This window comes from Bacillus sp. ISL-77 (genome assembly GCF_018613105.1).
The window spans coordinates 1-57,671 of record NZ_JAGGQY010000047.1; the positions used below are offsets into that span (position 1 = coordinate 1).

The following is a 57,671-nucleotide window of genomic DNA, read 5'->3' on the forward strand; positions in this document are numbered from 1 at the left end:
AAAAAATTCCCCATCCTTTAACATGTTGTCTCTCCACTCAAAAAAAATTTGATGTATCGAGACAATTATCCGTTATTTTTGGGGAATTTTTAACCGTTTATATTGGGGATTTTAACACCGTTTTTCACACTGTTAGTGGAATCTTTTCAATTCTCATTTTTGTGGAGTCTTTAGTCAGCTTCCCTTTAGAATTAACGGATCCAGGTACAAAACTCTTCGCATAAAATTCTTTGATGAGTTTACCCATTGAACCTACAGCTAAGCCATCCCCTGTAAAATGTATGGATTTAATTCCATCAATAGTTACATCACTTGCTCCACTTGTAACAATCCCATACCCGCCTTCATGCGTTGATTTTATCATATTATAATCGTGAGTTTCTTTATCTCCTTTGTATGTTCCCCCTTTTAAGGAAACATTGTGAACACCGGGTCCCATATAAAGAAGTATATAACCTGTATTACTGTTCGCTTCTTTTTGCAGAACAGTACCTTTTCCTAATTGAAAATCCATATTACTAACCATATTTATTTGTCCATCTTTTGAAACCAAATAAGTTCCATCCGGAACAACAAAAGTGGAGTAGCCTTGTTGGTAAGCCCATTTGAGAGCTTGATTCAATCCTTTGGTTGTTTCCACTGCGTGTGTAGCATCGTTATATATCCCCCAACGGCTTAACTCTAAAGTATATTTAACACTTAACTTTGTTTTTTCTGCATGCACCTGGACAAAAGAGTTAAAAAAATTAACAGGGAATAAAAAAAGTAACAAAGAAATTGTTATTACGACCTTAAAAAAACATTTTTTCAATTGGTTCATCCTTTACTATTTTTTTATTTTAAGCCATTAGATAATTCTGCCCTGATTTGATTAATAAAATAAGCTTTCCCTGGAATCGAAAAGTATTTGTTTTCATGTTGGGGTTTAATAGATTTTGTCGAATAAAAGTTCTTTAAAAGGAACGTTTGTTGAATTATAATATTCAGTTAGAAGAGTTAAAATTTACGTGGTTTTAATAACGTGAATTTTTTTTGATTAATAGGTTCTTTATAATGAACAAAATTGAAGGAGGATTTTGTATATGTCTATATTAGTTACAGGCGGCGCAGGATACATTGGATCTCATACCTGTATAGAGTTATTGAATGCAGGGCATGAAATTGTTGTGGTGGACAATTTTTTGAATAGTAAGCCTGAGTCTTTAAAAAGGGTTAAAGAAATAACAGGCAAGGACTTTAAAATTTATGATGTGGATTTACTTGATTACTCTGCAATAGAGTCTGTGTTTCTTGAAAATGGTATTGTGGCAGTAATTCATTTTGCTGGATTAAAAGCAGTTGGAGAATCAGTATCTATGCCATTACGGTATTATAACAACAATATAGTAGGGACATTAAATTTATGTCGAGTTATGGAGAAATATGGGGTTTATAACTTAGTATTTAGTTCTTCAGCAACCGTATACGGACTTCAAGAACAGGTACCTCTAAGTGAGGATTTACCACTTCAAGCAACAAACCCTTATGGGCGCACAAAACTAATGATTGAGGAAATTTTACAAGATTTATATGCTTCCAACCAAAACTGGAGTATTGCCCTGTTACGTTATTTTAATCCAGTTGGTGCACACTGCAGCGGGCAAATTGGAGAAGATCCTAATGGTGTTCCTAACAATCTCGTTCCTTATATTACTCAAGTAGCTGTTGGGAAATTACCTGAACTAAAAGTATTTGGTGGTGACTATCAAACACATGATGGTACTGGAGTTAGAGATTATATTCATGTGGTAGATCTTGCAGATGGTCATTTAAAAGCTCTGGTAAAGGTTATGGAGAATTCAGGAATTACGGCATATAATCTAGGAACTGGTACAGGATACAGCGTATTGGATATGATTCATGCCTTTGAACAAGTAATTGGGCGTCCAATACCATATAGAATAGTAAACCGAAGACCTGGAGATGTTTCTATTAGTTTTGCCGATGCTTCCAAGGCAAATGAAGAACTAAATTGGAATGCCAATAAAGGTCTTGATGAGATGTGTAAAGATTCATGGCGATGGCAAGTTAATTATCCTAATGGATTTGAGAAAGAGTACGAGAAAATAAATGCTGTTAATCAATTATAAAATTATTATATTAATTTTGACTGGTATTTAAATAATGGATTGTAACCCAAAGAGGTATTTATTTGGTAGTCGCATAAACGTTTTATCAACGAATAAGTTAATAGAGCATCACATTTTTGTCGAATTTTTGTTCTTTTAACAGAACGTTTATTGGTTTATAATTTTATATAAAGATATTTCTATTTATAAAATGAAAATTGACAAGCTTTTTTGGGTTTAACGTTCATTATAGTGAACGTAATTAGATAGATTAGGAGGTGATATAAGTGATTAAAGAAACAGTTTATTCTAGACCAATCGTCTTAAGCCATCAACCAATACGTTTTGAAACAGCCCAGAGTTGGAATCCAGGTAAGGGTAAACACGACCATAATGGAACAGGCAATGATGGAATCAACTTCCCAGTAGACACAAATCCAAATCCACAACCTTGTGGAGCGGGAACCGCCGGCAATGGAAATAATAATGGCAATGGAAACGGAAATGGTAATATCGGAGTAGGTCAGTGTAATCCAAATGTTAACCCTTAATTTCACAGAGGCGGAAGACCAAAGGGAATATCTCCATTGGCTTCCCTTCCTAATCAATATCGACTTATCCTATAGGAGGCCAATATGATCTCATTAAATACAAAAATTGGCGACCATTTCATACATATAATCTGTGAGTCTGTATATCTAAAGAAAATGTTTGAAAAAAATTATCATTCCCACATTTATGCTGATAATATGCAGCCAGATCTTGTCATCAAAATTGAAGAGGGCTACGGTGTTTCCTTTCAAGATTATGACGTAGAAATCACAAAAAAAAACAACCAAATCCTTTACCGCCGAGCTGATTACCTAATAGAGGTTGATACTGACTTTAGGTCTGCAGTTATATCAGTTTATAATGATTTTGCCTTAAAACACGCCTTAACAAATTTATACAGTGCCTTCATTGTTTATCATAATTGGGGTCTCTTGATCCACTCCTCATGTGCAATAGAACACGGTAAAGCCCATATTTTCGCTGGTCAATCGGGGGCAGGTAAATCAACAGCAGCCAAACTATCGTATCCAAGACCACTTCTTTCGGATGAGGCAACACTTGTCAAAATTACTTCCAATGAAGTTATTGTATATAATTCACCATTTCGAAGTGAAATCCAAGCAGATTCTTTTGAGGGAAATGTAGAATTAGCTAGTGTTCAATTACTTTGCCAAGCCCTTCAAAATAAAAGAACCAGATCTATTAAATCGGATGCACTACTTCATTTAATGGATAAAGTCTTCTTTTGGCCCCATAGTGTTGAAGAGACCAAAACCATAATGAGGTTAATGACCAAATTGGTGAAGAATGTACCTGTTTATGAACTGCATTTTCAAAAAAATAATACATTTTGGGAGTTAATATCATGATGACTCAATATATTCAAAAAGGAAATTATGAAGCTACCGAGCTTGATGGAGAATGGATTATCTTGAATACTGACCAATATACAATCACCAAATTAAATGATGAGGGTGGACATTGCTGGTCATTGCTTAATAAGGTTCAAACAGTTGATTCCCTAACTCAATCTTTGTTGGAGAAGTTTTCAACAACTGAAAATGTGCAGCAAGTAAAAAAGGACATGGAAGAATTTCTAGCCAATCTCGTTCAGTACGGGCTGATTGAACATGTTGATTGACAACCATACCTTTGCAATTCTTAAACGTACGATCAAAAAGGACGGCTGGTTGGAGCTGCCGGCATATGGGAATAGTATGTTTCCTTTTATTCAACAAGGTAATCTATGTAGGTTTATCCCATGTCCATCTTCACAATTAAAGAAGGGCGATGTGATTCTGTTCTATTCGCAAACAGGTCAATTAATTGCCCATCGCTTTGTGAGTGTAAAAAAAATAGATAACCAACTGTTTTTCTTATTTAAAGGTGATACAAACCTTGGGTACGATCAACTTATAAGAGAAGAGTATATCCTTGGTAAACTAGCAAGTGTGCAAAAAAAACAACTGACTATAAACCCGCAACATTTTCTTGCTCGCTGTTGGGGAAAAATGATTCTTACCTTTCCTATACTATCAGGCATGCTTAGAAAATTTTTAAATAGGAAATTCAAATTACAATTCTAATAAAATTTGGAGTGTCCATATGATGAAGGAACGGATTGATTCTTTAATTAAACAATATTTTTCCATGAAAGATCTTCGCAGGACCTTTTCCTTTGTATTTCCTTTTATTATGAGACGTTGGAAGGCCTATATTGTCATTCTTCTATTATTAGGATTGGACATTTACTTAACGATTGCTTTTGCAAAGTACTATGGTCAGATTACTGATGCAGCTATTCATGGTGGCTATCAACAGATTTTATCATTTATTCCATATGGCGCATTGCTTATATTATTGAGTATCGTCTCCAGTGTTTCATATACATACTTTAATATGATTGCAACCAATGGGGTGAAAATGGACATTAAAAATCATTTTTTTCACCATGTATTAAGACTGCCAGCAGCAGATACATCCAATATTCGATCTGGTGAATTAATGTCCCATTTTTCTAATGATATCCATGGTGTCGATGGGGTAATTGGAAGTAATCTTATCAGTTTAGTTAGATTACCAATTATCTATATTGTTGTCTTTTTTTATTTGTTAAATATTAATCTGACACTATGTATGGTAAGCCTTATCATTGCACCAATCGCGGCATTATCTGGTGTTGCATTTGGCTTGTTGCTTCGGAAAAATGGTAGATTGATACACCGATTAGTAGGAAATATTAATAGCCTCCTAAATGAGACGTTTCACGGCTTCACGGTTATTCGTTCCTTTACACTTGAGAAACTTCAATATACTAAGTACGCCAAACAAAATAAGGAATTATTCCAATTGGAGCTTGAAAATGCAAAACTTCAAAGCTGGTATAATACGGGTGGTCAAATCTTAGGTTCTATCACTTTTATGATTAATCTCTCTGTTGGAGCCCTTTTTGTATCCAAAGGGGTGTTAACCGTTGGAGCTTTGTTAACGTTTCTAAACTTAGTTGGTCACTTATTTTATCCAATCACAGGAATGGCGAGTCTATGGGCCGGCTTTCAACGGTCTGTGGCAGCACTGGAGAGAGTGCTAGCGGTTCTCGAAACACCAGCCGATTTAAAAGAATTGCCTTCTTTTGAGTCAACCTTGAACCGAGTCGATTCGATTCAGTTTCATAACGTCACCTTTAATTATGTGGAAAATAAAAATGTGTTGGAACATTTTCATTTAGAGATTCCTGCTGGAAAAGTGGTGGCGTTAGTTGGCCCTAGTGGAGCTGGTAAGAGTACACTTTTTAATCTTTTACAAGGATTTTATAGGCCGCAATCAGGCGAAATAAAGATTGCTGGTAAGCCTATTACAGAGATTTCCGCTTCAGCATTAAGGAGTTCGATTGCCCATGTCCCTCAAGAAACCTTCTTATTTGCTGGAACCGTTCGAGATAACCTTTTGATTGCCCGCCCCAATGTGACTGAGAAAGAAATGGTGGAAGCGGCAATCAATGCTGAGATTCATGACTTTATTCTCTCACTTCCTAACAGATATGAAACTCAAATTGGCGAAAATGGAGTTAAGTTATCTGGCGGCCAAAAGCAAAGAGTCGCAATTGCCCGTGCAATATTAAAAGATTCGCCCATTTTATTATTAGACGAAGCTACTTCCGCTTTGGATGGTGAAACCGAATATTACGTCAAAGAAGCACTGGATGAATTGATGAAAGGTAGAACGACGATTGTTATCGCCCACCGCTTGTCGACAGTCCAAAACGCTGATGTAATCATGGTGATGAATGATGGGAAAATTGTTCAACAGGGAACACATGAGGAGTTAATCGGACAAAAAGGTTTATATCGAAAACTCAACGAAACATCCTATAGTTCAAATAAAGAAACACCTTTGTCTTTAGTTTCAAACTAATAAAATGGGAGATGAGGCTAGTGAGTATAGAGTTCGTCAGATTTTTATATGATAATCAGAAATCACTGCCTCAGGATGCAGTGTTTTATCATCAAGCGCTTCAGGATATTGAAAATGACGGTATTGCATCTCAAGTTTATTTTTTATTAAAGCAGCAGGGGAGGCTCTATCAAACGCCTGCATTTTTTCAATTTCGTCTTAAAGAAGAATATGATAAAGGATTTTATCAAAACCTTTTTATTAAAAATCAAACGGATCAATTATTGCGAGGATTTGAGGAGAAAAAGATAGATGTTATTGCTCTTAAAGGGGTTTATTTTGCTGAGAAATATTTTGGCCACATGGGGGCAAGGGCTACATCTGATATTGATTTGTTAGTCAGAATACAGGACCTAAATATCGCCATTGAATCCGTAAAATCATTAGGTTTTACTTTTGAAGAGGAGCAAATACCTGGTCATTTCCATTGCAGTTTTAGCAAGAGATTACCTACCTCGCCCACTCCGTTAGTGGTGGAATTACATTGGGATTTGGTGAAGAGAAGTACCTCGAGGTTTAATATTAATGACCTTTGGAAACAGTCGATACCCGTGAGCAAATCAGGATATATTAAAGAACTGTCCCATCTTCATACCTTTTATATGATATGCCTTCATGGCTGGCGGCATAATTTAGATTCGATGAAATATTTTATGGATATTATTCAAGTCATTTACAAGGACAGTAATGAGATTGATTTTGACCAATTCATAAAGCTTGCGGAATCTCACCAAACATTAAAACGAATGATCAGGACCTTATCCATCGTTTATCAGCAATTTCCACACTTAGACGATGTCAAGATGTTCCCATTTAAAGCGAATAATACTCTTTGGGAGTACCAATCTATAAAGGGATTTAGGAAGTACTGGGATTTCCTCGATTATCAATTTTTTAGCTATGATACAGTCAAACATACGTTGATTGAAATCGGAAACTGGATATGGCCTTCAAAATATGAAGTATCTTCACAAATAGGTGAGCGGTCACAAGGAAAGAAGATGTACCTATTGTTGTATAAGAAGAGACTTACCAGTATATTAAAAGCGGTATTGCCACATTAATAAGCCATCTGGACCAACAGATGGCTTATGTCCCATTAATTGTTTCAGGTATTACCTCAATTCAGAGTTCCTTTAAAGGAGATTAGGAATTTTTAATCCCCAATAACCCTCCGAAGATTGTAGATAAACTCCTATTATCTATAAAAGAATACCTTCAAATTGTTTTTTCCGTCAATTGTGGCTAGTAAAACGTTCTGTATCTCTGTTTGATGCGTTTGATTAAGAGTGTGAATAAGCCACCCTTTATCCTTGTTGATTTGCTTCAGTGTATGATAATCTATCTTTCCTTCTTTGATTACCGTCTGTGGGAGATCGAAAGGCTCAGTTTTTATCTGATAGATTGATGGCGTAATCGCCTCGTACTGAGGATCTAAGAAAATTGAAAGTTTCCCATCAGATTCCCATAATGCTAACGCAACCTTTTTAATATCTTCTACCTTTTCTTTCCTTAATTCAGCTAATAAATGATTAACGGATATTCTAGCTTTCTTTAAGGCCTTATAAATGATTTCTCCTTCTTTAATAAGGGGAAATGGCGCTGGGTCTAGGAACTTATCGATGAGTGCCGATTTTAAGCTGATTAATATACCCCCTGTATACAAAGCAACCAATACAACGGTAGTAATCATCGATCCTTTCATCCCAAGATGTTCATCTGATAATGGATGAGCAATAATATTTCCTATGACCATGGCGATAACGAAATCCAGTAATCTTAATTGGGAGATAGCGCGTTGACCCATGATTTTTGCAACAATGAGTAAAAAGAAAAATCCAATGATGGCTCTTAGAATCCACTCAATTGAACTAAGTGTTTCTTGGCTATGAAAAAAATTCAAGAAAGTCACATCCTTTATCTCTGATAAGCATCTCATTTAGTATTGTCTTGAATTCCTTTTTGTTTGCACAGACTTATCAAAAACAATAAAACAGGATGAGCAAAGTGGCCCATCCTGTTTCATCTAATATTAAACCTTTTTAAAATAAAAAATACTGATAAAATACCGAATGAATCAATAACTAAGTCATAAAAACGTCCATCTCTCCCGAAAAATAACTGCAGGAATTCTGTTAGAAACGCAAAAGTAATGGAGATTCCGATAGAATATATGTGACTTCTTAATAGATTGAAGAGGAGAAAATCCATTATCGCAAAACCGATAAAATGGCCTAACTTAATTTTAATAAATTCAGAATGAATCAAGGTTAAATCATTTAAATAAAAAAAAGACAAAAAGTCCGGATTTGATACCCACTTTAATCCAAATGAATGTAAATATATTAATCGCTCTATACTCTCAGTCCAGGTATTTACCAACAAAAATAGTCCCCATAAAATAATCATTAAGACTTTTATAAAAAGAAATCGTTTCTTTGTCTTTCTCTTACGTATTCTACTACCTTGTACCGGTTGATAATCCAAAATCCTTGCTCCTAACTAACTAGTATTTCTTAATTGAATTATATTATTAATTTTATCATTGTTCCCTTTAAAGAACAAATAGGAGATATTCACACTAAAATAATCCAATAATGTACAACTTTCGTATTATAAGTTAATAATATTTCTATGGGTAAAATTAACCCGTTTCCATTTACAAAATTCTACATTTTCTTTTATAATGAACATAAGTTGTTCTTATTTAGGAACCGATAATTAGAAAAGAAGGGAAATCATGATATATCCACTAATAAAAGAAAGAAACCAGATTCACATTGTGAAAGATTCCTATCATTGTGCATGCGGTCTAGAATTTAATAAGGATCGAATTATTAAAAGGAAGACCCTTAGAAATATTAAATTTATTGAATTAGGTCAGGTAACTTGTGAGAACTGTTTTTTAAAACTTCTAAATTATGACTAATGGGTTTACATATTTTTTGTCGAAATTGTGTCGAAATTTTTGGAAATATTTGCATTTAGTTTCCCGTAAGACTATAGTACTATTAGTTTATTCTATAATATTTTAATACTTTAATACTTTAATACTATAAACGACAAAGGCAAACCTTTCGAAAGATTGGGACGCAAAGCTACAGGTCTAAAGTTTTTAACTAGGATGGCTGAGTTACCTGAAATAGTAATCATTTTAGGAGGGTGAATTTTGTCTGCATTAACCAATGAAAAAGATTTTGATACAGAATGGTTAGAACTTATTAATGAAGCTAAAAAGATAGGACTTTCCATTGATGAAATTAGAGATTTCCTAAAACGTTCCCTTTAGAGCCAATTTAATTTATCCCTTGGATAAAAAGACTATTGAGGTGGAGTATATAATTAATACGAGGGTTATTGATTATACAATTTTCGCAATATTCAATTTTTGGGACAGCAGCGGGCGCAAAGTATAAGACCTCAGGTGATTATAGCAGGTTATTATTGTTCGTCTGTATATTATGGAAAAGCAATATAATAAAATACCCTTATACAGAGAACGTATTTTTATTAAGTAAAATTTTAAAGTGAATAAAATGCTCTATAAATTTGAAACAGCTTAACAAATTAATGAGCAATTTGTTAAGCTGTTTTAGGTATAGGTTAATAATTTAAAAACTTCACACAAACCGCATAAGGCACAGTAATATCAGACTCAATCAACGTCAATTTCCCCGAAAACTCATCCCTTGAGAACAATACTAAATTGCCTGACTCCTGATTCGAAGCAACCACAAACTTCCCGCTAGGATCAATTTCAAAATCCCTTGGCCAATCACCTTCAGTCGATGTATGTTCAACAAAGCTAAGCTCGCCCGTTTCGATATCCACACGGAAAACGGCTATACTGTTATGCCCGCGATTACCGGCATAGACAAAGCGTCCATCAGCTGAAATATGAATCGCACTGCCTTGGTTATTATCTGTAAAATCAGCTGGAAGTGTGGATATATATTGTTTTTCGGTAAAGTGGCCATCTTCCTTATGATAGGTTAATACAATGACCTCCGAACTAAATTCGGTCATGATATATGCATATTGGCCATTAGGATGAAAAACCAAATGCCTTGGTCCGCTCCCAGCTTTTAAAGGTAACAGGCTGGCTTTTGAAAGTGTGCCATCACTGTTAATCGGATACGAAATAAGGGCATCAATTCCTAATTCTACAACTGCGAGATAGTTCTCATCAGGTGTGACTCCTGCATAATGAGTATGTGGTTTTTCCTGTCTTGGATCTGGGCCTGAACCTTCATGTTTAATGATTGAGGCAGCCGGTTGGACCGTGCCATCCTCCTCGTTAATTAAGTAGGATTCTACGGATCCTTTATGGTAATTTGCACTGAATGCATAGCGGTTTTTGCTGTCTACACTTACATGACATGGCGATGAGCCTGGAAGCATCTGACGATTTTGCTCCGTTAATGTGCCATCACCCTCTATTGAAAAAGCAACGACACCACCTTCTTCCCCTTTTTTTGCAACGGAATATAGATAGCGATTGTCCTTACTGATCGTTAGGTATGTAGGATTTTCTAACTGTGCCGCCTCGTTAATATCCACTATTCTTCCCTCGTTAGTATCAAGTGTGAAGGAATAGATTCCTTTACTGTCCCCCTTCGTGTATGTTCCAATATAACCGATATATTTTTGGTTGTTTGTCATTTGATCTCTCCTTAAAAAATGTAGTCTGTTTATTCTATCAAAATTTCCAATGATTACTCAAACAATGCAATCCTTGGATGAATGCTGTGATTAGAAATAATTAATGGAAACAGCCGTAAATTAATAGCTTTCCATAAAAAAATGATTATGATAAATTTGAAAGGGGAAAATTCCAATAGACATATGAACTACGGAGGGAATTATATTGCAGCCATTATTTTTAAAACCCGTTTTTAAAGAACGAATTTGGGGTGGAACCGCCTTACAAAAAGAATTTGGTTACTCGATACCAAACGATAAAACAGGGGAATGCTGGGCGATTTCCGCACATCCGAACGGTCCATCGATGATTGAAAATGGACCATTTGCTGGAAAAACTCTGGACGTACTTTGGAAAGAACAACCTGAACTTTTTGGAAATCCGACGGAAGACGTTTTCCCTCTATTAACAAAAATATTGGATGCGAACATGGATTTATCCGTTCAAGTTCATCCAGGTGATACCTATGCAAAAATCCATGAAAACGGTGAACTTGGGAAAACAGAATGCTGGTATATCATTGATTGTAAAGAGGATGCGGACATGATTTTTGGCCATAACGCCAAGACAAAAGAAGAATTGATCCAGCAAACGAAGGAAGGGCGATGGGAGGATTTACTTCGCAGGGTTAAAATTAAGCCAGGGGATTTTTTCTATGTACCAAGTGGGACCATCCATGCTTTGTGTGAAGGAACCCTGGTATTAGAAACACAACAAAGCTCGGATACCACCTACCGCGTCTATGATTATGACCGCAGAGATGCAGAAGGCAATTTGCGAGATCTCCATTTGGAGAAAGCGATTGATGTTACTTCAGTTCCACATCAAGGGAACGTTACTGTTCCTAAAATTGAAAAAAAGGAAAATGCAACAATTACCTCCTATGTTGAATCTGATTTCTTCTCCGTATATAAATGGGATGTAAACGGAAAGTCAACCTTTGATTTGCAGAATCATTACGTGCTTTTGAGTGTGATAAAGGGCGAAGGCACACTTGTTCATCAAGGGGAAGCCTATCAATTGGACAAGGGCACCCACCTTATCATCCCGGTTGGGTTTGGGGAATTCGAGATAGCTGGAGATTGCCAATTAATTGTCTCACATACATAACAAAAAAGGTCTGACTCCAAAATCCCTCACTATTTTTTATAGTGAGGGATTATTTTGAGTCTGATTCATTCTTAATTGCTTGATTGGATGATTGACCTATACTCACTTGGATAGTAACCCGTGTTCGTTTTAAATACGCGGCTAAAATAATACTGGTCTGGATAGCCAACTACCTTTCCGACCATTTTAATTTCCATATTCAAATCAGAAGAAAGAATGTGTTTGGCTTCGCTAATTCTTAATCGGGTTAAATATTTAATAGGGCTTTCATTTGTATACTTTTTAAAAATCTTCCCTAAATAATCCACCGTGAAGTTTAGTTCATTAGCTATTTCTTTAAGGGATAAATCTTTTTTATAGTTTTCTTTAATAAATAATTTGACAGATTCAACTAATTCTTCTGGTGATATTTTATCTGACATTGATAAAGCAATGTTTGCAAGAGAGTCTAAATCCCCTTTTAACTTTAGTTCGATTTTAGCTAATAATGAACGTAAATCTTCATTTACAACTGGCTTTAACAAGTAATCTTCTACCTTGTAATTGATTGCCTGACGAGCGTATTCAAACTCATGATGTCCGCTTAAAATAGCAGTTTTTGTATTTGGATAGGCAAAATAGATGCTTTTGGCTAATTCTAAACCATTCATAATGGGCATCTGGATATCTGTAATGACTAGTTGGGGTATATCTTTCTCAATCATATTAAGGGCTTCCTGACCGTTCATGGCTTCACCAATTACAATAAAATTGGGATTTAACTCGGATATTTTTTTGGAAATATTCCGTCTAATAAGGGATTCATCCTCAACAATAATTGTTTTAATTTGAAAGGTGTGATTCACGCATTATTACTTCCCCTCTATAATTAAACTAATCCTCCAATGGTAACAGAAACCCCTTTTTCACCATGGTTTTGTAATTCAAAGAAAGTGGCATTCTGATACAATAGCTTGAGTCTGATATAAATATTTTTAAGTCCCATCCCATTGATTTGTAAGTCGGGGATGTGAAGTAAATCAATCTCTGTCTCTATGAAATGATTAAATTCTTCTAGGACAATCGGATCAAACCCAGGGCCATTATCAGTTATTGTAATCCGCCATTTATTACTTTCGATTTTACCAGAAACAGAAATATTCCATGGTGGAGAATTATTTAAACCATATTTAATCGAGTTTTCAATAATAGGTTGAATAATTAGCATTGGGACAACAATATCGTTCATTTCTTTTGGAATATCAAAGCGAAATGTCAAATTTTCTTCATAGCGAATTTTCATACAATCTAAATATCTTTTTGTGTAAATGATTTCTGACGCTAGTGGAACACCTTTTTTATTTTGAGTGGAGATATACCTTAACATAAAGGATACGTTCTCACATAAAGTAACGATTTGCTTATTCATCCCCTCCTCAGCCATTACACTGATGTTGGTCAAATTATTATAAAGAAAATGAGGGTCCATCTGGGATTGAAGCGCAAGAAACTTTGCATCCAATTCCTGTGACCTAGCAATGAGCAGTTCATTAAAGGAATGCGACAATTTTTGATTCATTTTATTAAAGGCTATATTGAGTGCATCAATTTCACCAATTGAAGTACTATCCTTATCTACAACTGGAAAATCGTTTTTTGAAAGATCATCTAGATCCATTCTTCCAATTGCTCGCCGCAGCTTTTGTAATGGAAAGGTTACTCTTTTGGAAACGAAATATGAAATCATTAGGATTAGTAACAGGGTAATAAAAGTAATTAAAATAAATACTCTTGTCAGCTGATCCAAGTACGAAAATAATTCTTTTTGGTTCTGGGTTACAATGATGGTCCAGCCAGTAGATTCTAAAATGGAGTATGTCATGAGTTGTTTTGAGTTATTAATCGGACTCTTGATTTGATGTGTTTTTTCTGGTGTCAAATGTTTTAGCATTATTAAATTTTTGTAGTAGGATCCAGCCTTCTTATCTTTATCATTATTATATGGATAAAAAAAGTTGCCCTTAGAATCAATGACATAGATTTTTAGATTGTGATTCCCTCTAGTTTGTTCATTTAAATATTTAAACATTGTGTCGCAGTCTTGCTGGATTTCGACAATCCCTTGACCAATATAGTTGTTGTTCTTATAGACCCTTGTAAGTGAGATATACTTTTTATCCTTATTTGAATTCCTTAGTTCTGCTGGTAAATCATTATTGTCGAGCATACTGATGTATTTCCAGCCATCTTTCTTTACTGTTTGTGAATACCAGGGCTCGTTTTTTAAATCAACAGAGAGTTCTCCATTAAAATCTCCAGCTCCAACCATATTCCCATTAAAGTCATAAATATTAGCCTGTCTTGCAGTATCTGAACTACTGATGATTGTCAGAATTACATTAATTAGTGTAGTAACATTTGTATACATTTCAGGGGTGCTAGAATTGTGATTCCCTTTTTGATAGGTAATTGGTTCAAGGTCATGATTAAAATGTTCCCTCACTAAGTTCGAATAAACAATATTCATAGAGAAATTGTTTATTTTTGTTATCTCTTGATCTAAAAAACTACCAATAGAAATACTTAATTGTTTTTGTTGCTCTGAGACATTACTCTTCGTAAAATTTGCAAAGTACGCAAAAAGAAGCAGACCAATGCTGATTATAAAAACAATAAAAAACACTGAATAATAGGTAAAAAGGCTTTGTTGAAGTGTTTTAAACTTAAAGCGAAACAAATCAGTCTCCTTCTTTCTAGTCTAAAAATTACAAATAAGTGGCCGAATTTGTCTATTGAGGATACCTGGATGTAAGCGTATTCTTTAACTTATAAACGGTACCGCGTTATTCAATATTTTTATAATAAACTATTAATCTAGGAGGGTAAACATTTGAAGAAAATTAAATTAACAGCGCTTTCACTTTTGCTAATTATTTCTATTGTCCTTGCTGCTGGATGCAGTTCGGATAAATCATCTTCTGATGCAGGCAAAGACTCAAAGGTAACCTTGACTTTTGGAACACATCAATCTGGTATACCAAGAACAGGCATTATGCAAGAAATGGCAAAGGACTTTGAGAAAGAATCTGGTATAAAAGTTGATTTCCAAGTAGTCCCTGATGCACAATGGCGCGACCTGGTAAAAGCAAAAATTGCATCCGGTGAAGCTCCAGATATTATTAACGTCGATGTTGACCCATTAAGTTTAAATAGCAATATAAGACCGGAGGAAAATGCAATCGATCTTACAAAAGAGGAATTTGCAGGTAGAATGTCTAAAGAAATTCTTCCTTCTGTCAGCTATAAGGACAAGGTTTATGGTGTTTCATTTGCGCCAACAAAAATCTGGTATGTCTACTATAATAAGAAAATATTTAATGACCTAGGAATAAATCCACCTACAAATTATGAGGAATTTAAAGCTATAAGTAAAAAAATTAAGAAAGCCGGAATTACACCATTCTACATGGCACCAGCAAGTGGATGGTATCAAGTTCTTCCATTATTTGAAACAGGACCTAATTATGAAAAGTTAGTACCAGGAGTATATGAAAAGTTAAATAATAATGAAATGAAAATCCAAGATTTAAAACCACTGGAAAATGTTATAAAACAGGTAAAAGAGTTTGCAGACCTTGGTTACTACGGAAAGGACTTCCTCTCTAACACAGTTGAGGCAGGACTTGATTCGTTTGGAACAGGCAAGGCAGCTATGATTTTAAGGGTTCCGGGTACTGAAAATGACATTTCAAAGGCTCATCCGGAAATGAAAGACAAAATGGGATTCTTTGCGATGCCATTTGGTGATAACCAGGTCATTGGAGTGAACCCAGGTGGGTCTGCGGCAATGATTGGGAACAAGCATTCTAAGCACCAAAAAGAAATACTAGAATTCTTCCGTTGGATGACGAAGCATGAAAATCTTCAAAGAGTACTTGATGGCGGAGAGGGAAACTTAACTATTTGCTGGCCAGAAATCGATTCTAAATTAACACAAGATTATATTGATTATGAGAAGAATCATGAAAAAGGAACTGTCATGCAGGCAGCTGTTAAATATATCGATCCACAATGGATGGATATCGGTAAAGATTTAACAGGTATGTTTGCTGGATCGCTTACTCCTAAACAAATACTTGAGAACATTGACAAGAGAAGAGAAGAACAAGCGAAAGTTCAGAAGGATCCTAGCTGGGAAAAATAAATTTTCAGCATAAAAAAGAACCGAAGCCGCAATCTTAACGACTTCGGTTCTTTTTTCTTAATTGATCCTCAAGTGGTTCGACCTCTTTCACCGGAGAAGTTAGAGTCCAAATGAAAGATGCTCACTACTAACGATTGAGAGGTAATAAGATATGAAAACCAATAAAATCTATCCCTGGTATTTTTCATCAGGTGCTATTGTTTTGTATACAATCTTCATCGTTGTTCCATCTTTAATTGGTATTTATTACTCATTTACCGATTGGAATAGTTACGATGTAAATAAAAATTTCATCGGACTTGAGAATTATAAAAATATCATATTTGGAGACCATGTTTATTTAGAATTCATTAAGAACACGTTAATTTTCACTATCTTTACGACTCTTGCTAAGACTGTACTTGGTCTATTTCTTGCCATCTTGCTAGTTAGTGGTGTTAAAGCTGCAAATCTTCATCGAATGATTATCTTTTCTCCACAAGTATTATCTTTTCTAATTGTTGGTTTAGTGTTCAAAAGCTTACTTGATCCAAACAATGGATTTGTAAACACCACCCTTAGGTCGTTAGGATTAGACTTTATGGCACACAGTTGGCTCGGTTCTTTAACATGGGCAATGCCCTCAGTTATGGGTGTGGATACATGGAAAGGCATGGGCTATATCATGGTCCTCTTTATCGCAGGTTTATTAGCGATTCCCAAAGAACTTTATGAAGCTTCTGAAATGGATGGGGCAGGATTCTTTCAACGGTTATTTAGGATTACTTTACCCATGCTTTTTCCAACCGTAATGATTGCTACCGTACTTAATCTTACATACGGTTTAAGGGTTTTTGATATCATCTATGTTCTTACTAATGGCGGACCTGGTTCTGCTACTGATGTTATTAATACAGCTGTTTATTCTGCTTTTGCTAAAGGATATTGGGGACTGGGAAGTGCACTTTCCACTATTCTGTTCGTTATCATGGCAATTGCTTCTGTCTTTATTATTCGCATTATGAATAGAAAGGGGGAATATTAATGAGCATGATGAGGCTAATTAAACCGTTAATTTTGAATATGATTGCTTGGATTTTAAGTTTGATTGTGATTATTCCATTTTTAGTCGTCATTCTTAATTCCTTTAAATCCGATTCAGAATCTACGGTCTTAAATCTGTCTTTACCAAAAAAATTCTTATTCGAAAATTATCGGGTCGTTATCGAACAAGGACATTTAGTTACCTCCTTTCTAAATAGCTTGTTATACGCAGTCGTAAGCTCTGTACTTCTTGTGATTGTAGTAGCCTTTGCGGCATTTGTTTTATCTAGAAACCAATCTAAGCTAAATAAATTTATATATTTATTTTTAATCTTGGGAATCACCCTACCGATGAATTATATACCTTTAATGAGTGTTATGAAATCGTTGCATTTGATTAACACCCAGACAGGGATGGTTTTACTTTATACAGCAATGGGAATTCCTATTTCACTTTTTATCACGTATGCATTTGTTTCCAATGTTCCAAGAGAATTAGATGAGGCAGCTATTATGGATGGTTGTAATGGTTTTTCACTGTTCTTTAGGGTGATTGTCCCATTATTAAAGCCTGTTTTAGTCACCATCTTTGTACTTAATTTCCTAGGTGTCTGGAATGAATTTACCGCGCCGCTTTACCTGCTAAATTCAATTGATAAATGGCCAATGACATTAGCAGTCTATAACTTCTTCGGTCAATTTAGTGCAAGATGGAATTTAGTTAGTGCGGATATTGTACTCACATCTGTCCCAGTTCTAATCGTGTTTTTACTAGGTCAAAAACATATCGTTGGCGGCGTCACTTCTGGTTCTGTTAAAGGATAACACATTTTGATATATCTCCAGATGGATAGATTGTAGTTGTATAAAAATTTCGTAAATAAATTTTAATCTTTACTAAAGGTGGAGAAAACATGAAATTCAGTAATGGGTGTTGGTTGAATAAAGAAGGATATCAATATATTCATCCCATGGAAGTCAATGATACAAAGGTAACGAAAAATAAAGCTATTCTTTATGCTCCTGGCCGCAAAGTTTCACATCGAGGAGATACGTTAGACGGTGGAATGTTAACCATTGAATTATCTTCCCCGATAATAGATGTAATTAAAGTTAAAGTGTTTCATCATAAAGGGTCATTGAACAAAGGTCCTAATTTTGAAATATTTGAAGAGAATATGAATCCTTCTATTGAGGACCAAGAAAATTCCCTTACATTTATGAGTGGCGATTTAAAAGCAGAGGTTAATAAGGAAAATTGGAATTTAACCTTCTCTCATAAAAATGAAAAAATTGCGGAATCTGATAATCGATCCACAGCGTATATAGTAGCTGATACCAAAGAAGCATATATGCGGGAACAATTAACTTTAGATGTAGGAGAATTAATATACGGACTAGGTGAACGTTTTACCCCCTTTATTAAAAACGGGCAAGCAGTGGATGTATGGAATGAAGATGGTGGAACAGGCAGTGAACAGGCGTATAAAAATATTCCGTTTTATGTAAGTAATAAAGGCTACGGTGTATTTGTTAATCACCCTGAAAAGGTTTCTTTTGAAATTGGTTCAGAAAAAGTATCGAAGGTTCAATTCAGTGTGGAAGGCGAATCCATTGAATACTTCGTGATCAATGGTCCAACCATAAAAGAAGTATTAGAAAGATATACTAGTCTGACTGGAAAACCGAGTTTGCCACCTGCATGGTCATTCGGATTATGGCTTAGTACATCTTTCACTACCAATTATGATGAAGATACAGTAACGAGTTTTGTAAAAGGAATGGAACAGAGGGATATTCCTGTAGAGGTATTTCATTTTGACTGTTTCTGGATGAAGGAGTTTGAATGGAGTAATTTTAAATGGGATGATTGTATGTTCTCAGACCCTGAAGGGATGCTAAATAGATTAAAAGAAAGAGGATTAAAAATTTGTGTTTGGATTAATCCTTATATAGCTCAAAAGTCAGAACTATTTGATGAGGGCATGGAAAAGGGCTATTTGGTTAAGCGTGCAGACGGAAGTGTATGGCAGTGGGATAAATGGCAAGCAGGCATGGGACTTGTGGACTTCACAAATCCCGAAGCATGCAAATGGTTTCAAGAAAAACTTGAATTGTTGTTGGATATGGGTGTGGATTGCTTTAAAACAGATTTTGGTGAACGGATCCCAACAGATGTTGTCTACTATGATCATTCAAATCCACAAAAGATGCATAATTATTACACTCAGCTTTACAACCAAACAGTTTATGAATTATTAGAAAGAAGATTTGGTAAAAATGAAGCGGTTGTCTTTGCTCGGTCCGCAACTGTTGGCGGGCAAAAATTCCCGGTCCATTGGGGTGGAGATAGTTGGTCAAATTATTCCTCCATGGCGGAAACGTTACGTGGTGGACTATCATTCAGTTTGTCTGGATTCTCTTATTGGAGCCATGATATAAGCGGCTTTGAAGCAGGGGCAACACCTGATCTTTATAAGCGATGGACACAATTCGGTCTACTTTCTTCACATAGCCGCTATCACGGAAGTAGAGAGTATAAGGTGCCTTGGAATTATGGCGAAGAAGCCGTCGAAGTTTCTAGGTATTTTACAAAATTAAAATTAAAATTAATGCCATATTTGTACAGAAACGCATGTGAGTCTTCTCAAACCGGCGTTCCAATGATGAGGCCAATGGTTCTGGAGTTTCAGGAGGATTCAACTGCTCAGTATTTAGATCAGCAATATATGCTAGGTGACAGTTTACTAGTTGCACCGATTCTTAATGACCAAAGTACTGTAAAATACTACTTGCCTGTTGGGAAATGGACAAATTTAATCACCAACCAAGTAGTCGAAGGTGGAAAATGGATTCAAGAAGAACATAGTTATATGACATTGCCGTTAATGGTTCGGGAAAATTCTATTATAGCAATGGGTGCCATTGAAAATAAAGCATCATACAATTATTCAAAGGATGTTACCCTTCATCTCTTTGAACTACAAGATGGGAAGCTTGCTGCCACAGATATTTACAATACTCAGGGTGAAAAAGTAAGTGAAGTGACTGCCGTAAAAGATGGTAACCTTATTACGGTGAAAACAAACGGACTAATCGGGCAATACCATATTTTACTGCGGAATATCAATAATATACAAACTGTTTCAAATGGTAGTGTAACTCAAACATCAGAAGGAACGATAATCACTCTAGCAAGTGAATATGCGGAAATTGAATTGGCGTAAGAGGAGAACAAGATTTTAGCTTAATCTACTGTACCCTGGAACGACGTTATATCGTTAATTTAAAAAAAGACAGAAGGAGCATTAAGTTTAAAGCTCCTTCTGTCTTTTTTTGTTGTATAGTACACCTGGTTTTAAAATACTTTTGACAATCCTCTATTAGAAAGTTAAGTTGGTCATATAAAACAAGTTAGAAATTTATTGAAAAGGAAAGAAAATAAATGCTGAAAATTATGAAGGCGCTAAATGCTTTTTGGATGTACATACATCAAAATCTTTTTCGTAAAATAGCAAGTAATATCCGCTATAAACTTATGCTCCTAATGCTTTCTGTCATGATTTTACCATTACTAATTCTGATCATGTTTTCAATAAATGTTTCGCAAAGTAATTTTGAAAAGGAAGTAGTAAATTCAAATGAGGCGAGAATTAATTTAGCAGGAAAATATTTGGATGAAAAGTTAACAGAAAGTGACAATATTTTGTTTGCAAGTTTAATAGATGAAAAATTAATACCAAGTATTAGTCAGATTAATGATGAAAATATTCCTTTAAATTTTAGTACGCTGGCTTATATCCAGGATAAGTTATTTTCTATTTACTATGGGAATAAACATGTGAATGCTGTTTCGATATATGCCAAAGAAAGCCAGACAGTCTACTCCTTAAAAGAGGCAGATTTTAAAGTATCCAAGATTAATCAACTAAATGGGACTGCTTGGAGTAATTTAGGGGTTCGTCCGAATTATAGTTTTGAAAGCAAACTGCCGAATCAAGGTTTTTCTCTTACAAGAAGTATCATAAGATTTGAGAATCGAAAAATTGTTGGTGGAATATCTTTGGAAATGAATTGGAATGTAATCGATAGTGTTGTTGAGATGCTAGAATCAGAACCGGAAAGTTCTGTTTTTGTGATAGACCGTCAGGGGCATATTCTTTACAATCCTAATCTAGCTAAAAAAACTTCCTTTGATTTTCAAAAAATCATCAAACAAATGAATGATAGTAAGAAAAATATATCCTATATAAAAATGAACAAAGGTTATGTTTTTTTTAAGCGGGCTTTCAACAATAAAGTAGCCATTGTAAAAGTTGTTCCTGAAAGTATCCTTTTGAATGGAGTTACGAAAACACTTATCGTTGGAATAATTATTAGTGCTCTTTCGATCCTGCTAACGATTATTTTATCTATTTTCATATCATTAAGCACGACAAAGCCGATCATTCAGTTAGTACATGCTATGAATGAAGTAGGAGAAAACAACCTTAATGTTAGTATTGAAACAGAGCGTATAGATGAAATTGGATTGCTCGAAAAACGATTTTCATCGATGGTTTACCGAATTAATGAGTTAATTAATAAAGAGTACAAAAGTGAGATAGAAACACGAAACGCACAATTTATGGCATTGCAAGCACAGATCAATCCTCACTTTCTATACAATACCCTTCAGCTGGTAGGCGGAATGGCAGTGACTCATAAAGCCGAGGAGATTTATTCTGTTATAAGTGCATTGAGTGATATGTTTCGCTATATAACAGGAAAGCAAGGAAACATGGTTTTAATTGACCGTGAGATAGAACATATTAAAAATTACCTATATATTCAGAACATGCGTTTTGAGGGGAAGGTACAGACTGATTTATATATTGAAGAAGGTACAGAGGGTTACACGATTCCAATGTTAACGATTCAGCCAATAGTAGAGAATGTTTTTAATCATGGATTTGAACAAAAAAAGGGATTATGGAAACTATCGATTGATGTTCAAAAAGTTTTTGACGATATTGAAATTACCATTACGGATAATGGTGTTGGAATTCCTGAGGAAAAATTAGTTGACCTTATGGAGCAAATGAAAGGAATTCCCTATTCTTTAAATACAAAAGGAAGTATAGGTATTAAAAACGTTGCTGCAAGGATACGGTTGTATTTCGGTAATGATTACGGTCTTGATATTTCAAGTACCGTGGGAAAAGGAACAATGGTGGTAATTAGGATTCCCGCTAAGATAACGATGGAGGGTATTTCATGATTAAAATATTAATTGTTGACGATGAAAAATGGACAAGAGAAACGATTAAGCAATTTGGAAAATGGGACCAATATGGTATTGAAATAATCGGGGAAGCTGGGGATGGACAAGAGGGATTAATGTTAATTGAACAGAGGTCTCCTGATATTGTCATCACGGATATGAAGATGCCTGGAGTTGATGGCATGGAGTTGCTTCAAATCATGGCAGACCGTTTCCCGCAGGTTCAACTGATTGTGGCAAGCGGGTATGACGATTTTAACTTTATGCGCCAGGCGATCCGTTCGAAGGTTAATGAATATTTACTGAAACCAATCAATGCACAAGATTTGAATCTAGCCCTAGAAAAGTGTATCAACGAAATAAAAAGTTATTCACAGTCACAATTTTATATGCCAATCTCTTTTTCTAGCAAAGATATTTCGGCCTTAATTATGGAATACAAAAAAACAATTACCTCATTTTTGCACGAATTAAATATTGAGGGATTTGAAAATGTCATTCACCGTTATTTTAATGAATTTAAGAAAGTGACTGGGGTTGACAGTAATGTAATTGCAAAGATTGAGCATGAATTTATTCTTACTTTAGAAGCACTAATGATAAAAAATAATTTTAATGTTCACGAGGTTTTTGAAAATAATGGTGACCTAATTAGTGAATTTGACCTTTCCCTTGATAGAGTTATGAAGAAACAACAGGATTTAGGAAAACGCTATATCGAGTATATGATTGATATAAATAAGCGGAAGAGCAGATTAAACTTGGAAGAAATTAAAGAATATATTGAACGGAACTTTGTAGATATTGATATATCTTTAGAGGTCTTAGCCAACAAGTTTTTTGTAAGTAAAGAATACTTGAGTAAAACATTTAAAAATGTACATGGATGCAATATTACCGAATTTATCGTCAGCCGTCGTATGGAATATGCAAAAAAATTACTACAAGGTAATGAGTTTCAAATCAAGAGTATTGCCCAGATGGTTGGTTATGAAGATATTTCTTACTTCTATCGAGTCTTCAAGAAATATTTCAAAATTTCTCCAGGTGAAATGAGACAAGGTTAAAAAAGTCCAAATGTAAGCGTTAATATTTTCAATATTTAAAATCTAGAGGGGCGATTAATATAAAAGTATGCTTTAAATATTATTCAGGGGGGTCACGAAAAATGAAGAAAGCGTTATCATCATTGCTAATCTTTATTCTAGCTTTCGGTTTGTTAGCAGGTTGTAATACTAAGGAAACTGCTTCTAACGATAGTGGATCAAAGGCAGAAAAAGATGTTGAACTGAAAGTATTTATTGGACAACCGCGTTTTAAGCAGCAGTATGAAACATATCTTGATCAATTTGTAGCTAAAGAGAAAAAGGAAAAAGGTATTAATGTAGAAATCAAATTGGAATTACCAAGTGTTAATCAGGCAGCACAACTATTAAAAACTAGGATGGCATCTGGTGATAGCCCTGACGTGTTCGCTCTGCATGCAATCAATGATATTCCTATTTACGATAAAGCTGGGTATCTTGAAGATTTATCGAATGAACCCTTCGCAGAAAAAGTGTTTGATACTATCAAACCATCTATTACAAGTAATGGTAAGGTTGTAGCGGTTCCTTTAGAGACACTTCAATGGGGATATCTGTACAACAAGAAAATCTTTAAAGACCTAAATTTAAAATTGCCACAAACGTATTCAGAGATGGAACAAGTTGTAAAGACATTAAAAGAAAAAAATGTTACTCCATTTTTGTTATCCTATAAAGATTCATATATTCCTCAATTATTTTTACCGCTAGCAGTAGGAGCGGCTCAAGCTAAGGAAAATCCTGACTTTGTTAAGAACATGAATGAAGGAAAAGGATCTTTCTCAGAGTTAAAAGATATGTTTAATATTATGGATTTATCTAACGCTAATGGTACAAAACGTGCCTTTGAGATTGGACAAGATCAAGGGGCATCTGACTTTGCTAATGGTAAAGCGGCTATGTGGATCCAAGGACCATGGATGGCGGATTCAATCTTAAAAACAAACAAGAACTTTGAATTTGGAGTTGCTCCACTTCCTATCAATGAAGATGCAGCAGCGACGCGAATAAACCTTTCTACATCTACATCACTTGCGGTATCAAAAATGAGCAAACATAAAGAAGTAGCAAAGGATTTAATCAATTATATTCTGGATGATAAAGATTCTAGTGAATTTTATAAAAGCCTCGGATTTAATGCTGTCTCTAGCGTTCATACCTTTGAACCATTTCCTTGGTTAAAGGAATCAACTGATTTTGTTTCACAAGGAAAAGCTTATCAAGATCCTCCGATTCCGATTGCTGTAAAAGATGAGTCACAAAAATTATTACAAAGTTATTTTGCAGGGGATGCATCTAATAAGGATGTCATCAAAGGTTTGGACCGTGCTTGGGACCAATTCAACAAAAATAATAAGTAAAATTTTATATTCAGTGCATGATAAAGGCAGCTTACAGCTGTCTTTATCATTATCCAATACAACAACGTCAGTGAGGTGTTAGGTAATGTCACAGTTAAATAAGCAAAACGGTGAAATGGTTATTGAACAAGCACAACCTAAAATTAGGTCTAAAAGTGCTTTGGATCTGAAAAAACATAAAGGTTCCATTAGTTTAATCCTTTTTGTTCTTCCAGCATTTATATTTTATGCTGTATTCTTATTGATACCAATGATTGGAGCAGGATTCTATAGTTTTACAGATTGGACTGCTCTATCCCAAACTTATAACTTTGTTGGGTTAAGCAATTATATAGAAGCTTTTAAAGATGACCCTGCTTTTCGCCAGTCCTTTTTCTTTACGTTAATATATACGGCGTTCATGTTTGTTTTTCAAAACGTGATTGCATTACTTCTGGCTCTATTCATTGAAACTAGAGTTAGAACAAAAGCTTTTTTTCGAACCATTTTCTTTATGCCTAATATGTTGAGTTTAATTATTAGTGCATTCATGTTTTCATTTATTTTCACCAATGTTCTTCCAGAATTATCAAAAAAAGCTATGTTATCCTTTCTTGATCAAGCATGGATTGGTGATGCGAAGATTTCCTTCTACTCTATTCTTATCGTGTCCTTATGGCATGGAATTGGCTATATGATGGTTATCTATATGGCTGCACTTCAAGGAGTTCCGCAACACCTAAAAGAAGCTGCTATGATTGATGGTGCAAATCCTATTCAAAGACTTTTCCACGTGACGATTCCAATGATTATGCATGCAATAACTATTTGCGCTTTCTTAACATTGAATGGAGCATTTAAAGTATTTGATGTAGTTTATGCACTCACTGCAGGTGGACCTGGAAGATCGACACAGGTTATGGCACTAAATATTTATGAAGAAGCTTTTTCAAATAATTTTAGATATGGCTATGCGAATGCTAAAGCAATGATTCTTTTCTTGATTGTTTTGGTCATCACGCTGATTCAAGTGAAAGTATTGAAAAAGAAAGAGGTGGAAGCGTAATGCTAAAAAAACTAGGTGGTGTTGGTACAACTTTAGTTTTGGCAATTTTTGCGGCGATTTCATTTTTTCCAATATACATGGCTGTCATCAATTCATTTAAATCACAAGGGGAGATTTTTACATCTGTTATGAAGCTCCCTACAAAATTTCATTTTGAAAATTATACAGGGATATTCGAAGAGTTAGATTTATTCAATAGTGCTTGGAATACGATTATTGTTACAGTTATCGGTCTGGCAGGAATTGTTATTTGCGGTTCATTAGCTGGATATAAATTAGCGAGAACAAAAGGTAAATTAAGCAATTTCTTGTTTACCTTATTCCTAGCATCGATGCTTGTTCCGTTTCACTCGATTATGATTACGCTAACAAAAGTAGCAAAAGGGTTGTCCGTACAGGGATCAACATTCGGATTGGGCCTAATTTATATTGGCCTCGGGGTTAACATGGCGATATTTCTATATCACGGATTTGTAAAAACGATTCCGAAAGAACTTGAGGAGGCGGCGAGAATTGACGGGTGTAATGACTTCCAGATATTCACGAAAATCATATTCCCTCTTTTAAAACCTATTACTGCAACCATCCTTATTTTAGATGTCCTATGGTTATGGAACGACTTCCTATTGCCGATGATTATGCTTACGGATGTAAATAATTATACATTAATGTTATCGGTAAACATGTTATTCGGTCAATATAACAGTGATTGGCCAAAAATTCTATCCGGGCTTATTATTACGGCCCTTCCTGTCATTGTCTTTTATGCCATATTCCAAAAATACATTCTTAAAGGAATTGCAGATGGAGCTATTAAATAATTAATAAAGCAAATGATTAATAGATTAACTGGAAGGGGTTTACCTAATGCAACAATTGTTATACGGGGTGGCGTATTATGATGAATACATGCCCTACGATCGCTTAGATAAAGATATTCAGATGATGAAGGATGCTGGAATCAATGTAGTTCGGATTGCCGAATCGACCTGGAGTACCCATGAACCACAAAACGGGGTTTTCGATTTTACTTCCGTGGACCGAGTGCTTAATGCAATGCATGAAGCTGGAATTAAGGTTATTGTTGGAACACCTACGTATGCTGTTCCAACCTGGATGGTCAAAGAACATCCCGATGTGTTAGCAGTAACCCAAAATGGACCAGGACGATATGGTGCACGCCAGATTATGGATATTACAAACCCTGCCTATCTTTTTTATTCAGAAAGAATTATCCGAAAGTTGATAGGTCATGTAAAAGACCATCCTGCGATCATTGGGTACCAAACAGATAATGAAACGAAGCATTACAATACTGCAGGGTCTAATGTCCAACTATTATTCGTCAAATATATGAAGGAAAAATTCAAGACACTCGAAAGTCTAAATGAGAAATTTGGCCTCGATTATTGGAGCAACCGGATAAATAGCTGGGAGGACTTTCCCTCCGTTGTTGGAACTATTAATGGCAGCCTTGGATCGGAGTTTTCTAAGTTTCAACGAAAGCTAGTCACTGATTTCCTTAGCTGGCAAGTATCCATTGTTAATGAATATAAGCTTTCCAGTCAGTTTGTCACACAAAACTTTGATTTTGAATGGAGAGGTTATTCCTACGGTATCCAACCGAATGTAGATCACTTTGAAGCTTCAAAAGCCTTCGATGTAACCGGAGTGGATATCTATCATCCTTCACAAGATGACCTAACGGGAATTGAAATATCGTTTGGAGGAGATGTTGCCAGATCCACTAAGGGTAAGAATTATTTAGTAATAGAAACAGAGGCTCAGGCTTTTACTAACTGGACTCCATACCCTGGTCAACTAAGATTGCAGGCATTTAGTCATCTTGCCTCCGGGGCTAATATGGTTGCTTATTGGCATTGGCATTCCATCCATAACTCTTTTGAGACTTATTGGAAAGGATTACTAAGTCATGATTTCGAACCCAATCCTGTATACAATGAAGCGAAAACAATTGGTAAAGATTTCGAAAAGCTTTCTGCGCATTTAGTTAATCTAAAGAAAAAGAACAAAGTTGCTATTCTAGTAAGCAATGAGTCGTTAACCGCTTTAAATTGGTTTAAATTTACTCAATCAAGCTCTAAGAACTACAATGACATTGTGCGACTGATGTATGATGAGTTATACAAAATGAATATTGGCTGCGATTTTGTGAATCCCACTAGTGAAAATCTTGGGGACTATTCAATGTTAGTGGTACCCGCATTGTATACTGCATCCAATAATCTATTAGAACGATTAAACGAATTTGTTAAAAACGGCGGACATATTGTTTATACCTTTAAGAGTGGTTTTACGGATGAAAATGTTAAGGTAAGAACTTCACATCAACCAGGCATCATAAATGAAGCTTGTGGTATTTATTACAATATGTTTGTTGAGCCGAAAAATGTTTCACTAAGAAATGATCCTTTTCAGGTAGGCGAAGAAAATAATTTTGTGGAAACATGGATGGAGCTAATTACGCCAACAACCGCAGAGGTTCTTGCTTACTATGACCACCCACAATGGGGTAAATATGCAGCCATTACTGAAAATCAATACGGTATGGGTAGTGCAACCTACATTGGTTGTATACCAAGTGCAGCTATAATGAAAAAGGTGCTAGAACAGGCTGTTAAAAAGGCTAGCTTATGGGGAGTAGACCAAGATTTAGCCTTTCCATTAATCATTAAATCTGGAATCAATCAAAATGGCAAGATGCTTCATTATTACTTTAATTATTCTGATGAAACGAAAGTCTTTAAGTATCCCCAAAACAAAGGTTTGGAACTGTTGACAGAAAGAGCAGTGAATATAGGTCAAACAATGGATTTAGAACCTTGGGGAGTTATCATTATCGAGGAAGACCAAGTTGCGGAAGAAAGGAAACAACTAAAATGAATAACAAACAAATTCATTGGTTTTCAACAACAAAGCTAGGTGGTTGGAAAGAGACGACGGTTTTTCAAACCGAATCAGGTTCACTCAATTTGACCTTGACGGATCAGATTGGACGGACTATAGATGGTTTTGGCGGCTGCTTTAATGAACTGGGGTTAACAGCTCTCCAACACCTGACAGAAGAAGACAGAAATAAAGTGTATGATGCATTGTTTGATCCAAATGGTGAATGTAAGTTCGAAATCTGCAGGCTTCCAATTGGGGCAAGTGACTACGCACTAGAATGGTATAGTCACAACGAAGTAGATAATGATTATCATATGGAGCATTTTAATATCGAAAGGGATCAACAGTATTTGATTCCATTTATAAAAGAAGCGTTGAAACGTAATCCAAACATAAAATTGTTCGCATCTCCGTGGAGCCCTCCAACATGGATGAAGTTCCCTAAAGCATACAACTATGGAAAACTGCGTTGGGAAAAGGAAGTTTTGGAGGCGTATGCTTTATACTTTGTAAAGTTTGTAGAGGCTTACAAACAAGAGGGTATTAAGATTGACCAAATCCATGTGCAAAACGAAGTGGTTGCTGATCAGAAATTCCCTTCATGTGTTTGGACCGGCGAGCAGCTTCGTGAATTCATTTCTGATTATTTAGGTCCAGCTTTTGAACGACATGGACTAGACACGGAAATATGGCTAGGAACCATTAATGGAATTGTCAATGAATTATTTCAAAAGTCAGCAACTGATTATGATCAACTGGCAAATACGGTCCTAAGTGACCCTGAGGCTTATAAATACATTAAAGGTGTCGGCTATCAATGGGCAGGAAAGTATGCAATTCAGCAAACAGTCCAAAGCTATCCAGAACTACGTTACATGCAGACAGAGAATGAATGTGGAGATGGAAAAAACACGTGGGAATATGCTCAATACGTCTATAATTTGTTTCGACATTACTTTGTGAATGGTGCAAACTCTTATGTTTATTGGAACATGGTCTTGGAACCGTTTGGCCGAAGCACTTGGGGATGGGAACAAAATTCTATGATTACCGTAGATCCTGAAACAAAGGAAGTCATTTGTAACCCAGAGTTTTATGTGATGAAGCATTTCTCTCATTTTATTAAACCTGGTGCGGTTAGGTTTGAAACAAATGGTCCATGGACTGGAAATGCAGTTGCATTTAGAAATCCTGATGGTTCTAAAGTAGTTGTTATTTCAAACCCGTTTGAAAATCAACGTGAACTTTGTATTGGAGAAGGAAGTGAAAAATATAAAGTTACGTTAGAGCCTTCTTCATTTAATACATTCGTATGGTAATTAATGGCGAGAACCTCGGCATGATTTATTATTAAAATGGTAAAAAATAAAGAAAATTCAGTAGGGTTCCTATTAAAAGGAATATCATTTATCGCGACTCTGTGAGAGAGATAAAAACAAGGTAGCTCGGTTACCTTGTTTTTATCTTTAATAAGGGACTTCAAAATATTTGCACATTATTCTAATTTATAAGATATGCTTAGTTTGTGTGGTATTAGCTGCTCATCAAAAAATATAGAAAAGAGGAAAAAAATATGGTTTACCAAGCAGCAGAAAATCGTTATGAATCAATGAAATATAATCGCAGTGGCCGTTCAGGATTAATGCTTCCTGCGGTCTCGCTTGGACTATGGCACAATTTTGGTGGTGTTGATACATATGAAAATGGACGGGCAATGCTGAGAAGAGCGTTTGATTTAGGGATTACCCATTTTGATTTAGCCAACAATTATGGCCCGCCGCCGGGGTCTGCTGAAGAAATGTTCGGTAGAATATTAAAGACTGATTTTGCTCCTTACCGTGAAGAAATGATCATTTCTTCAAAAGCAGGCTACACGATGTGGCCAGGACCATATGGGGATTGGGGCTCAAGGAAATATTTAGTATCAAGTCTGGACCAGAGTCTAAAACGAATGGGACTTGATTATGTTGATATTTTCTATTCGCACCGTCCAGACCCAAACACACCGATTGAGGAAACCATGGGAGCATTAGATTCTATTGTTCGTCAGGGTAAAGCGTTATATGTTGGAATTTCTAACTACAGTGCAGAACAAACAGCTGAAGCGATTAAAATCTTGAATCAGTTAGGAACACCTTTGTTAATCCATCAACCAAAGTATTCCATGTTTAACCGCTGGATAGAGGACGGCTTACAGGATGTGCTTCAGGAAAGTGGAGTCGGTTCGATTGCGTTTAGCCCGTTAGCACAAGGCTTGTTAACCAATAAGTATTTAACTGGGATTCCAGCCGATTCTCGTGCAGCAAAATCAACAGGGTTTCTAAGTGAAGATCAAGTTAAAGCAGAAGTTATTGAGCGTGTTCAAAAATTAAATGAAATTGCAATAGAGCGTGGTCAAAGTCTATCACAAATGGCGCTGGCCTGGGTTTTGCGTGGTGGAAAGGTTACTACAGTCCTGATTGGTGCGAGCAGAGTGAGCCAAATTGAGGAAAATGTTGCAGTATTGAATAACCTTGAGTTTTCTGATCAAGAATTAGCAAGGATTGAGGATATTCTTAAAAGCTAGAGTTCTAACATTAAAAAAGAAAGGGTCCCAAAGGTTGTAATAAACAACTTTTTGAGACCCTCTTGTTATTTTGGGGGAATGCAATTAATCCATTAAAAAATATAAACCAGTATTTTGATGTTAAGAAGCATTAACTTGTTGAATTTTAGAAAACACTCTGTTACATAAAAAGTATATACTATACGCACCTAAACTGAAAATAAATAATGATGTTACTGGCCAAGTATAGAGAATAAAAGTCATTAAAGCGATATAGATAACCGCGACAAGAGTAGTCGGAAGATATCTAATGGAAAAGAACACCGAATTTTTTATTGTGTCCCACCAATTCATATCAAAGTTAGCGATGGTTGGAAAAATAAAGATCGAAGTAGTAAGAACTATGATTCCTAATAAAGACAGTATCGGTAATAGAATATATTGAAAATCACCAAGATTATCCATTAAGGTAAAATCAATATAAAACAAACTACCAAAAAAAGTCCATAAAATGCCTAACAATAAACTCTTTTTAAAATTTTCTTTGAAATATTTAAAGAAAGGACGAAAAACACTATAGTCCTTATGTAAAATCCATTGTCGTGTGACGCAATACATGGCAACAGTTGCAGGGAAAATGGTTAAAACCGGTAAACATAACAACAGCCATAGGATATTTAACTGAAAAAAGGCTGTAACAAATTCAAGTAATCTATAAAATTTACTATTAAATTTCATCCATATCACCAAGATTTCATAATTTTTTTCTGTACAATAAAAATAGCATAGATTCCGCTAAAAAAGAAGGAATATTAAACTGGTAATCTTGCTGACCTAAGCTTTGCCTTTTTAATGTTTAGGTTATTCTTAATTCGAATTGGAGGAAATTTAAATGGGTATTAAAGCGATTTTTTTTGACTTAGATGATACATTACATAATCATTTAGGTTGAATAATATTCAAATATTTCCAGAAGAGCCTGAATTACTAGGGACTATAATGAATAAAGGCTGTTGTTGCTCCATCGGAAGCAGGATGGCAGTCCATTTGGTATAATCACCGTAAAAGGCAGCCAGGGACAGATCATAAACCTGCGGATGAAATACAGCGTTTATCATTAGTCTTCAATACAATAAATAATCTAAAATAATAATAATTCCAGAGTAATGCATTTTCACAATACCTCACTAAAATCAATCATTTAAGGGGAAATCTCATGTCTAGTAAATTTGGAGTTTATGGATTCCGCTTTTTAGATACCTTAAATAGTTCCTTCTACCAGCTTTTTGCCGTAGGGCACCAGCATATAAAAGATACTTCATATGAATGGGATGGATTAAAACGTAAAGATGGTCCATTATTATTGTTTCAATATACCATTTCAGGCAGTGGAAATATTGAGCTAGATGGTGTAGTTCACAAGCTTACTGAAGGCAGTGCATTTATGGTAGAAATTCCAAGTGATCATCGCTATTATTTGCCTCAAGACAGTGAGAACTGGGAATTTTATTTTATCTTATTTAGACCAACAAATCTTCAAAAAGAATGGACAGAACTAATTAAATTAATGGGGAATGTTTCTCAAATTTCAGAGTTGAGCTCCCCCATTACCTTCTTGAAAAATGCCTATTATGCTGCAAGCAAACAGCAGATTACTGATGGATTTCGTGCTTCAACGATTGTTTATCAATTTGTAATGGAGCTGTACCGATATACTGCAGCTTATAAAAAGGAAAAAGAAATCTGGCCTGAAAAGGTGATTCAAGCTGTCCATTTTTTAGAGGAAGATTACTGTACTATTCAAAGTCTTGATGTACTTGCACTAAGAGTAGGCTTATCCAAATTTCATTTTACCCGTCTTTTCAAACGAACAACTGGACTTTCACCAATGGAATACTTAACAAAGGTCCGAATGGAAAAAGCGGTCCAGCTCCTAAGGAACACAGATATGACCATTGAAGAGACTTCAAAACAAATTGGTTATTCCAATAGCAGTTACTTTATAAAGGTCTTTCGTGAATGGATAGGTTTTTCTCCAGGGGAGTTTCGGTTAGGAAAAGATCTAGCCTTTTTAAATGAGTTTAGATTCGATTAAGTATTATCAAAAGAGCAATATTTTACAATATAGAGCAAAAATTTATTATAGATGTAGATGTCTCAATTCCTTATTATTAGTTTAAAGGGCAATAATTTAATAGAAAGGAATTGAAAAATGAGACATCACACATTTACAAAAACACCTCCATTAGGCTGGAATAGCTGGGATTGTTATGGAGCGGCAGTAAGGGAAGAGGAAATTGTAGGGAACGCTGATTATATGGCAGAACATCTTAAACCATATGGCTGGGAGTATGTTGTGGTTGATATTCAATGGTCTGAACCCGGGGCAACATCATCAGTGTATCGTCCATTTGTTCCGCTTGAAATGGATGAATACTCAAGGTTGGTACCGGCAGTTAATCGTTTTCCTTCTTCAGAAGGGGGCAAGGGTTTTAAACCGTTAGCGGATTATGTACATAACCTTGGATTAAAGTTTGGCATACATATCATGCGGGGAATTCCACGCCAAGCCGTTCATGCAAATACACCAATTTTGGGTACTGATGTGAGAGCAAGAGATATAGCACATCCAAATTCCATTTGTCCTTGGAATACGGATATGTATGGGGTGGATGCTTCTAAAGAAGGTGCACAGGAATATTATAATTCTTTATTTCAATTGTATTCCGAGTGGGGAGTGGATTTTGTCAAGGTGGACGATATTGCAGCTTCCCGACTTTATCAAATCCATCAAGATGAAATAAAGTTAATTCGCAAGGCAATCGATAACAGTGGAAGAGAGATGGTCCTCAGTCTATCACCTGGTCCGGCACCGTTGGAATCTGCTGAAACCTTAATTGACAATGCTAACATGTGGAGAATGACCGATGATTTTTGGGATCATTGGAGCCTGTTATATGGCATGTTTGAAAGGTGTGAAAAGTGGAGCCGGCATGTAGGACCAGGGCACTGGCCAGACTGTGATATGCTGCCTCTTGGCCATATTGGAATTCGTTCAGTTGACGGCGGAGGGGCGGACCGCTGGACTCGATTTACAAAAGATGAACAAATAACAATGATGACATTATGGTCGATCTTCCGCTCCCCGCTTATGTTTGGGGGAGAACTTAGGGATAACGATGACTGGACGCTTTCCTTGCTTACAAATAAAGAGGTTTTGGAACTAAACCAATACAGCCACAGTAATCGCTTGGTTTATCGGAAGGATGACAAAATTGTCTGGACCGCAAAAGGTGACGATGGTCATACTTACGTAGCCTTGTTTAATGCCGCTGAAGAAACAGCCGTTGTCGATGTTTCATTGGAACAGCTTGGTCTCACTTCGAAAAAAACGGCAAGAGATCTTTGGAAACAAGCGGAACTTGGAGTGGTTGCCGAAAGTATTAAACAAACTCTTCCGGCACACGGCTCCATTTTGATTAAATTGTATTAATTAAGGAAGTTTACTGGAGATTGTATTAAGAAACTCACATAGTGTAAAAAAAAGGTGTCCCAAGTTTATTTGGGACACCTTTTTAGCAAGAAAAAGTAGGCGCAATCATTTTTGACGTAGGCTTGGCTAGCCTAGTTATTTGTGCACTGCTGCAGTTGATTTTCGAATCACTAACTCTGGTTCATAAACAGTAGAAGGTGGATTGGTTCCTCGACTTTCAACGGCAGAGACAATCCATTTGGCCGCTTCAATCCCCATTTGCATTTTAGGGTGTGTAACAGATGTTAGTTTCACATCGGTTGCCTCTGCTAAGAAGGAATCATCATAGCCGACAATGGAAACGTCGTCTGGAACACTTAAGCCAAGACTTCTTAACATATTTAGAACTTGTAAGGCTATTTGATCATTATAACAGACAATTGCGGTTGGTTGTTTTTCTGTCATGAAAAATTGCTGTAACCGTTCAAGTAGTTGAGATTCCGGGTCATCGGTTGTATAAGTAATAACCATTTCTGGGAAAAAGGTGAGATTGTATTCCCTAAAAGCTCGGATAAAACCTTGCATCCGATTTACTCCTTGGAGGTCATCGGTTTTAAAAAGACCGATTATTTTTTCATGGCCAAGATTAATTAAATGTTCCGTAGCAATATAACCACCATGTTCATCATTCATAATGATGTGCGGCGGCATTAGTTGGGAGTAGAATTGGTTAATCATTAAGTAAGGGATATTGTTTTGCTCAAGCTCTAGATAGTAATTAATGTTAGGATTGTAATTACTACTTCTAGTCGGCTCTACGATCAGCCCATTAATATTCCGGCTTAACATGGTTTGTAAACATTGTTTCTCTTTTTCCACCTCATTATCTGTACAAGCAAACGTTAACGAATATCCCTGTACAGTCAAATAGGATTCTATACCTTTAATAATAGAAGGAAAAATATAATCTGAAATATAGGTTGTTATTACCCCAATGTTTTTCCCAGTGGTGTTCAAAGTTTGTACTTGAGTTTGAGATTCGGCCAACGGTTCCGACATTTTATTGGAACAGAAAGTTCCTGCCCCTTGCTCTCTATATAGCCAGCCTTCGTGTACTAAATCCCCGACCGCTTGGCGCACTGTATGTCTGCTAACTCCGAACATTTTAACCAGTTCATTTTCAGAATAGATTTTTTCTCCGGGTTTCACCTTACCACTAGTGATCCATTCCGTTATTTGTTCCTTTACAATCGTATATTTGGTCTTTTGTGCCATTGGTACCACCACTTTCAACTTGTATGCAACTTTAACAACTTATACGTACAACAACTTTAATAAGACTAGGGTAACAAAAAAAGTTAAAAAAGACTATAAGATATTATTAATATTTTTCTATTTTAAATTAATTATTAGCGACACATCCAAATTGTGGACAATTAATTAGGAATTTTAACAAACCAACTGGAAAAATAGCTGGATATAGGTGTTTTATTAGCCACGCTAAATATTATAGAAGATATTTGAACGACTGTATAAAAGTTGTACCAAAATTTTGAACTATACTTGTACCTATACCAAAATAAGATTTAAGACACGTCCGTACATAAATTTATTTTTTAACATTAAAATGATTGACATGTACGAACAGGTATATTACTATTTGAACTATAGAGAATACGCTTTCAAATTTTCACTGGAAATGAGAAAAAAGACCCAGAAATTATAGACGAGACTTGGTTAATTTAAATAATTGAGTTTTTTTAGGAGGGATTTTTATGTAATCGCAGACATATCCGTACATCTAAACTAAATAGGTTAATAGAATTACTTACCAATCACTGCAATTATGTTTTAATTTTTTTAGTAAACTGTTTGCGCTTACAATGCTTCTGTTTAATTGCTCTTCTAAGTTAGTATATCAATTTTATTGGAGGGATTTACTTGTTTAAAGCATCTAAAAAGCTAGGTACAATGATGTTGCTTGCGATTATGGTAATCAGTTCAATTCTCGCAGGTTGTTCAAACTCAAGCTCAGGCGATGGAAAGAGCGGCGGTAAAACTGAACTTACCTTTATGTTCCGTGGTCAGCCTAAAGAGCTGGACGCTTATAAAGCTACTGTTAAGAAATTCGAACAATCTCATAAGGATGTAAAAGTTAATGTTGTCTCTGTTGCTCCTGACCAATATGATACGAAATTAAAGGCAGCGATTGCAGGACACAAAATTCCAGATGTTTTCTTCTATAATCCAGCTCAAGTAAAAGCATATGTAAACTCTGGTATTCTACAAGATATCACAAAATATGTTGAAGGCTCAAAAGATGTTAAATTAGAGGATATTTGGGAAAAAGGTATTAATAAATACCGTTATGATGGTAAAACAAATGGTAAAGGTGCTATCTATGGATTACCAAAAGATCTTAGTGGATTTGCACTAGGTTACAATAAAGACATGTTTGAAAAAGCAGGTATTCCACTACCTGACAAAGATAAACCATATACTTGGGATGAATTTATTGATGTATCGAAAAAATTAACTCAAGATACAAATGGCGATGGAAAATCTGATCAATTTGCTACTGGTTTTAACGTTCAATGGTCATTAGCACCATTTGTTTGGAGTAATGGAGCAGATTGGTTGGATGAAACAAAAACAAAAGTTGCTATAGATGATCCTAAATTCATTGAAGCATTACAATGGTTTGCAGATCAACAAAACGTACACAAAATTACTCCATCTATTTCTGAAGCACAAACTCTTGATACGTATCAAAGATGGATGAAGGGTGAATTAGCTTTCTTCCCTGTTGGTCCTTGGGATATGGCAACATATGCAGAACAATTAAAGTTTGACTATGATTTAATACCATGGCCAGCTGGTTCAACTGGAAAAACATCTGCATGGATCGGTTCACTTGGAATTGGTGTAGGCGCTACTACAAAGCATCCGAAAGAAGCTGCTGAATTAGCAATGTACCTATCTGCTGACCAAGAAGGACAACAAGCATTAGTTGATGCACAAGTGCAGCTTCCAAATAGTGTAAAAGTTGCTGAAGAATGGGCTAATGATTCTTCTATTAAGCCAGCAAATAAACAAGAATTCTTAGAAATCATCAATGATTATGGCCGAGACTGGCCTGCAGAATCTACCTATACTGGTGAATGGTATGATGAATTCTATAAGAATATTCAACCTGTACTTGACGGCAAGCAAACTGCTGCTGAGTTTGTAAAAAAAGAAAAACCAAAAATGCAAAAGCTTTTAGACGCAGCAATCCAACAAGAAAAACAATCAACTAAGAAATAAAAAAACTCTCAGACATAGTGTAAATGGTGCTAGTTTATTAAAAAGAATCTAGCGCCATTTATTCCTTTTATCTAACTTTTTTGTAAAAAGAAATTTAGAGAAAGGGAAATGTAGTATTTAAATGCTTATTGAAAGGGTGGGGGAAGTTGAAAACGACATCGAAGCTCTATCGAACTGAACAGAGATATGCGTACCTATTTATTGCAGCGCCAGTTATAGGATTCCTCTTGTTCGCAATGGTTCCTTTACTTTATTCGCTTTATGGAGCCTTTACCGACTGGAACGGTCTGGGACAAATGAACTTTATTGGTCTAGAAAACTTTAAGAATTTATTCCAAGATGAATATTTTTATAAATCAATGTATAACACGATTTTTATGATGATTGGAATTCCAATCGGGATTGTCCTAGCGTTATTACTAGCATTAGCGTTAAATAAAGGAATCCCTGGAACCAATACATTTAGAGTTATCTACTACATTCCGGTTATTTCATCGATTGCTGCGATCTCCATTTTATGGCAATGGGCTTACAATGGTGATTATGGATTAGTTAACCAATTTTTAGGCCTTATTGGCATTGAAGGTCCTAACTGGCTCCAAAATACATCTACTGTCAAACCTGCCTTGATCATTATGGCTGTCTGGAAGGGACTAGGATATACGATGTTGCTCTATTTAGCAGCACTTCAAAGTGTGCCGAAATCCTTTTATGAAGCAGCTAAATTGGATGGCGCGAACGCATTCCAAGCATTTTGGCATATCACCCTGCCAATGGTGAAACCAGTAACCTTCTTTATTATTGTAACGAATATTATTGGCGGTGCCCAAATCTTTACTGAGATTAACGTCATGACACCTACTGGTGGACCTGAATATAGCTCAGCATCTGTTGTATTCTACATTTGGCAAAAAGCATTTGGTAACTTCCAATTAGGTTATGCATCTGCAATGGCCTTGGTACTGGGACTTTTCATCTTTATTATTACCCTAATCCAGTTTAAGATAAATGAAAAAAATTCATTTGATTTGGATTAATATAGGTGAATATCAGAGTAATAGAAAGGGGCTTGAAAAATGGAAGTTGCAGTTGCAAATAAAAAGTCGGTTAAATCAGAACCTATGTCTGAAAAGAAAAAAAATCGAATTACTAATACAGTAGTATTTGCCTTACTAAGTCTAGGTGCAATCTTTATGGTAGCACCATTGTTATGGATGTTTTCAACATCTATTAAGACGAAAGAAGATGTATTTGCCTTACCGCCAGTATGGATTCCTAATGAAATTTCATTTAATAAATACTCCGAAATTTGGAGTATGGGCCCACTGCTATCTGGTATTGGAAATAGTTTAATTGTCGCAATCACTGTTACTGTGATTGGAACATTTACATCCAGCTTAGCAGCCTTTGCTTTCGCAAAATTACAGTTTAATGGTAAGAATAAAATCTTCATGCTATTGTTTGCATCGGTTATGATTCCTTACCCAGTTGTTATGATTCCGCAATTCATCATGTTTTCGAAAATCGGCTGGATTGATAGTTTACTACCTCTAATCGTACCGGGACTGTTTGGTAACATATTTATGATTTTCTTTTTACGACAATTTTTAAGCAGTATACCAAATTCAATTATTGAAGCGGCCAAGATTGATGGATGTTCGTATTTTCAAATCTTTTACAAGATTATCTTTCCGCTCATAAAACCGGCAGTTGCTGCCCAGTTAATTTTATGGTTCATGGGAATTTGGAATGACTACCTCGGTCCAATTCTTTATTTGAACTCACCAGAGAAACAAACATTGCAACTCGTTATTGCAAACTTTAATGCATCATATGCCATTCAGAGTGATTATCCTCTTATTATGGCAGCATCGATGATTGCATTATTGCCGATGTTAATTGTATTTATTGTATTCCAAAAGCAAATTATCGAATCAATTGCCATCTCTGGAGTAAAAGGATAATACAACTAAATCAATTACTGGTGCATTTATAATTCATTTTTATAGTTTAATAGAACGAATGAGTAAAGGCACTTATCATCATATTTTTCTGATAAGTGCCTTTTGTTATAGGTATAAATGAATTTTAAGATTACTTATTTGGTTCAATCAATCTAGGAGAAAAAATAATGAAAAAGAAGACAAAATTTATACTGATAGGTTCACTTCTATTGGTGGTTATGATCCTAGCTAGCTTAAGTTATCAACACTTACAACAACGGAATGGTGATTTAATAGGGATTGATTTGCCAACTCCGCCTGCAACATCACCGATTAAAAATGTTAATAGTGATGTCATGTATAAAGAAAAGGAGTGGACAACTAATTTTACTCATGATGGGGCCATTTTAAAGACCGATGACTGGTATTATGTGTTTTCAACGGATTATATGGTGGGGGCACCTCCTATTCCCGGAATCCAAATTAGAAAATCCAAGGATTTAATCCATTGGGAATTTGTTGGCCGTGTTTTTGACCAAGTTTCTAAAGAGGCGTGGGAGTGGACACATGGGACTACCTTCTGGGCACCCACCGTGGTTGAGATGAACAATAAATATTATTTATATTATTCTGTCTCTGAAGTGGGGAAAAGGAACTCTTACATTGGACTTGCGACAAGTGACACAATTGAAGGACTATGGAAGGACGAGGGTGCTGTTTTTAAATCAAAAGAAGGTGATGCCAATACCGTCAATGCGATCGATCCAGATCTTACATTTGATGAACAGGGACAGCCATGGATGGTATATGGTTCTTATTTCGGCGGAATTTTCATTACAAAGGTCGATAAGAATACGGGAAAATTAGCAAATCCTGATGATGAAGGTACGCTGATCGCCCAAAGAAAGGACATGAATTTTGGTATTGAAGGGCCTGAAATCATCTATAACCAAAATACTGGTTATTATTATTTAACTGTTTCTTATGATTGGTTAGAAGATTCGTACAATGTAAGAGTCGCTCGATCTAAAAGCATAACAGGACCCTTTTTAGATTATAACGAAAACAACATGATCGACATTGGTGATGATTCCTTTGATACTGGTAATAAACTTGTTGGTGCTTATTCCTTTGGGAAAGATCCTGGCTGGATCGGAACGGGACACAATGGCTTGCTGCAAGATGGCGATGATTTTTACCTCATTCACAATGCCAGGGCTGGTGAGGATAAGTATTGGTCCCATTTACATGTAAGAAAAATGTTCTGGACAGAGGATGGCTGGCCTGTTGTTTCTCCTGAACGGTATGCAGGAGAAACAGAGCAAAAAATCACAGAGTCCAATATCATTGGAAACTGGGAGCAAATTATTTTCAACCGTTTTGATGAAGGTATGCAAAATTCCGAGGAGCTTCACCTATTACCAAATGGAAAAATAAAGGGACATAATGATAAAAGTAGTTGGAAGTTAACAGGAAAGAACACCTTAGAACTGTCAATCTATGACCCCGGAGTGGCCCCGAAAGATTTTTGGAAATATACGGTAAAGGTTATTCCAGGCTGGGATTGGGAGAATTGGAATGGAAGTTTGGTGTTCACTGGGATGAATCAAGAGGGTACCGTAATTTGGGGAAAAAAACGGATTGAAAAATAGTTTAATAGGAATGTCTTAAAAGTAATTTAGTTTATGACTAATTGGAACGAGATAATAACATGAAGGTACAAGTATTTGATCTTAATCGTGTCCGTATTACTAGTGGACCAGAAAACTTGAATTAATTTTTAAAATACCATTGAAAAAAATAAGATAGATGGTAAAATCTAATTAAGGTTATACGTACAAGTTAGAGTTATTCGAATAACTTGTAAGTATTAATGATAATATTATCATCAATTCGTCGCAATCTTGTACGTATGATAAATACTTAAAAAAGAATAATATTTTCATTGAATTAAATCGTAAAATGAAAGCCCTTTAAATTAGTTTTTGTAAACGTATTCTTATAAAGGACAGGTGATTTTGATGGCTAAGTATTCGATTGGTGTCGACTATGGTACACAATCAGGAAGAGCTGTACTTGTTGAAGTAGGAACAGGCAAAGAAGTAGCGACTGCTGTAAAACCCTATACCCATGGTGTAATGGATGAATTCTTACCGAATGGAACAACAAAGTTAGAGCATGACTGGGCATTACAGCATCCGGCAGACTATCTTGAAGTTTTAGCGATTACTATTCCAGAAGTATTAAAGCAAGCACAAGTTTCTAAAGATGATGTTATTGGATTAGGAATTGATTTTACTGCTTGTACGGTCCTGCCAATTGATGCTAATGGTACACCATTATGCTTCAAAGAGGAGTTTAGCAACCACCCTCATAGTTATGTGAAACTTTGGAAACATCACGCGGCACAAGATGAAGCAAATCGCTTAAATGAAATCGCTGAAGCCCGCGGAGAACAGTTCTTACAGCGTTATGGCGGCAAGATTTCTTCTGAATGGCTTTTCCCAAAAGTATGGCAAATCTTAAATGAAGCACCTGAAATATACGATGCTGCAAACCAAATCTTAGAGGCGACTGATTGGGTTATCTCTGAGTTAACTGGAGCGATTAATAGAAATAGTTGTACGGCTGGCTATAAAGCGATTTGGCATAAGCAAGATGGTTATCCATCCAATGAATTTTTCAAAGCACTTGACCCACGATTGGAAAATGTGGTGGAAGATAAACTCTCCACAAAGATTGTTCCAATTGGATCAAAAGCAGGGGAAATCACTGAAAAGGCTGCAAAGCTAACCGGTTTAAATCCTGGTACAGCCGTTGCAGTTGCTAATGTTGACGCACACGTAGCTGTTCCTGCCGTTGGGATCACGGAACCCGGTAAATTATTAATGATCATGGGAACCTCTACTTGTCACATTTTGTTGGGAGAAGAAGAGAAAATTGTTCCAGGTATGTGTGGTGTAGTTGAGGATGGTGTAATCCCTGGGTTTATGGGTTATGAGGCAGGTCAATCTTGTGTGGGTGACCACTTCGAATGGTTAACTGAGAATTGTGTTCCAGCGAGCTATCATGAAGAAGCAAAAGAAAAAGGGGTTAACATTCATCAACTATTAACAGATAAGGCAAGCCAATTACAAGTTGGTGAAAGCGGTCTTCTTGCGTTAGATTGGTGGAACGGCAATCGCTCAACCCTTGTAGATGCGGATCTAACTGGTGTTCTTCTTGGTGCTACTCTTTTAACAAAGCCAGAAGAAATCTATCGTGCATTAATTGAAGCAACTGCTTATGGTACCCGGATGATCGTTGAGACCTTCCGTAACAATGGTGTACCAGTAAATGAGGTATACGCTGCAGGCGGAATTGCTGAGAAAAATGCGATGATGATGCAAATTTATGCGGATGTATTAAATATGGATATTAAAATCTCAGCTTCTTCACAGACTCCAGCCCTTGGTTCTGCGATGTTCGGAGCAGTTGCAGCTGGAAAAGAGCGCGGCGGTTACGATCATATTATAGATGCAGCCAAAGATATGGGAAGAGTAAAAGATTATATCTATCAGCCAATTAAAGATTATGCAGGGGCTTACGATCAACTTTTCAATGAATATGCACGCCTTTACGACTACTTTGGCCGTGGCGAAAACAATGTCATGAAAACGTTGAAAAAGATTAAAAAGGAAAGCTCCTTAGAGAAGAAGGAGGAAGAAACAGTATGTTAGAAAGATTGAAAAGAGAAGTATTGGAAGCTAATTTACAACTTCCAGAACATGGTTTGGTTACTTTTACTTGGGGAAATGTGAGCGGGATTGACCGTGAAACAGGTCTTGTGGTTATCAAACCAAGTGGTGTTCCGTATGATGAGTTACAAATTGATGATCTTGTTGTCTTAGATTTAGATGGAAATATTGTTGAAGGGTCATTAAGACCTTCTTCAGATACACCAACACATCTTGCTTTATATCGGGCACTCCCGCTAATCGGCGGAATTGTTCATACACATTCTCCAGGGGCTACAAGCTGGGCTCAAGCAGGACGTCCAATTCCAGCACTTGGAACAACACATGCGGATTATTTTTACGGAGAAGTTCCATGTACACGCACCCTGACTAAAGAGGAAATTGAACGGGGATACGAGCTTGAAACAGGAAATGTCATTATAGAAACATTTGAAAAAGAAGGACTTGACCCTGTTGCAATGCCTGGAATTTTATTATCAGGTCATGCTCCATTTAGCTGGGGGACAAACGCAAACCAAGCCGTTCACAATGCTGTAGTTTTAGAAGAAGTGGCCAAAATGGCGTTAAACACTTATATCCTAAACCCACAAATTAAACCTATTGACCAATTCTTGCTTGATAAACATTATCTTCGCAAGCATGGTGCAAATGCCTATTACGGACAAAAGTAGACTTAGAGGAAAGCAACCGCTTTAATCAGACATAACTTGTACGGATAACTGGTTATAGATTACTAATTAATTATTGCTATAAAAATATCTTGCATTTACTTAGGAGGAATTATCTTGTTAACAACAAAAGCTTATGAATTCTGGTTTGTAACAGGAAGTCAATTATTATACGGAGAAGATGTACTACGTCAAGTTGAGGAAAACTCAAAAACCATCGTAAACGGGTTGGCTGATGATTCTGCAGTAACTTATAAGTTGATTTTTAAATCAGTAGTAAAAGATTCTGATTCAATTCGCAAATTGATTCTAGAAGCAAATGCTGATGAAAATTGTGCGGGTATCATTACTTGGATGCACACATTCTCACCATCAAAAATGTGGATTGCAGGTCTTTCTGCACTACAAAAGCCTTATCTGCATTTAGCTACACAATTTAATCGTGATATTCCTTGGGATTCAATCGATATGGATTTCATGAACTTGAATCAGGCTGCACATGGTGACCGTGAACATGGATTCATCGCAGCACGAATGAATGTAAAACGTAAGGTTGTAGTTGGTCATTGGGAAAATCCAGAAGTAAGAGAACGTGTTGGTAGCTGGATGAGAACAGCAGTAGCATTTGAGGAAAGCAAAAACCTTAAGGTTGCAAGATTTGGTGATAATATGCGCCAAGTAGCGGTAACAGATGGTGATAAGGTAGAAGCGCAAATCAAGTTTGGCTGGACAGTAAACGGTTACGGAGTAGGTGACCTCGTTCAACGCATGAACGATGTAACTGAACAAGAAATTGACCAGTTAATGGCTGAATACGAAGAGCAATACGATATTACTCAAGAAGGACTTACTGATGGTCCAGTTCGGGATTCCATCCGTTATCAAGCTAGAGTTGAACTTGGTATGAAAGCATTCTTAACTGAAGGCGGTTATACTGCATTCACAACTACTTTTGAAGATTTACATGGTATGCGTCAGCTACCTGGTTTAGCTGTACAGCGTTTAATGGAACAGGGCTATGGTTTTGCTGGTGAAGGTGACTGGAAAACAGCTGCTCTTGTTAGGCTGATGAAAATTATTGCGGGTAATGAAGGAACTTCCTTCATGGAAGATTACACGTATCATTTTGAGCCAGGTAAAGAAATGGTCCTTGGTGCCCATATGCTTGAGGTTTGCCCAACCATTTCAGCAACACGTCCAAAAATCGAGGTTCATCCACTTGGAATTGGCGGTAAGGAAGATCCTGCTCGAATCGTGTTTGATGGAAGAGGCGGCTCTGCCCTAAATGCAACCATTGTTGACCTTGGACACCGTTTCCGTCTGCTTGTTAATGAAGTGGATGCTGTACAGCCGGAAAAAGATATGCCAAAACTTCCTGTTGCACGGGTATTATGGGAGACTCAGCCATCATTAAGCCAAGCGGTTGAAAACTGGATCCAAGCGGGCGGGGCGCACCATACTGGCTTCTCTTATAATGTAACAACTGAGCAGCTTAGAGATTTTGCTGAACTAGCTGGAATCGAGTACCTAGTTATTAATAAAGACACAAACACTCATGCATTCAATAACGAAATCCGTTGGAATGACGTTATTTTTCGTTAATAAGTGGCACTAATTAAGTAATCTTTTTAACTATAATAAGCAGGGCTATTAGTAAAATAATAGCCCTGCTATTAAGTTGACACATACATTTCTAGGATTGCTAAAGAATATGGATTTACCCCTGATAGCATCATAAACAAAATCAAAGACCGTCTATAAATTTCTTTTAATAAACCAATAATACAAGAGTTGTGGACTCCTTTTAAATTCTATCAATCTAAAAAATGGAGGCGTTAATGTTGGCGAATAATGTAATTATCAACACGGATATTCAAAAAGGAAAAATCAATAAAAATATCTATGGCCATTTTGCAGAACACCTTGGAAGATGCATTTATGAAGGCATTTGGGTTGGTGAAGATTCTTCCATCCCAAATACAAAGGGTATTCGTAATGATGTGTTAGCAGCATTAAAGAACATTATGGTTCCAGTCCTCCGCTGGCCGGGCGGATGTTTCGCCGATGAATACCACTGGAAGGATGGCATTGGTCCTAAGGAAAACCGCAAGCGCATGGTTAATACACACTGGGGCGGCGTTGTAGAAAACAACCACTTTGGAACCCACGAATTTATGCTTCTTTGTGAATTGCTAGAGTGTGAGCCTTATATTTGCGGAAATGTGGGGAGTGGTACTGTTCAAGAGATGTCCGAATGGGTTGAATACATGACATTTGAAGGCGAATCACCAATGGCTAACTGGCGCCGTGAGAATGGTCATGATGAGCCATGGGAATTAAAATATTTCGGCGTAGGTAACGAAAACTGGGGCTGCGGTGGTAACATGCGACCTGAATATTATGCCGACCTATATCGTCGTTATCAAACATATGTAAGAAACTATGGTGATAATAAAATTTATAAAATTGCCGGCGGAGCCAATGTCGATGATTATAATTGGACAGAAGTGTTAATGAAAAATGCCCACTGGTTAATGGATGGGCTAAGCCTTCACTATTACACCATTCCAGGAGATTTCTGGCTGGGTAAAGGATCTGCTATTAATTTTCCGGAAGATGAATGGTTTATTACCATGAAAAAAGCACTTCATATGGATGAGTTAATCACAAAACACAGCACTATCATGGATAAATATGATCCTCAAAAACGTATCGGCATGATAATAGATGAATGGGGAACATGGTTTGATGTAGAGCCAGGAACAAATCCAGGATTCTTATATCAACAAAATACAATCCGTGATGCGTTAGTGGCAGGATTGCACTTTAACATCTTCCATAATCATAGTGACCGTGTTCAGATGACGAACATTGCCCAAACTGTCAATGTACTTCAGGCCATGATTTTAACAGAAGGCGAAAAAATGATTCTTACTCCTACCTATCATGTATTTGATATGTACAAGGTCCACCAGGACGCAGAACTTTTGGCTGTTGATTCTTCATTTGGCTCATATGAGTACAATGGAGAAACATTACCACAAGTAACTGTATCTGCATCAAAAAATACTGAAGGTAAGGTTCATATCAGCTTTTGTAATATTGATCACCAAAATGAAGCTGTTTTGGATCTAGATCTTCGCGGCGTTCAGGCAGCAGTGACAAACGTTTCAGGTACGATTATTACAGCCGACAATATGAATGCTCACAATACATTTGAACAGCCAGAAGTGGTTAAGCCAGTTGAATTTACGGATGTAACTGTGGAAAACAACAAATTGGCGATCAAACTTCCAGCAATGTCTGTTGTTACATTAGTTATTGAATAACTAAGAAGGCGGGAAATTACAGTGAGTGAAAAAAGTCTATGCAAAGGCTGCATCGAAAGTGTAATTGTAACAGAAGATGTCATCGATGAACTCGTAAAAGAGGCTGAGGAAGATGGCTCTGTTATTGTATCGGATGAAGTCTACGAAGCAAGATTAAAAATTTGTGAAAACTGTCCTTCCTTTCAATACGGTACGACTTGCGCTCATAGTGGATGTATTGTCCGCTATCGAGCCAAGTTTAAAAACAAAAGCTGTCCATTTGCTGGTAAACCGAAATGGGAAAAGGTTAGTTAGTCGGTAATCTCTACTATTAAATTATTTTGATAATATATCTATTTACTTGCATGATTGTATGTAGCAGGATATGAGAGGAAGAATTACAATGGCTGCCAAAAAGGCAAAGATGATCTTAGAGAAAGATTTTAAAGTATCCGAGATTGATAATCGTATATATGGCTCTTTTATTGAACATTTGGGTCGTGCAGTATATGGCGGGATTTATGAGCCAGGACATCCTCAAGCCGACGTAAATGGATTCCGTCAAGATGTAATTGAAATGGTAAAAGAACTTCAGGTTCCCCTTGTTCGCTACCCAGGCGGAAATTTTGTTTCAGGCTATAACTGGGAAGATGGAGTAGGTCCTCTTGAAAATCGCCCACGTCTATTAGAATTGGCTTGGCGTACAACCGAAACTAACGAAATGGGAACAAATGAGTTTATGAAATGGGCCCAGCTGGTAAACGCGGATGTAAACATGGCCGTTAACCTCGGAACACGCGGGATTGATGCTGCTCGAAATTTAGTTGAGTATTGTAACCATCCCGGCGGCTCTTACTATAGCGATCTACGAAAATCCCATGGAGTAAACGATCCTTATAACATTAAGACCTGGTGTTTAGGTAACGAAATGGATGGTCCATGGCAAATCGGTCACAAGACGGCTGCTGAATATGGCCGCCTTGCCCAAGAAGCGGCAAAAGTAATGAAGTGGGTTGATCCTACAATCGAGCTTGTTGCATGTGGAAGTTCGCACCGAAATATGCCGACATTTGCAGATTGGGAAGCAACTGTCCTTGACCATACCTATGATCATGTCGAATTTATTTCGCTTCACCAATATTACGGCAACCATGATAATGAAATTTCTAACTATTTAGCTCTTTCTTTAGAAATGGATGACTTTATTAAATCTGTCATTTCCATTGCCGACTATATTAAAGCTAAAAAACGAGGCAAAAAGAATATAAATCTTTCATTTGATGAATGGAATGTTTGGTATCACAGCAGAGAGCAGGATAAACTAATTGAACCTTGGAGTATTGCACCACCACAATTAGAAGATCTCTATAACTTTGAAGATGCTTTATTAGTAGGATGTATGCTTATTACTATGTTAAAGCATGCAGATCGGGTGAAAATTGCCTGTCTTGCACAATTGGTTAATGTTATTGCGCCAATTATGACCGAAGACAACGGGCCGGCTTGGAAGCAAACGATTTTCTATCCTTATATGCATACTTCTGTTTTTGGCCGTGGTGTATCATTAAATCCAATCATTTCAAGCCCTAAGTATGATAGTAAAGATTTCACTGATGTTCCATATTTAGAGTCAACTGCTGTTTACAACGAAGAACATGAAACATTAACCATCTTTGCTGTAAACCGTCACCTTCAAGAAGGTTTAGAGTTAGCTGTCGACATCCGTAACTTCGAAGGTTACCAAGTAGTAGAGCATATCGTACTTGAAAATGATGATATCAAGCAAACCAATTCCGCTAAAGGTACACCTGTTGCACCTCATTCTAACGGAAATGCTAAGGCTGATAATGGCGGAGTAACAGCTGTACTGCCTAAATTATCTTGGAATGTAATCCGTTTAGCTAAACGCAAGTAACTCATGCTTATTCCATCTCCTTTTGATCCCCTGATTGAAAGGAGATGGAACTATTTTTGTATTTAAATGTTATCAATACGAGCGAAAATAGAAGAATGAAAGGCAGGATTGATATGAAAGCTATCCAAGAGAAGGTTGGTCAAATAAACAATCAAACCGTTAATTCATTTACACTTGTAAACGACCACGGTATGGAACTAACATGCATCAATTATGGTTGTATTATTACTAAAATCATCACTCCTGATAAAGAAGGAAACTATGAAAATATTGTTTTAGGCTATGACACGTTACAAGAATATCAAAATGGAAGTTATTTTTTTGGAACGGTTGTAGGACGTGTGGCTGGCCGGATAAAGGGTGGATCATTTGATCTTGATGGAAAAACATATACCCTGGCAAAAAACGAAAACAACAACCACCTCCATGGGGGGAATAAAGGGTTTGATAAAGTTATTTGGGATGCCTCCGTTACCGAGAATGACGAAGAAGTAAGTGTTCAATTTTCATACCTAAGTCCGGATGGAGAGGAAGGTTACCCTGGAAATTTAAACGTAAAGGTAACCTATACAGTCAATAATAATAATGAACTAACCATCCAATATTCTGGATTATCGGATGAAAGTACACTATTAAATATGACCAATCATTCCTATTTTAACCTAAGTGGAAATATTAAACGGGACATTCTCAACCATTCTCTATCTATTAAGAGTGATAAGTTCCTAGAATTAAATGATGAATTACTTCCAACCGGAAAACTACTGGACGTTGAAGGCACACCATTTAATTTTACTAGTGATAGATTCATTCAATCCGGGGTTGACTCCAATTATCCTCAAAATCAATTAGCCGGCAATGGGTATGATCATCCCTTTTTACTAACATCAAACCATGACCAGGAAATTATTCTTAAAGATTCCGAGAGTGGCCGTACATTGACAATTGAAACAGATGAGCCTGGAGTAGTCGTTTACTCTGGAAACCAAATAAAGTCAGAAGGTGAGATTTATGGTGTTCCTTCCCGTAAATACCTTGGCATTTGTTTAGAAACCCAGGGGCTGCCAGATGCCATCCACCATCCTAATTTTCCTTCTTGGGTCTTAGAAAAAGACCAAGTGTACACATCTGTAACAAAGTATAAATTCGGGCTAACAGCCAATTAAGTAAAGCAAGAATGAGGGTAAATTTTTGAAGGAGCAGGAGGAACAATAATGGAAAGAGTAATAACAGAAATTATCAGTCTAGCAAACAGTTGTGACTGCGGCAATCATCATAATGGGATACCGATTGAGACAATTTTAGTTGGCAACAATGTATTAAGGGAAGCAGCAGTCTACTTAGAAAGAAAAGCTTTTAAAAAGGCAGTCATCATTGCAGACGAACATACTTTTCGTGTTGCTGGAGCAGACCTAACCAAATATTTATCAGCAACTAAGGTTGGTTATTCTACCTGTTTATTAAAGCCTGACGAGAATAATGATGTAGTGGCGGACGAAAAGTCTTTAGTGCAAGCATTGTTAGATACTTCTCAAGATACTGATGTCATTATAGCTGTAGGTTCTGGTACCATCCATGATATCGCTCGCTTTACAAGTACTAAGATAAAAATTCCGTTCATTTCTGTCCCTACTGCTCCTTCTGTCGATGGCTTTACATCAATGGGAGCACCATTAATTGTTAGAGGAATAAAGCAAACTTTTCAAATGATGGCGCCAATTGCGGTATTTGCTGATTTACACGTATTACGAAATGCACCAAAGAAAATGATTGCAGCAGGATTGGGGGATATGTTAGCCAAATATACATCCCTGGCAGATTGGAATTTTGGAAATCTCACTGTCGGTGAGCCATATTGCCCGCTAGTTGCAAAAATTACAAGAGAAGCACTTGATATATGCGTTGAAAAAGCAGATAAAATTGCCGCTGTAGATGAAGAAGGCATTCGTATCCTCATTGAGGCCCTCATTAAATCCGGTTTAGCCATGTTATTATTTGGCCAATCCCATCCTGCTTCTGGAGGGGAACATCACCTTTCACACTATTGGGAGATGGAATTTTTACGACAAAACCGCCCTCAAGTCCTTCATGGGGCAAAGGTAGGGGTGGCGGTTTCTCTCCTAGCGGATGTATATGAAAGGGACTTTATCCAACTAATTTCGGAATTTACAAAATTAGAGGATAATATTAAAACAACTGATGATGATAGTATCGTGAAAAATATTAAAGAAAACATTCAAGAAATTAGAGCTGTATACGGGGCTATTCCAAAAGCTTCTCAACTACGTGAGCTTATAGAACAAGTTGGAGGCGAAACAATGCCGGGACAATTGGGAATTGACGAAGATCTTGTGGTGCGTAGTTTAACCGAAGCTCATCAGCTAAGAGACCGTTTCACCGCTCTAAAGTTTCTAAATGAAGTAGTCAAAGTTAGTCATCAAGTTAAAGTTAGAAATTAAACGGAAAAGGTGATCAATTATGCCAAAGGCTGAAACATTAAATAATCCCATTGTCGAGCAGCGTGCCGATCCATGGGTATATAAACATACAGATGGTTACTACTATTTCACAGCATCGGTCCCAGAATATGACCGGCTTGAAGTCAGAAGGGCGGCAACAATTCAGGGATTAGGCGAAGCCGAACCTATAGTTGCTTGGAGAAAGCATGAAGAGGGCCCGATGAGCGCCAATATTTGGGCACCTGAGATTCATTACATCGACGGAAAATGGTATATCTATTATGCGGCTGCTAGAGCAGACGAGATTTTTGACCATCGTATGTATGTGATTGAAAATGATTCCGAGAACCCGCTTGAAGGATCTTGGGTAGAAAAGGGGCAAGTGAAAACAGATTGGGAGTCCTTTTCACTTGATGCTACTACCTTTGAGCATAAGGGGCAAAGATATTATGTTTGGGCACAAAGAGACCCTGAAATTGTTGGAAACTCAAATCTTTACATCGCTAAAATGGTGACTCCGTGGACGATTGAAGGTCCTCAAGTAATGATTACAAAACCTGAGTATGATTGGGAGACCATCGGCTTTTTAGTGAACGAAGGTGCAGCGGTCTTAAAGAGAAACGGAAAAATATTCATCGCCTATTCTGCGAGTGCCACAGATTACAATTATTGCATGGGTCTCCTGTCTGCAGATGAAAATAATAATTTATTAGACCCAACATCTTGGAAAAAATCAGAAACACCTGTGTTTCAAACAAATGAAGAAACAAGCCAATATGGACCAGGACATAACAGCTTCACGGTCTCTGAAGATGGAAGCCAAGATATTCTTATCTATCATGCGCGTAATTATCAGAATATTGAGGGTGACCCGTTATGGGATCCAAACCGCCATACTCGGGCTCAGATTTTTACTTGGAACGAAGATGGTACACCGAATTTTGGCGTTCCGGTAGCAGATGCAAAATAATTTAGAATAGCTGACATCTTGTTATAGGGGAGATTATCATGGTAAAAGTAACAATCGAAGAAGCCAAAACATCAAAGGATCTGATTATCGAGCAAAGAGCGGATCCATGGGTATATAAACATACGGACGGATACTATTACTTTACTGCATCTGTTCCTGAATATGACCGTATCGAGGTTAGACGTTCAAAAACAATCCAAGGCATAGCGGATGCAGAAACCGCGGTTGCTTGGAGAAAGCATGAAACAGGACCAATGAGCGCACTGATTTGGGCACCGGAGATTCATTACATTAATGGCAGCTGGTATATATATTACGCGGCTGCGCCATCAAAGGAAATTATTGATGGACTTTTCCAACACCGCATGTTCGTAATTGAAAATAAATCTGCTAACCCGCTAGAAGGAAAATGGGAAGAAAAGGGGCAAATCAATGCCGATTGGGAATCATTTGCCCTAGATTCTACTTCTTTTGAGCATAATGGTCAGCAATATCTTGTTTGGGCTCAAAAGGATCCTAACATCAGAGGTAATTCCAATCTATACATTGCACCATTAGAAAACCCTTGGACCATCATAGGACCGCAAGTGATGATTGCAAAACCAGAATATGATTGGGAAACGATTGGCTTCTGGGTAAATGAAGGACCAGCGGTTTTAAAGAGAAACGGTAAAATATTCATTTCTTATTCGGGAAGTGCTACCGACGAAAATTATTGCATGGGACTACTAACTGCGGATGAAAACAGTGATGTAATGAATCCAAACTCCTGGAGTAAATCTACAGAACCTGTATTCAAAACTAACTATGAAGCAGGCCAGTACGGTCCTGGTCATAACAGCTTTACAGTTTCTGAAGACGGAAGCAAGGATATCCTTGTCTACCACGTGAGAAACTATACAGAGATTGTTGGAGACCCGCTCTATGATCCGAATCGGCACACATGTGCGAAAGAGTTTACCTGGAATCCGGATGGAACTCCAAACCTTGGGCTTCCTAAGTAATTAAATAAAACGGACATTCAGTGCATTTACAAAAAAGAGAGAAAAAGATTCATATCATCTTTTTGATATGAATCTTTTTCTGTAGGAGGTGAAGATAAAAAATGGGAAATTCAATTGATCAAAATAATAGAAAAATAACTTTACTTGCCATTACCTGGCCAATTTTTATTGAATTGCTGCTTCAAATGATCATGGGGAGCACCGACACCATCATGCTGTCGCATATTTCTGATGATATTGTGGCCGCTGTCGGAGTGGCAAATCAACTTGTCTTTTTTGGTATTCTAATATTTAGTTTTACTGCAACTGGGACGGCTGTACTTATTTCACAATATTTAGGGGCCGGCTTGAGGGAAGGTGCTAAACAAGCGGCTGCTGTCTCAGTATCGATCAATTTGGTAATTGGCTTAGTTGTAAGCTGTTTAATGGTCATTTTTAAAGGCCAGCTATTAGAGTTATTCCACCTTAAAGATGATATTGCCGCGATAGGTTATGAGTATCTATCGATTGTCGGCGGAACCTTATTTTTACAGGCCATCTTAATTACTGTTTCTTCTATTCTTAGGGCAAATGGATTTACTAGAGAAGCCATGTTTGTATCGATTATGATGAATGTGATCCATTTAGCGGGAAACAGTTTGGTTATTTACGGCTTATTCGGATTCCCTGAAATGGGAGTAAAAGGGGTAGCCCTTTCAACTGCTTTTAGCAGGGCGTCAGCTCTCATTATTGCCTTTATTCTTATGTATAAGCGGCTCCCAATAAGAATTAAACGAGAAGATTATTTTCATTTCGATTTACCGCTTATTAAAAAAATCCTAAAAGTTGGTATCCCAGCTGCCGGGGAACAAATCAGTTACAATACCAGCCAAATGGCCATGACAGCCATTACAGCTATACTTGGAGCAGCTGCCTTATCTACTCGTGTTTATACTTGGAATATTATGTCCTTTATTATGCTGTTTGGATTAGCGATGGGACAGGGGACACAAATCCTAATAGGATACCGTGTTGGAGCGGGAGACTATGAAGGAGCGTATCGTCAATTATTTAAGAGCCTTAAATCCAGTTTTGTTATTTCCATTTTAGTTTCCATTTTAGTTTCTTTTTTCAGAGAAGACTTAATGAGTCTGTTTACAAATAATAAAGAAATTATTCATACAGGCAGTACTTTATTATTATTATGTTTAATTCTTGAACCAGGCAGGACCTTCAATTTAATCGTAGTAAATTCACTGAGGGCAGCTGGGGATGCCGCTTTTTCCGTAAAAATGGGAGTTCTCTCCATGTGGGGGCTTGCTGTTCCAATATCTTATATCTTAGGAATTCATTTTGGTCTGGGCTTAGCGGGAGTATGGATTGCCTTTATCGTAGATGAGTGGTTTAGAGGGATTGTCATGTATTTTAGATGGAAGAGCAGGGCATGGGAGAAAAAGGTATTAGTCGTAAATAAAAAAGCTGCAGCTGTAAGTTCCTAATATATGAAACAACTAAAGAAGGAGGAAGGATAAATGAAATATCGAAAACTTGGAAATAGTGGTTTAAAGATTAGTGAAATTGGTTTAGGCAGCTGGTTAACCTACGGAAAGGCTGTTAACAACCAAACCGCATATGATTGTATTCATAAAGCCTATGAACTAGGCATCAACTTTTTTGATACTGCTAACGCGTATGAAGGGGGAAAAGCAGAAGAGGTGCTGGGCGAGGCATTAAAAGCTTATCCGAGAAGCAGTTACGTCGTAGCAACCAAACTATTTTTCCCAATGGGAGCTGGGCCAAACGAACGCGGACTTTCCAGAAAGCATATCTTGGAACAATGTGATGCCAGCCTAAAACGTTTAGGGTTGGATTATATTGATCTTTATCAATGTCACCGTTTTGATCCGGAGGTGCCCGTTGAGGAAACCTTATATGCTTTAGATGATTTAATCAGGCAAGGGAAAATATTATATGCCGGTGTAAGTGAATGGAGTGCCTCACAAATTGAAAACGCGGTGGGGATTGGAAAGGCCAATTATTTAAGACCAATAATATCTAATCAGCCCATCTATAATATGCTTGAGAGATATATAGAAAACGAGATACTGCCGGTTTGTACCGAAAAAGGACTGGGGCAAATCGTCTTTTCACCATTAGCTCAGGGGATATTAACGGGGAAATATAAATCAAATACTGAAAAACCAGAAGATAGCCGGGCAGCTAATGATGCGACCAACTGGGTTATCAATAGCTATTTTAGGAATGATGTACTTGAATCTGTGCAAAAGTTGAATGAGCTGGCTAGTGAATTGGGAGTTACGTTAAGTCAGTTATCACTTGCTTGGATTCTTCGTCTTCCGAGTATTAGTTCGGCTATTATCGGAGCCAGCCGGCCACAGCAAATTGAGGAAAATGTTAAAGCGGTTGATATTGAATTAAGTAATGACGTTTTACTGGAAATTGAACAAATTCTTGGAGAAATAAAGGATTTTGCTCCTTTAAGGTAGTTTGGAAAGCCCATTATGATCATTTTCTTGATCATAATGGTGCTTTTTTTATTAAAGTATTATAAATATGAAGCTAAATCGGACGATTGCTTTTTTTCTACTATCATGAGTTATTTATCGGGATTTTTCCTATATATTGTTTTCGAAATTGATTAGGTGATAAACCCTCTAGTTTTTTAAAGGTTCTACTAAAATAGGCGGATTGAGTAAACCCACAGCTTTCTGAAATTCTATCAATATTCCAATCGGTTGAAACTAGTAAGATCTTTGCTTGATCCATTCGAATTTTATTAACATATTCAATCGGTGTGCAGCCCAATGCCTGAATCATGCATCTTGCAATATGGTTTGGATGGAATCGAAGCGCATGACCAAGATCCTCATATGTAATCTTTTTTGCATAATTCTTTCTCAAATAAACGGCAGCTTTTTCTGCAACAGCCAAGGCAGGCATAGAGTTAGCTAAGTGCAAATGATTTGAAAGTTCCTGAAGCAATTGTTGAAAGAGTATTTGTCGCTGCCATTCCCCGGAGTAAATCGATTCATTTTCGGATGTAATAATTTTTGAGCACAGCCTTTCAACAGCTTCGGGATTGGATAATTGACAAAATTTAGGTAGTGTTATTCCGAAAGGGTTTTCAGAAAAGACGTTTCTGCATTCTAAAGCTTTTTTCTCATTGTTATGAAAAGGTTTAGAGATGGTAAGATCCTTCCATCCTTTCGATGTAATGAAATGAAACCAAAAAAAATGGGTAACTTGATCACACGGTGAGATTGAAAAATGATGCCGATCTGGGGAGAGGATAAGGGTCTTTCCTTCACAAACCTGAAATTTATGATAGTCTTCACCCATGTGTAATTGTCCTTTTGTAACCACTAATAAATCAAAAACACCAATGTTGTTCCGGTTTATATGTGATTCACCAATATCGAAGGTATGTTCACCTGCCGCTAGAAGAGTCGGCAAAGGCGGGGCTAGTAATTGGAGCATTTTCTTTCTCCTCAAATGTTAGGATTGTGCAATTTTTTGTTATGATTATACATTTTATTCTTTGATTATAAC

At 36.6% G+C, this 57,671-nt stretch carries 48 protein-coding genes and 1 riboswitch; of the genes, 39 read left to right on the forward strand and 9 right to left on the reverse strand.

Translation table 11 applies throughout. The features are described from left to right. Positions 1-124 precede the first annotated feature (124 nt). Complete coding sequence (locus J7E77_RS19180; protein ID WP_214716496.1) at positions 125-811, reverse strand: glycoside hydrolase family protein; 687 nt, start codon at positions 809-811, stop codon at positions 125-127. A 271-nt stretch (positions 812-1,082) separates the two neighbouring features. On the opposite strand from J7E77_RS19180, the gene galE reads away from it, so the two are divergent. The 7 genes from galE to J7E77_RS19215 all read left to right on the forward strand — a co-directional run bounded on the left by galE (position 1,083) and on the right by J7E77_RS19215 (position 7,177). Continuing rightward, a complete protein-coding gene (gene galE, locus J7E77_RS19185; protein ID WP_214716498.1) occupies positions 1,083-2,129 on the forward strand; it encodes a UDP-glucose 4-epimerase GalE in 1,047 nt (348 codons plus the stop codon). A gap of 266 nt (positions 2,130-2,395) precedes the next feature. Continuing rightward, entirely contained in the window at positions 2,396-2,659 is a 264-nt protein-coding gene (locus tag J7E77_RS19190; protein WP_214716499.1) for a hypothetical protein, read from the forward strand. A gap of 84 nt (positions 2,660-2,743) precedes the next feature. Then, positions 2,744-3,529 (forward strand): hypothetical protein, encoded by a 786-nt coding sequence (locus J7E77_RS19195; protein WP_214716500.1) that lies wholly within the window; start codon positions 2,744-2,746, stop codon positions 3,527-3,529. Next, positions 3,526-3,801: a PqqD family protein gene (locus J7E77_RS19200; RefSeq protein WP_251026743.1), complete on the forward strand. Its 276-nt coding sequence runs from the start codon at positions 3,526-3,528 to the stop codon at positions 3,799-3,801. The genes J7E77_RS19195 and J7E77_RS19200 overlap by 4 nt, the downstream gene beginning before the upstream one ends. After that, entirely contained in the window at positions 3,791-4,246 is a 456-nt protein-coding gene (locus J7E77_RS19205; protein ID WP_214716501.1) for a signal peptidase I, read from the forward strand. The genes J7E77_RS19200 and J7E77_RS19205 overlap by 11 nt, the downstream gene beginning before the upstream one ends. A 19-nt stretch (positions 4,247-4,265) precedes the next feature. After that, positions 4,266-6,074 carry an ABC transporter ATP-binding protein gene (locus J7E77_RS19210; protein WP_251026742.1) on the forward strand — a complete coding sequence of 603 codons (1,809 nt, stop codon included), beginning with the start codon at positions 4,266-4,268 and terminating at the stop codon, positions 6,072-6,074. 20 nt (positions 6,075-6,094) lie between these two features. After that, on the forward strand, positions 6,095-7,177 hold the full coding sequence (locus tag J7E77_RS19215) for a nucleotidyltransferase family protein (RefSeq protein ID WP_214716502.1): 1,083 nt from the start codon (positions 6,095-6,097) through the stop codon (positions 7,175-7,177). Between the two features lie 134 nt (positions 7,178-7,311). Here J7E77_RS19215 and J7E77_RS19220 read toward each other — a convergent pair whose 3' ends face one another. After that, complete coding sequence (locus J7E77_RS19220) at positions 7,312-8,016, reverse strand: DUF421 domain-containing protein (protein ID WP_214716503.1); 705 nt, start codon at positions 8,014-8,016, stop codon at positions 7,312-7,314. A 119-nt stretch (positions 8,017-8,135) separates the two neighbouring features. Beyond that, positions 8,136-8,600: a VanZ family protein gene (locus J7E77_RS19225; protein ID WP_251026741.1), complete on the reverse strand. Its 465-nt coding sequence runs from the start codon at positions 8,598-8,600 to the stop codon at positions 8,136-8,138. A 570-nt stretch (positions 8,601-9,170) separates the two neighbouring features. Continuing rightward, positions 9,171-9,254, forward strand: a riboswitch (cyclic di-GMP riboswitch). A gap of 28 nt (positions 9,255-9,282) precedes the next feature. Here J7E77_RS19225 and J7E77_RS19230 point away from each other — a divergent pair. Continuing rightward, on the forward strand, positions 9,283-9,402 hold the full coding sequence (locus J7E77_RS19230) for an anti-repressor SinI family protein (protein WP_214716505.1): 120 nt from the start codon (positions 9,283-9,285) through the stop codon (positions 9,400-9,402). A gap of 314 nt (positions 9,403-9,716) precedes the next feature. Here the strand turns inward: J7E77_RS19230 and J7E77_RS19235 are convergent, their stop codons facing one another. Then, positions 9,717-10,775, reverse strand: coding sequence for a lactonase family protein (locus J7E77_RS19235; RefSeq protein WP_214716507.1), 1,059 nt, complete (start codon positions 10,773-10,775; stop codon positions 9,717-9,719). A 202-nt stretch (positions 10,776-10,977) separates the two neighbouring features. On the opposite strand from J7E77_RS19235, the gene manA reads away from it, so the two are divergent. After that, positions 10,978-11,925, forward strand: a complete 948-nt coding sequence (gene manA / locus J7E77_RS19240) for a mannose-6-phosphate isomerase, class I (protein WP_214716598.1) — start codon at positions 10,978-10,980, stop codon at positions 11,923-11,925. A gap of 71 nt (positions 11,926-11,996) precedes the next feature. On the opposite strand, the gene J7E77_RS31470 is transcribed toward manA, so the two are convergent. Both J7E77_RS31470 and J7E77_RS19250 read right to left on the reverse strand, forming a co-directional pair. Next, positions 11,997-12,770 carry a response regulator transcription factor gene (locus J7E77_RS31470; RefSeq protein WP_214716508.1) on the reverse strand — a complete coding sequence of 258 codons (774 nt, stop codon included), beginning with the start codon at positions 12,768-12,770 and terminating at the stop codon, positions 11,997-11,999. Between the two features lie 23 nt (positions 12,771-12,793). Beyond that, complete coding sequence (locus tag J7E77_RS19250) at positions 12,794-14,641, reverse strand: sensor histidine kinase (protein ID WP_214716509.1); 1,848 nt, start codon at positions 14,639-14,641, stop codon at positions 12,794-12,796. Positions 14,642-14,794: 153 nt separating this feature from the next. Here J7E77_RS19250 and J7E77_RS19255 point away from each other — a divergent pair, with 153 nt between their 5' ends. The 12 genes from J7E77_RS19255 to mgrA all read left to right on the forward strand — a co-directional run bounded on the left by J7E77_RS19255 (position 14,795) and on the right by mgrA (position 31,361). Beyond that, entirely contained in the window at positions 14,795-16,108 is a 1,314-nt protein-coding gene (locus tag J7E77_RS19255; RefSeq protein WP_214716510.1) for an ABC transporter substrate-binding protein, read from the forward strand. 151 nt (positions 16,109-16,259) lie between these two features. Further along, entirely contained in the window at positions 16,260-17,132 is an 873-nt protein-coding gene (locus tag J7E77_RS19260; RefSeq protein WP_214716511.1) for a carbohydrate ABC transporter permease, read from the forward strand. Continuing rightward, positions 17,132-17,956 carry a carbohydrate ABC transporter permease gene (locus J7E77_RS19265; RefSeq protein ID WP_251026523.1) on the forward strand — a complete coding sequence of 275 codons (825 nt, stop codon included), beginning with the start codon at positions 17,132-17,134 and terminating at the stop codon, positions 17,954-17,956. The genes J7E77_RS19260 and J7E77_RS19265 overlap by 1 nt, the downstream gene beginning before the upstream one ends. Before the next feature lie 89 nt (positions 17,957-18,045). Continuing rightward, complete coding sequence (gene yicI / locus J7E77_RS19270; protein ID WP_214716512.1) at positions 18,046-20,358, forward strand: alpha-xylosidase; 2,313 nt, start codon at positions 18,046-18,048, stop codon at positions 20,356-20,358. Between the two features lie 218 nt (positions 20,359-20,576). After that, the gene (locus tag J7E77_RS19275) at positions 20,577-22,391 is read left to right on the forward strand and encodes a sensor histidine kinase (RefSeq protein WP_214716514.1); all 1,815 of its coding nucleotides are present in this window, start codon (positions 20,577-20,579) and stop codon (positions 22,389-22,391) included. Further along, on the forward strand, positions 22,388-23,461 hold the full coding sequence (locus J7E77_RS19280) for a response regulator (protein ID WP_214716515.1): 1,074 nt from the start codon (positions 22,388-22,390) through the stop codon (positions 23,459-23,461). The genes J7E77_RS19275 and J7E77_RS19280 overlap by 4 nt, the downstream gene beginning before the upstream one ends. A gap of 101 nt (positions 23,462-23,562) precedes the next feature. Continuing rightward, on the forward strand, positions 23,563-24,840 hold the full coding sequence (locus J7E77_RS19285; RefSeq protein ID WP_214716516.1) for an ABC transporter substrate-binding protein: 1,278 nt from the start codon (positions 23,563-23,565) through the stop codon (positions 24,838-24,840). Positions 24,841-24,925: 85 nt separating this feature from the next. Next, on the forward strand, positions 24,926-25,885 hold the full coding sequence (locus J7E77_RS19290) for a carbohydrate ABC transporter permease (protein ID WP_374102990.1): 960 nt from the start codon (positions 24,926-24,928) through the stop codon (positions 25,883-25,885). Next, positions 25,885-26,706, forward strand: coding sequence for a carbohydrate ABC transporter permease (locus tag J7E77_RS19295; RefSeq protein ID WP_214716517.1), 822 nt, complete (start codon positions 25,885-25,887; stop codon positions 26,704-26,706). The genes J7E77_RS19290 and J7E77_RS19295 overlap by 1 nt, the downstream gene beginning before the upstream one ends. 46 nt (positions 26,707-26,752) lie before the next feature. Further along, positions 26,753-28,789, forward strand: coding sequence for a beta-galactosidase (locus J7E77_RS19300; RefSeq protein ID WP_214716518.1), 2,037 nt, complete (start codon positions 26,753-26,755; stop codon positions 28,787-28,789). After that, positions 28,786-30,114: a glycoside hydrolase family 30 protein gene (locus tag J7E77_RS19305; protein WP_214716520.1), complete on the forward strand. Its 1,329-nt coding sequence runs from the start codon at positions 28,786-28,788 to the stop codon at positions 30,112-30,114. Before J7E77_RS19300 ends, J7E77_RS19305 begins: the two co-directional genes overlap by 4 nt. A gap of 254 nt (positions 30,115-30,368) precedes the next feature. Beyond that, complete coding sequence (gene mgrA / locus J7E77_RS19310; protein ID WP_214716521.1) at positions 30,369-31,361, forward strand: L-glyceraldehyde 3-phosphate reductase; 993 nt, start codon at positions 30,369-30,371, stop codon at positions 31,359-31,361. A gap of 120 nt (positions 31,362-31,481) precedes the next feature. Here the strand turns inward: mgrA and J7E77_RS31810 are convergent, their stop codons facing one another. Further along, positions 31,482-32,078 (reverse strand): YesL family protein, encoded by a 597-nt coding sequence (locus J7E77_RS31810; protein WP_214716522.1) that lies wholly within the window; start codon positions 32,076-32,078, stop codon positions 31,482-31,484. Positions 32,079-32,556: 478 nt separating this feature from the next. Here J7E77_RS31810 and J7E77_RS19320 point away from each other — a divergent pair, with 478 nt between their 5' ends. Both J7E77_RS19320 and J7E77_RS19325 read left to right on the forward strand, forming a co-directional pair. Next, positions 32,557-33,435, forward strand: a complete 879-nt coding sequence (locus J7E77_RS19320) for an AraC family transcriptional regulator (RefSeq protein WP_214716523.1) — start codon at positions 32,557-32,559, stop codon at positions 33,433-33,435. Between the two features lie 117 nt (positions 33,436-33,552). Next, the gene (locus J7E77_RS19325) at positions 33,553-34,833 is read left to right on the forward strand and encodes a glycoside hydrolase family 27 protein (RefSeq protein WP_214716524.1); all 1,281 of its coding nucleotides are present in this window, start codon (positions 33,553-33,555) and stop codon (positions 34,831-34,833) included. 135 nt (positions 34,834-34,968) lie between these two features. Here the strand turns inward: J7E77_RS19325 and J7E77_RS19330 are convergent, their stop codons facing one another. Further along, entirely contained in the window at positions 34,969-36,087 is a 1,119-nt protein-coding gene (locus tag J7E77_RS19330) for a GntR family transcriptional regulator (protein ID WP_214716525.1), read from the reverse strand. A 696-nt stretch (positions 36,088-36,783) separates the two neighbouring features. On the opposite strand from J7E77_RS19330, the gene J7E77_RS19335 reads away from it, so the two are divergent. The 16 genes from J7E77_RS19335 (at position 36,784) to J7E77_RS19410 (ending at position 56,608) form a co-directional block, all read left to right on the forward strand. After that, positions 36,784-38,118, forward strand: coding sequence for an ABC transporter substrate-binding protein (locus J7E77_RS19335; protein WP_214716601.1), 1,335 nt, complete (start codon positions 36,784-36,786; stop codon positions 38,116-38,118). Positions 38,119-38,264: 146 nt separating this feature from the next. Then, positions 38,265-39,155: a carbohydrate ABC transporter permease gene (locus J7E77_RS19340; RefSeq protein ID WP_214716526.1), complete on the forward strand. Its 891-nt coding sequence runs from the start codon at positions 38,265-38,267 to the stop codon at positions 39,153-39,155. Between the two features lie 84 nt (positions 39,156-39,239). Continuing rightward, a complete protein-coding gene (locus J7E77_RS19345) occupies positions 39,240-40,082 on the forward strand; it encodes a carbohydrate ABC transporter permease (RefSeq protein WP_214716602.1) in 843 nt (280 codons plus the stop codon). A gap of 167 nt (positions 40,083-40,249) precedes the next feature. Next, complete coding sequence (locus tag J7E77_RS19350) at positions 40,250-41,713, forward strand: arabinan endo-1,5-alpha-L-arabinosidase (protein ID WP_214716528.1); 1,464 nt, start codon at positions 40,250-40,252, stop codon at positions 41,711-41,713. A 369-nt stretch (positions 41,714-42,082) separates the two neighbouring features. Then, positions 42,083-43,780: a ribulokinase gene (gene araB, locus J7E77_RS19355; RefSeq protein WP_214716530.1), complete on the forward strand. Its 1,698-nt coding sequence runs from the start codon at positions 42,083-42,085 to the stop codon at positions 43,778-43,780. Continuing rightward, positions 43,774-44,469, forward strand: coding sequence for an L-ribulose-5-phosphate 4-epimerase (gene araD, locus J7E77_RS19360; protein WP_214716532.1), 696 nt, complete (start codon positions 43,774-43,776; stop codon positions 44,467-44,469). The genes araB and araD overlap by 7 nt, the downstream gene beginning before the upstream one ends. Positions 44,470-44,583: 114 nt before the next feature. Beyond that, positions 44,584-46,068 (forward strand): L-arabinose isomerase, encoded by a 1,485-nt coding sequence (gene araA, locus J7E77_RS19365; protein WP_214716534.1) that lies wholly within the window; start codon positions 44,584-44,586, stop codon positions 46,066-46,068. Between the two features lie 236 nt (positions 46,069-46,304). After that, complete coding sequence (locus J7E77_RS19370; RefSeq protein WP_251026524.1) at positions 46,305-47,795, forward strand: alpha-N-arabinofuranosidase; 1,491 nt, start codon at positions 46,305-46,307, stop codon at positions 47,793-47,795. 21 nt (positions 47,796-47,816) lie between these two features. After that, the gene (locus J7E77_RS19375; RefSeq protein ID WP_214716536.1) at positions 47,817-48,089 is read left to right on the forward strand and encodes a DUF6171 family protein; all 273 of its coding nucleotides are present in this window, start codon (positions 47,817-47,819) and stop codon (positions 48,087-48,089) included. A gap of 88 nt (positions 48,090-48,177) precedes the next feature. After that, entirely contained in the window at positions 48,178-49,689 is a 1,512-nt protein-coding gene (gene arfA, locus J7E77_RS19380; RefSeq protein WP_214716538.1) for an arabinosylfuranosidase ArfA, read from the forward strand. Between the two features lie 113 nt (positions 49,690-49,802). Further along, positions 49,803-50,855, forward strand: a complete 1,053-nt coding sequence (locus J7E77_RS19385) for an aldose epimerase family protein (protein WP_214716604.1) — start codon at positions 49,803-49,805, stop codon at positions 50,853-50,855. Positions 50,856-50,903: 48 nt separating this feature from the next. Next, the gene (locus J7E77_RS19390; RefSeq protein WP_214716540.1) at positions 50,904-52,148 is read left to right on the forward strand and encodes a sn-glycerol-1-phosphate dehydrogenase; all 1,245 of its coding nucleotides are present in this window, start codon (positions 50,904-50,906) and stop codon (positions 52,146-52,148) included. Between the two features lie 19 nt (positions 52,149-52,167). Then, positions 52,168-53,118 (forward strand): glycoside hydrolase family 43 protein, encoded by a 951-nt coding sequence (locus tag J7E77_RS19395; protein WP_214716542.1) that lies wholly within the window; start codon positions 52,168-52,170, stop codon positions 53,116-53,118. A gap of 38 nt (positions 53,119-53,156) precedes the next feature. Continuing rightward, positions 53,157-54,122, forward strand: a complete 966-nt coding sequence (locus J7E77_RS19400) for a glycoside hydrolase family 43 protein (protein WP_214716544.1) — start codon at positions 53,157-53,159, stop codon at positions 54,120-54,122. A gap of 101 nt (positions 54,123-54,223) precedes the next feature. Continuing rightward, a complete protein-coding gene (locus J7E77_RS19405; protein WP_214716546.1) occupies positions 54,224-55,600 on the forward strand; it encodes an MATE family efflux transporter in 1,377 nt (458 codons plus the stop codon). Positions 55,601-55,633: 33 nt separating this feature from the next. Continuing rightward, positions 55,634-56,608, forward strand: a complete 975-nt coding sequence (locus tag J7E77_RS19410) for an aldo/keto reductase family protein (protein WP_214716548.1) — start codon at positions 55,634-55,636, stop codon at positions 56,606-56,608. A gap of 103 nt (positions 56,609-56,711) precedes the next feature. Here the strand turns inward: J7E77_RS19410 and J7E77_RS19415 are convergent, their stop codons facing one another. Then, the gene (locus tag J7E77_RS19415) at positions 56,712-57,599 is read right to left on the reverse strand and encodes a helix-turn-helix transcriptional regulator (protein ID WP_214716549.1); all 888 of its coding nucleotides are present in this window, start codon (positions 57,597-57,599) and stop codon (positions 56,712-56,714) included. Positions 57,600-57,671: the final 72 nt, after the last annotated feature.

Bases quoted from the DNA above. Each gene is read 5' to 3' on its own strand.
- J7E77_RS19345 (WP_214716602.1), top strand. From the start codon at position 39,240: ATGTCTGAAAAGAAAAAAAATCGAATTACTAATACAGTAGTATTTGCC.
- J7E77_RS19325 (WP_214716524.1), top strand. From the start codon at position 33,553: ATGAGACATCACACATTTACAAAAACACCTCCATTAGGCTGGAATAGC.
- J7E77_RS19330 (WP_214716525.1), bottom strand. From the start codon at position 36,087: ATGGCACAAAAGACCAAATATACGATTGTAAAGGAACAAATAACGGAA.
- J7E77_RS19295 (WP_214716517.1), top strand. From the start codon at position 25,885: ATGCTAAAAAAACTAGGTGGTGTTGGTACAACTTTAGTTTTGGCAATT.
- J7E77_RS19390 (WP_214716540.1), top strand. From the start codon at position 50,904: ATGGAAAGAGTAATAACAGAAATTATCAGTCTAGCAAACAGTTGTGAC.
- J7E77_RS19195 (WP_214716500.1), top strand. From the start codon at position 2,744: ATGATCTCATTAAATACAAAAATTGGCGACCATTTCATACATATAATC.
- J7E77_RS19395 (WP_214716542.1), top strand. From the start codon at position 52,168: ATGCCAAAGGCTGAAACATTAAATAATCCCATTGTCGAGCAGCGTGCC.
- J7E77_RS19290 (WP_374102990.1), top strand. From the start codon at position 24,926: ATGTCACAGTTAAATAAGCAAAACGGTGAAATGGTTATTGAACAAGCA.
- J7E77_RS19205 (WP_214716501.1), top strand. From the start codon at position 3,791: ATGTTGATTGACAACCATACCTTTGCAATTCTTAAACGTACGATCAAA.
- J7E77_RS19235 (WP_214716507.1), bottom strand. From the start codon at position 10,775: ATGACAAACAACCAAAAATATATCGGTTATATTGGAACATACACGAAG.
- J7E77_RS19410 (WP_214716548.1), top strand. From the start codon at position 55,634: ATGAAATATCGAAAACTTGGAAATAGTGGTTTAAAGATTAGTGAAATT.
- J7E77_RS19320 (WP_214716523.1), top strand. From the start codon at position 32,557: ATGTCTAGTAAATTTGGAGTTTATGGATTCCGCTTTTTAGATACCTTA.
- arfA (WP_214716538.1), top strand. From the start codon at position 48,178: ATGGCTGCCAAAAAGGCAAAGATGATCTTAGAGAAAGATTTTAAAGTA.
- J7E77_RS19260 (WP_214716511.1), top strand. From the start codon at position 16,260: ATGAAAACCAATAAAATCTATCCCTGGTATTTTTCATCAGGTGCTATT.
- J7E77_RS19385 (WP_214716604.1), top strand. From the start codon at position 49,803: ATGAAAGCTATCCAAGAGAAGGTTGGTCAAATAAACAATCAAACCGTT.
- araD (WP_214716532.1), top strand. From the start codon at position 43,774: ATGTTAGAAAGATTGAAAAGAGAAGTATTGGAAGCTAATTTACAACTT.
- galE (WP_214716498.1), top strand. From the start codon at position 1,083: ATGTCTATATTAGTTACAGGCGGCGCAGGATACATTGGATCTCATACC.
- J7E77_RS19285 (WP_214716516.1), top strand. From the start codon at position 23,563: ATGAAGAAAGCGTTATCATCATTGCTAATCTTTATTCTAGCTTTCGGT.
- J7E77_RS19335 (WP_214716601.1), top strand. From the start codon at position 36,784: ATGATGTTGCTTGCGATTATGGTAATCAGTTCAATTCTCGCAGGTTGT.
- araB (WP_214716530.1), top strand. From the start codon at position 42,083: ATGGCTAAGTATTCGATTGGTGTCGACTATGGTACACAATCAGGAAGA.
- J7E77_RS19265 (WP_251026523.1), top strand. From the start codon at position 17,132: ATGAGCATGATGAGGCTAATTAAACCGTTAATTTTGAATATGATTGCT.
- J7E77_RS19300 (WP_214716518.1), top strand. From the start codon at position 26,753: ATGCAACAATTGTTATACGGGGTGGCGTATTATGATGAATACATGCCC.
- J7E77_RS19400 (WP_214716544.1), top strand. From the start codon at position 53,157: ATGGTAAAAGTAACAATCGAAGAAGCCAAAACATCAAAGGATCTGATT.
- J7E77_RS31810 (WP_214716522.1), bottom strand. From the start codon at position 32,078: ATGAAATTTAATAGTAAATTTTATAGATTACTTGAATTTGTTACAGCC.
- J7E77_RS19200 (WP_251026743.1), top strand. From the start codon at position 3,526: ATGATGACTCAATATATTCAAAAAGGAAATTATGAAGCTACCGAGCTT.
- J7E77_RS19280 (WP_214716515.1), top strand. From the start codon at position 22,388: ATGATTAAAATATTAATTGTTGACGATGAAAAATGGACAAGAGAAACG.
- J7E77_RS19305 (WP_214716520.1), top strand. From the start codon at position 28,786: ATGAATAACAAACAAATTCATTGGTTTTCAACAACAAAGCTAGGTGGT.
- J7E77_RS19275 (WP_214716514.1), top strand. From the start codon at position 20,577: ATGCTGAAAATTATGAAGGCGCTAAATGCTTTTTGGATGTACATACAT.
- J7E77_RS19350 (WP_214716528.1), top strand. From the start codon at position 40,250: ATGAAAAAGAAGACAAAATTTATACTGATAGGTTCACTTCTATTGGTG.
- mgrA (WP_214716521.1), top strand. From the start codon at position 30,369: ATGGTTTACCAAGCAGCAGAAAATCGTTATGAATCAATGAAATATAAT.
- J7E77_RS19370 (WP_251026524.1), top strand. From the start codon at position 46,305: ATGTTGGCGAATAATGTAATTATCAACACGGATATTCAAAAAGGAAAA.
- J7E77_RS19210 (WP_251026742.1), top strand. From the start codon at position 4,266: ATGATGAAGGAACGGATTGATTCTTTAATTAAACAATATTTTTCCATG.
- yicI (WP_214716512.1), top strand. From the start codon at position 18,046: ATGAAATTCAGTAATGGGTGTTGGTTGAATAAAGAAGGATATCAATAT.
- J7E77_RS19405 (WP_214716546.1), top strand. From the start codon at position 54,224: ATGGGAAATTCAATTGATCAAAATAATAGAAAAATAACTTTACTTGCC.
- J7E77_RS19415 (WP_214716549.1), bottom strand. From the start codon at position 57,599: ATGCTCCAATTACTAGCCCCGCCTTTGCCGACTCTTCTAGCGGCAGGT.